Raw genomic sequence first — 56,203 nt, 5'->3', positions numbered from 1 at the left:
GGAGCGCAGGAGACCGACGGCATCCTCGGCGTTGGACGGCACGGCGACCTTCCAGCCGGGCTGATGGACGAATGTGACTTCATTCGTCTGGCTGTGCCACGGATCGCCGCATTTGAAGAAGCCGCCGGGCATGCGCAGGACGACCGGCGCGGCGAAGCGGTTATTCGTCCGCCAGCGGACGGTCCCGCAATCGTTGATCTGTTCTATGGCCGGTTCTGCATATTTGCGGAACTGGATTTCCGGAACGGGCACGAGACCCGCCAGCGCCATTCCGACCGCCCGGCCAACAATGCCCTCTTCGGAGAGCGACGTGTCGAAGACGCGGGCCTCGCCGTATTTTTCCTGCAGTCCCAGCGTGACGGCATGGACCCCGCCCTTCGGTCCGATGTCCTCGCCGAAAAGGATAATCCGTTCATTGACCGACATCTCATGATCGAGCGTGCGCCGGATTGCCGTCGCCATATTGATCCTCTGGCCGTCGCTCGTTGCCGCCTCGGTCGTCTCGGGCGGACGGTAGCCCGCGCTATACTGGCCGCCCATGACCTGCATCTCGCCTTCGTAAAAGACATTGCGGGTGACGGTTTGCGGATCGGCAACAGGCCGGGACTCGGCTTCGATGCGCGCCCGCGCGGCGGCCGCCTTCGCAGCCGCGGCGACCTCGTCCCATTCCCTCTCGCTCAAGGTTGCCGGGACGAGGTAGTCCCGAAGCCGCGGCAACGGATCGCGCGCCCACTCGCTCCTGACGAGTTCCTCGCTCTTGTATGTTTGTGTGTCCTGAAAACTGTGTCCTTCCAGCCGGGGGACGCTCAAGCGTAGCAGGAGCGGCTTTCGTTCGTTGCGCACCAGTTCAACCGCGCCTCTGGTCAGCCGCGCGGCCTCTTCCGGATCGCAACCGTCCCCATCGAGAACGGTCAGGTTCCCCCAAGCCGCGAGATTGGCGGCGATATTGCCGTCCGGCGTCTGCAGCATAGAGGGCACCGAGATGCTGAAGCCGTTGTCTTCGATATAAAAGAGCATCGGCAGTTGCTGAGTCGTGGCGACCGTGAGCGCCGACCAGAAGCCGTTGGAGGCGACGGAGCCGTCGCCGCCGAGGACGACGGCGATCGCCCGATCGTATTCCTCGTTTCCGAGATTCCTGCTGAAATAGGTGACCGCCTGAGCCCAGCCGGCAGTCGGCGTGTACTGCGAGCCGACGCCGCCGCACATCGGCAGCGCCGAGGCGCCATTCGGATTGGGGAAATTGAAGACGACGCCGATGTCGCGGCCGTCGGAGTATCCTCCCGCGCGGGCCATGGCAGAGCCGAGCGCGTCGGCCGGATCGACACCAAGCGACAACAGCAGCGGACGTGAGCGGTAATAGCCGCAGGCCGCATCGTGTTTTTCCGTGAGATTCAATCCCAGGAGGATCTGCGCCATGTCGTGGCCGCGGGCGGAGAATTGATAAAGGACCTTCCTTTCCGGAACGAGGCGCTTTTCCTCCATCTCATCGAGTTCGCGGGACAGAAGCATCAGGTGCACGACCTTCTTCCAGTCGATGCTTTCGTCAGGTGCATTCCGTCGGGCGGGTTTCAGCAGGGCCTGACCCATCGCAATTCTCCTCCAAACGCATCATCAAAGGATAACCCGGCCCAGGCGCAAATCGGTTTCAATCTGACGCCATATTGGGTACTGATTGATCAATGTGTTTCGGTTTGGGGACGAATGTGATGAATACATTCAATCTCGACGGCATAGATCGAAAAATTCTGAGAATTCTTCAGGAGCAATCCGACATCAGCCATGCCACCCTGGCGGAGTCGGTCGGCGCCTCGCCGGCTTCCTGTTGGCGGCGCATCAAGGCTATGGATATGGCCGGGGTGCTCGGCAAGACCGTCCGGCTCGTCAATCCCGACATGGTCGGACGAGGATTGAATGTCTTCTGCCAGATCCGGATGAAGTCGCACGACCCCGCCGCCCGCCGCAGTTTCGAGCACTTCGTGGAGAGCCATGAGGAGGTCCTGGAATGCTATTCCATGTCCGGAGACTGGGATTATCTCCTGCGCGTCGTCGTTGCGGATGTCGCCGATTATGAAAGATTGCTCATGCGGGGCATTCTCACGCACGAGGCCGTTGCCAACTCCTCGTCCCATTTCGCCCTGAAGAGCGTGAAATATTCGACCGCCATTCCGGTCTGACGGCGCGGCTGGAAAGGGTGTCGCATGCAGGTGAGTGACGAAAACACGAACCGATCTGGCTCACGGCCATTGCGGGCGATCCTGGATGGCTTCCAGCTGAGAGCGGCGAGCTTCATCGTTACCATCTACGGGGACGTCGTGGAGCCGCGCGGGGGCGCGCTCTGGATCGGCAACCTGATCGAGGTCTGCGCGGCCGTCGGAATTACCGAAACCCTTGTCCGGACCGCTGTGTCCCGTCTCGTTGCGGGCGGGCGGCTTGCGGGAGAGCGGCAGGGCAGGCGGAGCTTCTACCGCCTCACGGATTTCGCCCGGACCGAATTCGCCGCCGCGGCGCGGGTGCTTTTCGGCCCGCCGGAGGCAACGGCCTGGCATTTCGTCGAACTGATGGGACCATCCACTGACGAGCGAATGCAGATGCTAGAACGCTCTGGCCACGCGCGCCTCGGCGCGCGCCTCGCCGTCGGGGTCAGGCCATTTCCGCCTGAGATCATGCCCGCCGTCGTCTTCCGCGCGGAGGTTGCGGAAGGAGCGGAACGATTGGGCGACTTTGCCGCCCATTGCTGGGACCTCGCCCCGCATGCGGAGGCCTATGGCGGCTTCCTCCAGCGCTTCGCTCCGCTCGCGGAACTCGTCGAAGCGGGCGGACTTCTGGCTCCTGCCGATTGTCTCACCGCTCGCCTGCTGCTCGTACACCAGTTTCGCCTGGAAGCGCTGCGTGATCCGCGCCTGCCACCGGAGGTTCTCCCGTTGGACTGGCCTGGAGAAGACGCGCGCCGTCTGTTTGCCCGGCTCTATTGCAGCTTGTCGCCTGAAGCCGACCTTCATGTCGCGCAAAGCTTCGTCACCGCTGCGGGGCCATTTCCAAGGGCGAGCGAGGCGACGGAACGCCGCCTTGCGACACTCGGCGGAAAGTGACCGGCCCCAGCCTTGAAAAAACGGAGGAATTTGAGTCGCGGCTGCGGTTCGCGGCCGGCCTTTGCATTTCAATGCCAAGGTGTCGACCAGCAGGGTTCTTCTAAGCGTGTCAGATCATGTCACAGAAAAATTAGAAAATGTCGTTGAAGTGTGACATGTGCAGCGCTATATTTTTAACCGATCGGTCGGCCAATCGAGCAATTCACCGCGCGTCTGATGGAGGAAACCATGTATGCGCAAATGGTGAAATCGGACGTGCCGCGCGTCAAAGGCCTCGACGAGATGGGGCCAGAGGAGCGCGCCTTCCAGGAGCGCATCGACGCAGGCCAGAAGATAGAGCCGAAGGAATGGATGCCTGAAGGCTATCGAAAGACGCTCATCCGCCAGATCAGTCAGCACGCCAATTCCGAGATCGTCGGCCAACTTCCCGAGGGCAACTGGATCACCCGTGCGCCGACGCTCGAGCGCAAGGCGATCTTGCTTGCCAAGGTGCAGGACGAGGCGGGCCACGGCCTCTATCTCTATTGCGCCGCCGAGACCCTCGGGGTGAGCCGCGATGAGCTCTACGAGCAGCTTCACTCCGGCAAGGCCAAGTACTCGTCGATCTTCAATTATCCGACGCTCACCTGGGCGGATATTGGCGCGATCGGCTGGCTGGTGGACGGCGCGGCGATCATGAACCAGGTTCCGCTGCAGCGTTGTTCCTACGGACCCTATTCGCGCGCAATGATCCGGATTTGCAAGGAGGAGAGTTTCCACCAACGCCAGGGCTACGACATCCTGATGAAAATGGTGAAGGGAACGCCGGCACAGAAAGCCATGGTGCAGGATGCGCTTAACCGCTGGTGGTGGCCATCGCTAATGATGTTCGGCCCTTCCGACGAGGCCTCCGTGCATTCGGCCCAGTCCATGGCCTGGAAGATCAAGCAGAACTCAAACGACGAGCTGCGTCAGAAATTCGTCGATCAGACCGTGCCTCAGGCCGAGTATCTCGGGCTCACCATTCCCGATCCGGAATTGAAGTGGAACGAAAATAAGGGCGGCTATGATTTCGGAGAGCCGGACTGGAACGAGTTCTTTGAGGTGATCGCCGGTAACGGCCCCTGCAACGCGGAGCGGCTTGGCGCTCGCAGAAAAGCTTGGGAGGACGGCGTCTGGTTCCGTGATGGCCTGACGGCCCACGCCGAGAAGGTCAGTGCCCGCAGCGCAGCCGCTGCGGAGTAGAGACGGGACTTCGGGAGGAAAACATGTCCAGCGAATGGCCCCTGTGGGAAGTCTTCATCCGCGGTCAGCACGGCCTCAACCATCGCCATGTCGGCAGCCTGCACGCCGCGGATGCGGAGATGGCGATCCACAACGCCCGTGACGTCTACACGCGCCGCAACGAAGGCGTCAGCATCTGGGTGGTGCGTTCTGCCGACATCACGGCCAGTTCGCCATCCGAGAAAGGCCCGCTCTTTGAGCCGTCCAACTCGAAGGTCTATCGTCACCCGACCTTCTTCGACATTCCTGACGAAGTGGGGCACATGTGATGGAAGCGGAGACCACCACGGAAGCGGCCATTGACCGGGCCGCGTTGTTCGAGTTCCTGCTGCGCATGGGTGACAATACGCTCATGCTTGGCCACCGCGTCTCCGAGTGGTGTGGCCACGCGCCGGCACTAGAGGAAGACATCGCGCTCGCCAACACCGCGCTCGATCTCATCGGACAGACGCAGCTCTGGCTCGGTCTTGCGGGAGAGGTTGAGGACAAGGGCCGCAGCGCGGACGACCTTGCCTATCTCCGAGACGTCTACGAGTTCCGCAACCTGCTGCTGACAGAACGCCCCAACGGCGATTTCGGCAAGACTCTGATGCGCCAGTTCCTGTTCGATGCTTGGCATTACCTCCGTTTGCAAACGCTTCTCAGCTCCACCGACCGGCGCATCGCGGAAATCGCCGAGAAGGCCTCGAAGGAAGTCTCCTACCATCTCGAACGCAGCCGCGACCTGGTGATCCGGCTCGGCGATGGAACGGCCGAAAGCCACGCCCGCATGCAGCAGGCGCTCGATGACCTTTGGCCCTATACCGGCGAGATGTTCATGACCGAGGCCGCTGACACGGCGCTTTCGGCCGCGGGGGTGGCACCCGAGCCCCAGAGCCTGAAAGCAGAATGGGATGAACTGGTGGCCGAAACGCTTTCCGAGGCGACGCTGAGAAAACCGACGGATGGCTACATGCACGGCGGTGGCAGGCGCGGCATGCACTCGGAGCACCTCGGCTTCGTGTTGGCCGAAATGCAGTTCCTGCAACGCGCCTATCCGGGCGCCACCTGGTAGGAGGCTCCCGTGCCGACGGCGACACGCCCTTCTGTCGAGGAAATCTGGCGCTGGCTCGCAGATGTGCCGGATCCGGAGATTCCCGTCATATCGGTGACCGATCTCCGCATCATCCGCAATGTCGCCTGGGACGGCGACACGCTGGTGGTGACCGTGACTCCGACCTACTCGGGATGTCCCGCCACCGCGATGATCAATCTCGATATCGAGAGCATGCTGCACCGCAGGGGTATCGAAAAGGTCAGGCTCGAACGCCAGCTCGCGCCCGCCTGGACCACCGAATGGATCACCAGCGAGGCTCGCGAGAAGCTAAGAACCTTCGGCATCGCGCCGCCGGTCGACGGTACCGCTCCGAATGACCGGCTGCACAGACGGATCGAAAGCCTTTCGGGCAACTCGCATCCGACCGTCCAATGCCCGCGTTGCGGCTCCACTCGCACGGAAAAGATCAGTCAGTTCGGCTCGACCCCCTGCAAGGCGAGCTATCGCTGCTCCGACTGCCTCGAACCATTCGATTACTTCAAGTGCATCTGAGGGGATGCGAGGAGCCGCTCGAATGCCACGTTTCCATCCGCTTCAAGTGACCGAAGTCCGGCGCGACACGCGCGACGCGGTGGTCGTGACGTTGCAGCCGAGCAAGGACGACCGCGCGGCGTTCGCGTTCACGCAAGGCCAATACCTGACCTTTCGCCGCATGTTCGATGGCGAGGAGTTGCGGCGCTCCTATTCGATCTGCACCGGCCTTGACGAAGGCGTCTTGAAGGTCGGCATCAAGCGCGTCGATGGCGGTTGGTTCTCCACCTGGGCGAACAAAGAGCTTGGGCCTGGCGATACGCTCGAGGCGATGCCACCGATGGGCGCGTTCTTCACGCCGCTCGAGCCGGAGAAGGCGAAGCACTATCTCGGCTTCGCGGGCGGCAGCGGCATCACCCCGATCCTCTCGCTCATCAAGACGACATTGGCGCGCGAACCGAAATCCCAGTTCACGCTGGTCTATGCCAACCGTCACGTCAGCTCGATCATGTTCCGGGAGGAACTGGAAGACCTAAAGAACCTGTATCTGCAGCGTTTTGCAATGCTGCACGTCCTCGAAAGCGAGGCTCAGGACATCGATCTCTTCACAGGCCGGCTCGATGCGCAAAAATGCGCGGCTCTGTTCCGCGGCTGGATCGACGTCAAGTCGGCCGATGCCGCCTTCATCTGCGGCCCCGAGCCGATGATGCTGGCAGTGGCGGCTGCGCTTCGGGAACACGGTGTTCGCGACGACCAGATCAAGTTCGAACTCTTCGCCTCCTCGCAGCCCAGACGGGCCCGCCGGAGGGCCGCAAGCGCCGAGCGCTCGGATCGGCATGCGACCTGCGAGGCAACGGTCACGCTCGACGGCGTGACGCGCAGCTTTACCTTTCCAAAGCATGGCCAGAGCCTGCTGGAGGCCGCAATCGAAAACCGGATGGACGCCCCCTTCGCATGCAAGGCAGGTGTCTGTTCGACCTGCCGCGCGAAGCTGCTGGAAGGCGAAGTCGAGATGGAGACCAACCACGCGCTCGAGGATTACGAGGTGCGCCAGGGCTACGTGCTCACCTGCCAGTCCCATCCGCTGAGCGATCGCATCGCCGTCAGCTATGATGAGTGAGGGCGCGCGACCTCAATGGAGGAAACCATGTCCGACACAATGCCTATCGAGGAATATCTCGCGGAAGGCGGCGTGCTTACTTCGCCCGACAATGCGCCGCCGCGCTATCGGGCCGAGCTGCTTCGGCTGATGGCGAGCTTCGTCGACAGCGAGCTCGCCGGTTCGGCCGGCTTCGCCGACATCATCAACGACGCGCCGGGGATCAGCGAACGCATTTCGGCGGCCCGGATCGTCATGGAGAAAGCCGATCACGCTCAACAGGTGCTGAAGGTGATGGGGACCTTCGGCGCCGATACCGCGCGCTATGCCGCGCATCATCCCTGGTCGGCCAGGCTTGCCCGCGATACGGACATCGGCGCAGAGCGCCGGGGAGGGGACATGCGCCTTTCGGTTCTCCACTATCCGCTTCAGGGATGGACCGATGCTGTGGCGATGAACGCGCTGATGGGCAAGGCCGTCGTCATTCAAGTCAAGGAACTGGCGCACGTGTCCTATCAGCCGCTTGCCGAAATTTTCCGGACCATTCTGCCGCGCGAGGCACAGCATGCCGACCTCGGAGTCGAGGGGTTGAAAAGGATCGTCGAGACGGAAGAGGGGCGCCGGACCGCGCGGCAGGCAATCGCCTACTGGCAGCCGCGGGTAGCGGCGAGCTTCGGCCGCGCCGGGTCTTCGCGCTACGAAATGCTTGCCCGGCTCGGGCTTCGCCATAGGCCTAACGAGGCGCTGCTTTCCGAGTGGCAGGCGGCGGCCGATACCGACCTGTCGGCGCTGAACCTGAACTGACGAAAGGATGACTCCGATGAATGTCATGGCAGACCGGCCTCGCAGGCTCGAAAGCTATATCGGCGGCGTCTGGACCAGGGGCGCCAATGAGGGCGTGCCGCTTCTCGATGCTGCGACCGGAGTGCCGGTGGCGCTGATCGATTCCACCGGCATCGACTTTCAATCCGCGCTGGCCTACGGGCGCGAGAGGGCTGGCCCGGCGCTCCGCCGCATGTCGTTCCATGAGCGCGCGGCGATGCTGAAGGCACTGGCGCAGGCGCTAATGGAGCGCAAGGAGGAATTCTACGCGCTCTCGACCGCCACCGGCGCCACGCGAGCCGATAGCTGGATCGACATCGAAGGCGGTATCGGCACGCTGTTTTCCTACGCCTCGAAAGGCAAGCGGGAACTGCCCAACACCCGCGTGCTGGTCGACGGCGAGGTCGAGGCGCTCTCGCGCGACAATAGTTTCTCGGCCCAACACATACTGACGCCGCTCGAGGGCGTAGCGGTTCACATCAACGCCTTCAACTTCCCCTGCTGGGGGATGCTCGAGAAATTGGCGCCGACCCTGCTTGCAGGCATGCCGGCGATCGTGAAGCCGGCAAGCCAGACGGCCTATCTGGCCGAACTGATGGTGCGGCGGATCGTCGAGGCCGGGCTCTTGCCGGAGGGCGCCATCCAACTCGTCTGCGGGTCACTCGGCGACCTGCTCGACCATGTCGACGGCCAGGACGTCGTAACCTTCACCGGCTCGGCCGCCATCGGGCGTAAACTGAAGATGCATTCGGCAATCGTCGAGAATTCCGTACGCTTCACCATGGAGGCCGATAGCCTCAATGCCGCAATTCTGGGTCTCGACGCCGGCCCCGCAAGCGAGGAATTCGAGCTCTTCGTCAAGGAGGTCGCGCGCGAGATGACCGCGAAGGCCGGGCAGAAATGCACCGCCATCCGCCGGGTGATCGCACCGCGCGCCCATTGCGACGCGCTGGTCGCGGCTCTTGGTGAAAGGCTGGGCAAGATCGCCCTCGGTAATCCCGCCGACGAAAACGTCCGAATGGGACCGCTCGCAAGCCTGGGGCAAAGGGATGAGGTACGGGCGCGCATCCGTGATCTCACTGCCGAGGCCGAGATCGTCGCCGGTGATCCGCTAAGGCCCCAGGTGGTTTCGGGCGACGCGGAAGCGGGCGCATTCCTCAATCCTGTGCTGCTATATTGCGGCAAACCGGATGCGGCTCAGGCAGTTCACGATGTCGAGGCATTCGGTCCCGTCGGCACCGTCATGCCCTATGATACCGCCGAAGAGGCGGTGGCACTGGTCAAGCGCGGCAGGGGGAGTCTCGTCACCTCCCTCTTCACCAACGACCCGCGTATCGCAGAAGAGCTGGTGCTCGGCATGGCGCCCTTCCACGGCCGCGTTCTGATCGGCAACCGCATCAGCGCGAAGACCTCGACCGGGCACGGTTCACCGCTGCCCGGTCTCGTCCATGGCGGTCCGGGCCGGGCCGGCGGCGGCGAGGAAATGGGCGGCATGCGTGGGATCAAGCACTATATGCAGCGCACCGCCGTCCAGGGCGCGCCGGGCCTGCTTTCGGCCGTTACCGGCCGCTGGGTCGAGGGAGCGCCCGCCCGCACCGAGGCTGGGCATCCGTTCCGCAAGTCGCTCGCAGAGCTTCGCATCGGCGACCAGCTAGTGACCGCCACCCGCACGGTGACGATCGAGGATATCGAGCATTTCGCCGATTTCACCGGCGACACTTTCTACGCCCACATGGACGAGGAGGCCGCAGGCGCCAATCCGTTCTTCGACGGGCGCGTCGCCCACGGCTATCTTATCGTATCCCTGGCGGCCGGGCTCTTCGTCGATCCGGATCCGGGTCCGGTGCTGGCGAATTATGGCGTCGACAAGCTGCGCTTCCTAACGCCCGTTTACCCCGGCGACGCGCTTGAGGTCCGGCTCACCTGCAAGGAGATCAATCCGCGGGTCAATGCCGACTACGGGGAGGTGCGCTGGGATTGCCGCGTCAGCAACCAGACGGGCGCAATCGTCGCGCAGTATGATGTGCTGACGTTGGTGGCAAAGACGACGGGGTAGGACACGAGAAGGCTCAGTCCGGCTGCCCCAGATGTGTGCCCTTGACCGTGCGCGAATGACCGCGAAATTCTGCGATGTGCTCGCCGCGCTGGTTGGTGATGCGGACGTCGTAGATGCCGTCCCGCCCATGCCGCGAGACTTCGCTCGCCGCTGCCGTCAGCCGGTCGCCCTGAAAGGCCGGCGCGAGATAGGTCACCGAACAATGCTGGGCGACTGCGCGCTGGTTATAGCTGTTGCAAGCAAAGGCGAAGGCGGAATCGGCGAGCGTGAAGATATAGCCCCCATGGCAGGTCCCGTGGCCGTTGGTCATCTCCGGCGTGACGGCCATGGAGAGCGTCGCCGCCCCCGACGCAATTTTGTCGATGGTCATGCCGAGGCGCTGCGAGGCGCGATCGTCATCCCACATCGCCCGGGCGCTGGCGCTGGCGAGTTCGTCCGCGGTCATTCTTGCCGCGTCTGTCATCTGCCTTTGAACTCCGGCTTGCGCTTTTCCAGGAATGCCGCCACGCCTTCGGCGTAATCGGCGCTGAAGCCGGCCTCACGCTGCAGATCTCGTTCGAGCTCGAGCTGTTCGTCGAAAGTGTTGCTAGCTGCCGCCTGGATCGCCCGCTTGGTCGTTCCCAGCCCCTTCGTAGGTCCCGTGGCAAGCCGCACAGCAAGCGCAAAGGCTTCTTCCATCAAAGCCGCGTCGTCAACGACGCGCCAGATCAGCCCCCAATTCGCCGCCGTTTCAGCGTCGAGCGGTTCTCCCGTTAGCGCGAGACCCTTCGCACGAGCCTCGCCGACAAGGTGCGGCAAGCTCCAGGTGCCGCCGGAATCGGGTACCAATCCGATCTTTGCGAAGGCCTGGACAAAGCGCGCCGAGCGGGCGGCGAGCGTGATGTCGCAGGCAAACGCGATGTTTGCGCCCGCCCCGGCGGCAACACCGTTGACGGCGCAGACGACCGGCTTTTCGAGGCTGCGGATCAGTCTTAGCAACGGGTTGTAGAGGGTGTCGATCGTGTGGCCGAGATCGACCGGGCCGCCTTTGCGAGGATCGCGATCGCCGAGATCCTGGCCGGCCGAGAAACCGCGTCCAGCCCCGGTCAGCAACACGGCGCGCACATTTTCGTCCGCATGGGCGCGCTCGAAACCGGCGCGCAGTGCGCGATGCATGGCTTCATTGAAGGCGTTCAGCTTGTCAGGGCGGTTGAGCGTCAGCCGCAGCACGCCGTCTGCAAGCGCCGATAAGACGGGATCTGTGTCGGACATTGCTCTTCCCTGCCGCTGTCCCGGTTGGGCTTCAGAAAACCGTTGCAGAGACCAACCGGTCAGTCAATGATAATGAAGAGCAGGGGAGGGACCGGTATGAGACACAACGAGCCGACCACCCTGGCGCAGCAAATAATGTCCGGATCTCAGCGATGACAGTCGCCATCGACGTGCGAGGGGAGATCGCCATCGTCACAGTCGATAATCCGCCCGTCAACGCCTTGTCGCAAACGGTGCGCCGGGCGCTCCTCGAAGCGGCCGAGACGCTCGATGCGCAAGCATCGGTCAGCGCGGTGGTGCTCGTTTGCGCCGGGCGCACTTTCATCGCCGGCGCCGACGTCAATGAATTCGGCAAGCCGCCTGAACCGCCCCATCTGCCCGATCTGGTCGCGCGGATCGAAGGGGCGGCAAAGCCCTGGGTCGCCGCAATCCATGGCAGCGCCGTCGGGGGCGGATTCGAAGTAGCGCTCGGCTGCCGATTTCGCGTCGCGGCCCGCTCAGCTAGCTTGGGCCTGCCGGAGGTCCGGCTCGGCATCGTGCCTGGTGCCGGGGGGACTGTCCGCCTGCCGCGGCTCGCCGGTGTCGAAACGGCTGTGGATCTGGTCACGACCGGGTTGCCCGTCAATGCGCCAAAAGCCGTGGAGCATGGGTTGATCGATGCGGTGATCGACGGCGACCTCATTTCCGGTGCCATGAACTTCGCCCGCGCAGCGCTCGCGCAACCCCTGCCGCCGCCGCTCAGAAATCGTGCCGTCGACTGTCCGGCGGAGAGCTATTGGGAGGCGGCGGAAAAGGCGGTCATCACCCGGGCAGGATGCGAGGTGGCGCCGCTGAAGGCGCTCGCCTGTGTGCGTAAAGCAGCGCAGTTCGATTTTGAGACGGCGATCGCCTTCGAGCGCGAGACCTTCCTGGCGCTACGCGGTTCGGCGCAGGCCGCAGCCCTGCGCCACGTCTTCTTCGCCGAGCGTGCGGCTCTGCGTCCGCCGGAACTGGCGGGTGTCATGCCACGAGAGATCAAATCGGCAGCCGTCATCGGCGGCGGCACCATGGGCGTCGGCATAGCCGCGGCCTTGCGGGATGCGGGCCTTCCGGTCACCTTGGTCGAACGGGACGAGCCCGCACTGGAACGGGCACTCGCCAATCTCCAAGCGATCTGCGACGGCGCGGTGAAGCGCGGTCGCATTTCCGCCGAGATCGCTGCCGAGAGGATGGCGGGCGTTACCGGCATCACCGACTACAATCCGCTTATGGATGTCGACCTTGTCATCGAGGCGGTGTTCGAGGATCTCGGCGTGAAGCGGGAGGTCTTCCAGCGGCTTGCCGGCGCGTGCCGCGATGATACTATCTTCGCGACGAACACGTCCTATCTCGATCCCGAACGGATTGCCGAAGGCATGAGCCGGCCGGATCGATTCCTGGGTTTGCATTTCTTCAGCCCGGCCCAGGTGATGAAGCTGCTCGAGGTCGTACCGACGAAGGCGACCGCACCGGACGTGCTCGCAACCGGCTTTGCCTTGGCGCGGCGTCTGAACAAGATTCCGGTGCGGGCCGGCATCTGCGATGGTTTTATCGGCAACCGGATACTCAAGGTGACACGGACGCAGGCCGAGCGGCTTCTGCTCTCCGGCGCAACCCCCGCGGCCGTCGACGCCGCGATGCGCGCGTTCGGGCTCCCCATGGGCCCCTTCGAGGCCCAGGATCTGGGCGGGCTCGACATCGCGGCTTTCCAGCGGCGGGCCGCGCGCGCCCGGGGCGAGTCGCCCGTTGCGCCGATTGCCGACCGCCTCTGTGCGCTGAAGCGCTTCGGCCAGAAGAGCCTTGGCGGCTGGTACGATTACGAACCCGGCGACCGTACGCCCCGCCCATCCGAAACAGTCGCAGAGGTCATCGCCGAAGAGGCGAGGGGCATGCCGCGCCACGACTGGAACGAGGCTTCGATCGCGGACTGCATCCTCTGGCCCATGGTCAACGAGGGGGCGCGCATCCTTTCGGACGGCACGGCGAACAAGGCCACGGACATCGATCTCGTGGAGATCCATGGCTACGGTTTTCCCCGCTGGCGCGGCGGGCTGATGTATTACGCCCAAGCCCACGGGCTCGGGAAGGTCGCCGATGCATTGCGGGATCTGGCGGGTAAGGGCCTGGCCGGTCCGCCTTGCGACCTCTTGGTGGAAGCTGCCGAACAAGGCTGCTTCCCAGGCGGCGGTAATCAGTGAATTTCTCGCGGAGCGGCTTTCGTGCGCTGATCAGACATGCATGCTCGCGGCTGATCATGAGCAGCTTGCTAATTTAGATGGTCGATTGCGTTGCGGTGGGTTAGAATCCGCATGAACCACGCTGCTAAGCACTCCGCTCTGGCCTGACGGTCGGAGGTAAACGTCTTCTCGTGTTGTGGTAAGAGCATGGAACAGAGACTAGCCGCAGTCCTGGCGGCCGACATGGCGGGCTACAGCCGTCTGATGGAGGCCGACGAAGCAGGCACGATCGCCCGGCTCAGAACCCACCGGATAGAGTTGATCGACCCCGCGATTGCGAAGAACAAGGGTCGGATCATCAAGACGACGGGCGACGGCATGCTCGTCGAGTTCCAGAGCGTGACCGATGCGGTGAAGTGCGCCGTGGAGATCCAGCAGCGCATGAAACGGCGCAATTCCGACGTGCCCCAGGAGCGCCGGATCGAGTTCCGGATCGGCATCAATCTGGGCGACATCATTTTCGAGGAGGACGACATCTTCGGTGACGGCGTGAATATTGCCGCGCGGATCGAGCAACTCGCCGACGTCGGCGGCATCTGCATCACCGCCGCGGTGGCGACGCAGATTGCCGATCGGCTGGAGATAACCCTCGAGGATCTGGGCGAAAAGCTGCTCAAGAACATAAGCCGCCCCGTTCATCTCTTTCGCGTCGGGCTCGATGGGGCCACCACCCTGCCACTGCCGCCCGAGGAAGATGTGAAGCGGTCGGTCTCGAAACCCTCGATTGTGGTGCTGCCCTTCAACAATATGAGCGGCGACCCCGATCAGGAGTTCTTCTCGGACGGTCTGACCGAGGACATCATCACCGAATTGTCCCGCCGGCACGAGCTGTTCGTTATCTCCCGCAACTCGAGCTTCGTCTACAAGAACCGGTCCGTGAACGTGCGCGAAGTCGCCGACAAGCTCGGGGCGCAGTACCTGGTCGAGGGCAGCGTTCGCAAGATCGGCGATCGGGTCCGCGTAACGGTGCAGCTCATCGATGCGGTCAACGATGCGCATATCTGGGCGGACAAGTACGACCGCAGGCTGGACGACATATTCGCGATTCAGGATGAGGTTACAGCGGCGATAGCGGCCACTCTGCCCGGGCGGGTAGAGGCGGCCCAGCGGGACCAATTGGCACGAACGAAGCCGGCGAACATGGCGGCCTACGAGTGCGCGCTCGCCGCCAAGGTGCTGCACCACAGGGGCTCCGCTGCCGATAACGAGCAGGCGCAAGCGCTGATAGACAGGGCGCTCGCACTCGATCCCGGTTATGCACATGCGCATGCATGGCGGGCGTGCATCCTCGGGCAGGCGTGGGTCCATGGCTGGTGCGAGAACAAGGAAGCGACCTGGGCGGAAATCGTCGCCGAACTGGACCGGGCGCTGGCACTCGACGACAACGATGCCGACGTGCATCGCATTCTTGCCGCGGTGAACGTCAACAACAACGCTCTGACCGCAGCGCGTTATCACCAGGAGCGCGCGCTTTCCCTCAATCCCAACTACGATCTGGTCGTGGTTCAGCAGGGCGAGCTGTTGACGTGGCTTGGGAGGCCGGAAGAAGGGATCGAATGGATCCGAAAGGCGATGCGCCTCAATCCTCACCATCCCGAGAGGTTCTGGAGCCATCTCGGCAAGGCGCATTTCGCAGCACGCCAATATGGCGAGGCGGTCGAAGCGTTCATGCACCTGTCGGTCATGGACCATGTCCAGCATGCATTCGTGGCGGCGTGCTACGGCTGGCTCGGCGATGAGATCGCGGCCAGGGCGCATCTGGAGAAGGTGAGGGCCCTTGCTCCGGATGTCGACGTCGATTCATTCCTCGCTACCCTGCACTACGCCCAGGAATCCGACTTCCAACATCTGCGCGAGGGGCTGGCCAAGGCTGCAAAATGCCGGAGCGACCTGTCGACCGGTGAGGTCGCCGCACAGTAGAGGCTCGAGAGAACAGGTTACAAGGCCGCGGTCGGCGGCGACATTTCGCGACTACGCCGATCGCCAGCGAGGGGGGATGAAGGTTTTCCCCCCCCGCATTCCGCGCCAACCTCTTACAGTCGATCACGTTCATGATTTTAGGTCGATCCGACCTAAAATCACTGTGATTTCGGCAAGTGGCGGCAGCTACGCCCGTCAGACTGGGGCGTAGCTGTACGCTCTTATTGCGCAGGCGCCGGCTGGGTGGGAGCCGGTGTGGTTGGAGCGGGCTCCGCAGGCGCAGGCGTTGTCGGCGCGGGCTCAGCGGGCGCAGGCGTTGTCGGCGCGGGCTCAGCGGGCGCAGGCGTGGTTGGCACGGTCTCGGTTTCCGCCGCCGGGGGAGGCGCTTCCGCCGTCGGTTCATCGGTCCCGGGCATTAAGAAAATAACCGCTATGATGATGATCGCGACCACAACGATGCCGATGATCACGTTTCTGTTCATGGGGCAGTTCCTCCGATCCTCGCGACCATCGTGGGTTGATGGTCCAGCACGATTATTGGTGCGGCGAGTGGTTTTTGCAATTGGCAGTTCACTGTTGTGCAGGGACGAAGTCGTCACCCCGACCGACGCACTGCCTGTTCAGCCAAGATCGCTTCAACTCTGACGGTCGGCTGCTACGCGAGCTTCATGCCTGGGCATCGCGGTAGCATGCGGGGATGCCTGCAGCCTCGTGGCATGCGGAAAGCCGCTCGAGCCACGAACCCAGATCATCCGGGATTTCGGCCTCGCCGCTCTCCATTGCCTCAATCCACGAGAGCTGGCACTGCAGCGCTGATGTGAGATCGATCGTCGTCCACCTCAAGCTGGCGAGACATTGGGCAAAACGTTCGGGCGTCATCATTGCGGTTTCGTCGCTTCACCTTTTGCGCGCCACCACGGCGCTATACCTGTTTAGGGCCATCTGCCGATGGGGCGGGTTCCTTTGGTAACAGGCGCGACAGCCGCGAGCCGACATTCGGGACGAGGCCTCACAGCCCCTCTTTTGGGCCCTTACCGCCGCGTAAGGTTTGCGAGGGCAAAACGCCAAAGCGCTTCTTGTAGTCGGCGGCGAACCGACCGAGATGGGTGAAGCCCCACTTCAGCGCGACGTCGGCGACGCTTTGCACCTCATCCGCATTCATCAGGTCCCTATGGGCGGCTGTGAGCCTGATTTCGTGCAGGTAGGCCATCGGTGTAGTCATACGGAATTGCCGGAAGCCCTGCTGGAGGGTCCGCACGCTTACGCGAGCCGCAGCCGCAATGTCATCCATGGAAATCGGTTCGGAGATATGCGCGTGCATGAACTCTATCGCCCATTTCACGTGGCGCGGTGCCGGAAGCGAGGCGGGCGTCGCCAGTTGATCTGAGTAGCGGTGCGGTGCGGCCTCCAGGATCAGGTGGGTGACAGCGTCGCCAAGCGATGCGAGCGCCATCGGCGACTGTCGGAGCGGCGCGTCGCCTCGCAGGCCGTTATATGCGGTTTCGACAAGCTGCATGAGCGCGAGCCCCGGCCCACTTGTCAGGTCCATATGAGGTTTGAATTCGAGATCGCCGCTGACCGCGCACTCCAGCATATTTGCCAGGTGCTTGGCGATCTTGCGTTGATCAATGAACAGTCCGAGATGGTGCCGCGGGCCAAAAATCCGGGTGGTGGTACTGGTTGAGCCGTCAATGATCGTTCCTTTCCCGGGCACCGAGAGGAGCTCGTCTTCGCCAAGACGGAATACCGCTCTTCCTTGCTTTGGAAGGAAGATCAAGACCTTCCCGGTCGCGGCTTGCCGCGTGCATTGGAAGGTTCCTTCGTAGGCGCAGGAGGCGAAAGAGACGGAACCCGTCGAAAAGAATTCGCAGTCGAACGCCAGATGATCGCCGTCCAGCATCTCGACCTTGACCGGCGACGTGGCTGTGGACAATGCCATCTCGAGCTCCTCCGGGCTCGTGCCACGAAAAGACTTGGCTGCATGAACGGACACTCGGTCCACTTCGATCCTACCTCCGTTGCTTTCGGAATAAGCTGTCCTCGCCGCAAACGGTGAACACAGGCCTCGCGGCCTTTCTGGCCGTGTTGAGCGCGTCTCACACGTTCGGTCCAGGACACGATCCCGCCGATTGCATTCATTCATCGCGAACGAACAGGTCGCGCGGGCATTCGTCTTACTGTAAGAATTAAAGCTCCACAAAAAATACTGTTATCGGAAACATACCTGCGTGATATGGATGTTGATTGCGCGTATTGGATATCCGACACGTGCTGGTAGTAACGCTCCGCGGTTGTTTAGTATATCCTCCGTATACCTTCGGTTTAATTAACCTCGATGCTTGAGAGAGTGCCGCGATGTTTGCGCCAGTTATCTGGATATCCTCGAGTTCCAACGGATCAGTCTTTTTACGTTGTTGGCAAGTCATCGACATCGACCGGACGAAAGGGTAGGGCGCGTCGTCCGGGGCGGCGTGATCGCCCCGCTTGCCGTTTCAAATCCGCGGCATCTCGGTTAAGCTGTTTGCTGCACCGAGGAATTGCACAGATGCGATTGGCGTCAGAGATGGTGTATTCCCTTGAGCAAATGGGGCGTGCGGTGCTTCACGTCCTCATACGATTTGCCTACGCCCTTCTTGCGGCTTCAACTTTTTCCAGTGCCGTTGCGCAGGAGCCTTCCCCGGCGCCGACCGACGGAACTGAAGCCGAACAGGTTTCGGAGATCAAGGTGGGTTATCTTCGTGCCTACGCGCCCCAGCTTGCCCTTTCGGTGCTGGACGTGCCGCCGCGCGACGAAGGTGTCGCCGGGGCGGAGGTGGCGATCGGGGACAACAATACGACCGGTCGCTTCCTTGGCCAGAAGTTCACGTTCCAAGTCTCGGAGGTAAAGCCGGATGCCGAGGTCGGGCCGGCCTTCAACGACCTGGTGTCGAAGGGCGCTTTCTACATCCTCGCGGACCTCTCGGCGGCGCAGCTTCTTTCGATTGCCGACCTCGCCCGCGAAAAGGGCGTCCTGATCTTCAACGTGGGCGCCACCGATGACCGGCTCCGGGAGGAGGGGTGCCGGGCGAACGTTTTTCATACCGCCCCGACACGCACCATGCTCGCCGATGGACTGGCGCAGTATTTGATCTGGAAACAATGGCGCCGATGGGTGTTGGTTCACGGCTCCCATGAGCGTGATAAGCTGTATGCCGAAGCGCTCCGCCGCGCTGCCACGCGCTTTGGCGGCGAGATCGTTGCCGAAAAGGAGTTCACGGACACTGGCACGGCGCGGCGGACAGATAGCGGCGTGGTCCAGATCCAACGTCAGATACCCGTGTTCACGCAAGGGTTCCCCGATCACGATGTGCTGCTGGTGGCAGACGAAAGCGAGGTTTTCGGAACTTACGTGCCGTACCGGACCTGGGTTCCGCGCCCGGTGGCTGGGACGGCCGGTCTGATACCTTCCGCCTGGCATCCGGCCAGCGAGCAATGGGGTGGCACGCAGATACAGAACCGTTTTGCCAAGGCCATCGGCAGACGAATGTTGTCGAAGGACATGGCCGCATGGACCGCGGCCAGAATAATCGGCGAGGCTGCCACGCGCACGCAAAGTGCGGATCCGGAAAAGCTTGAGGCATTTATTCGGGGCGATGATTTCTCGGTGGCGGCGTTCAAAGGGCAGAAGCTGACCTTCCGCAAATGGAACTGGCAATTGCGCCAGCCGATCTTCCTGGGAGATGGCCGCTCCGTCGTGTCCACATCGCCCCAGGAAGGGTTCCTGCATCAAATCACCGATCTCGACACCCTCGGGATCGACCAGCCGGAGACCCGGTGTGTGATGAGGTAGCGTCCAAGGGAGAGAACCCGATGCTGCGAAGACTAACTGTTCTGATCGCCGGGTTCGCCACGGCGGCATGCATCGGTTCCCCGGCCTCGGCTTATTTGGTCTATGTCTCTAACGAAAGGGACAACACGGTGAGCGTCGTCGACTCAACCTCAATGGAGGTGGTCCGCACCATCGATGTAGGCCAACGGCCGCGCGGCATTACGATTTCGCACGACGGCAAGTTCCTCTATCTGTGCGCGAGCGATGACGACACAATCCAGATTATCGAGACGGCCACATACCAGATCGTCGGAACGCTGCCGTCCGGGCCAGACCCCGAATTATTCGTCCTCTCCCCCGACGGAAAAACGCTCTATGTAGCGAATGAGGACGACAATCTGGTCACCGTTATCGACCTCGAAAGCAGGAGCGTGCGGGCGGAGGTGCCGGTTGGTGTCGAGCCCGAGGGCATGGGCGTCAGCCCGGATGGGAAGACGCTCGTGAACACCTCGGAAACGACCAACATGGCACACTTCATCGACACCGCAACCCACGAGATTACCCACAATGTTCTCGTCGACTCCCGGCCTCGGTTCGCCGAGTTCAAGCCTGACAATTCGGAGGTTTGGGTCAGCTCCGAGATCGGCGGCACCGTGTCTGTCATTGACAATCGGAGCCGCGAGATAAAGCATAAGATCACCTTCGAAATTCCCGGCTTGCGTGAAGAATCGATCCAACCCGTGGGTGTTCGCATCACAGCCGACGGCGCCAGGGCGTATGTTGCACTCGGTCCGGCCAATCGCGTGGCCGTCATCGACGCAAAGACCTACCAGGTTGAGAAATACGTGTTGGTCGGGCAGCGGGTCTGGCAACTCGCATTCACGCCCGACCAGAAAATGGTCATCAGCACCAACGGCGTGTCGAACGATATCACGTTCATCGACGTTGCTACCAATGAGGCAATTCAGTCCGTAACCGTGGGGGCGCTGCCCTGGGGTGTCGTTGTGCACCCGAACTGAGAGCGGCCTGCGCAAGGCGCTGTTGCGCGAGATGAGGAGAGTACGCGGGGCGTTCCGCCCCCCGCATCCCACAAACCAATAGACGCGACCACAATGATTTTAGGTCGATCCGACCTAAAATCATTGAGACAGGTCTCAGTCGAGGAGGGGACGACTGCTTTTGCTGCTTGTGGAGGAAGACGGCACTATGCAGCATGTGAAGGCCAATGACGGAGTAGGTTTGCCTGCCGCACTCGAGGTGTCGGGGGTCAGTCATTTCTACGGCGAGAAGCGGGCTCTGGCTGACGTTTCCTTTTCAGTCGCGCCCGGCCGCTTCGCCGTCCTGCTCGGCCTCAACGGTGCCGGCAAGACGACACTGTTCTCGTTGATCAGCAATCTCTACGACACGCCCCACGGGACGATTCGCATTTTCGGCCATGATGTCAGCCGGGAGCCGGGTGAGGCGCTGCGTCGGCTGGGCATCGTATTCCAGGCACGTACGCTCGATCTCGATCTCAGCGTCGACCAAAATCTCTCCTATCACGCATCGCTGCACGGCATCGGGCGAGCCGAGGCTCTGTCGCGGATCAAATCGCTGCTTGCTCAAACTGGCATGATCGACCGCCTGCACGACAAGGCACGAAGCCTATCCGGCGGCCAGATGCGTCGCATCGAAATTGCGCGCGCGCTACTCCATCGGCCGCCGCTGCTGCTGCTCGACGAGCCGACCGTGGGGCTGGACATACAGTCGCGCGCCGAGATTCTTGCCACCATCCGTGAGCTCGTGCGTACCGAGGGGATCAGCGTCTTCTGGGCGACCCATCTTATCGATGAGGTCGAGGACAGCGATCACGTGGTCATACTCGACAAGGGCCGCGTGCTCACCGACGGCAGGGTCGACGAGGTCGTCCGAGGCTGTGGCGCCGCCAACATAAGCGGGGCTTTCGCTATGCTGAGCGGTGTCGCTTCGGTTTCGGCGGGGGGAATGCATCGATGACCATGCAATCTGTCACGGATGTTATTCCGGCCAACGCGCAGCGGGGATTCCGGGTCGGTCAGTATTTCGTCTGCCTCAAAGGCATACTTTTCCGGGAGGGGCTTCGATTCCTCAATCAGCGAGAGCGCTTCGTCTCGTCACTGGTCCGTCCGCTGCTGTGGCTTTTCGTGTTCGCCGCCGGCTTCCGTCAGGTACTTGGCGTCTCGATCATCCCACCCTACAAGACCTACGTGATGTACGAGGTTTACATCACTCCTGGCCTCTGCGGCATGATCCTGTTGTTCAGCGGTATGCAGTCTTCACTCTCCATGGTCTACGACCGGGAGATGGGAAACATGCGGACTCTCCTGGTCAGTCCGTTTCCGCGCTGGTTCCTGCTATCGTCCAAACTGCTCGCCGGCGTCACGGTGTCAACCATGCAAGTCTATGCTTTTCTGGCCGTCGCCTGGTTTTGGGACGTCAGACCGCCATGGACAGGTTACCTGCTGATTCTGCCCGCGTTGTTCCTGTCGGGATTGATGCTGTGCTCCCTCGGCTTGCTCCTGTCGTCGGTGATCAAGCAACTGGAGAATTTCGCGGGCATCATGAATTTCGTGATCTTCCCGATGTATTTTGCCTCGCCGGCGCTCTATCCGCTGTGGCGAATCCAGGAGTCGAGTCCGCTCCTCCACAAGATCTGCCTGGCAAACCCGTTCACTTACGCGGTCGAGCTAATTCGGTTTGCCCTTTATGGACAGCTTGACTGGGGATCGCTCGCGGTCGTGGTGACGGTCACCATGCTGTTTTTGGGTGGCGCGATCCTCGCCTATGATCCATCGAAGGGATTGCTCGGCCGCAGGCCAGATACCGGAGGAAATGCCTGATGCGTTGGTCATCCTTGACGCGCGTCATCCCCGCGGCGGCAGTTGCCATGACTGTCTTATGGCCCGCCTTGGCCGCACAGGGTGACGATCCGGACTGGCCGTGTATCCAGCGCAAGGTTCCGGCGCTCTCGCTGGGTCAGATTTGGGCCGGTCCCGAACTGCCGCAGACGGCGGCCGACTGGTCCAAGGATGCGGCCACTTCGGCTTTGGTGGCGGAACTCGCTGCCCGTCGCGTGCCGCTGCCGGAGGCTCAGCAGAAGATAAGGGAGTATGCGGAAAAACTGCCGGAAGGCGAGAAGGAGCTGCAGATGGCCATGCTCGTGCAGGGCCTGTTCGATCGTCTGAACCGCGAGCGCTCGCAAGTCATCGCCGGCATAGCGCGATACGCGCACAGGCAAAGAGACATGGCGGAGCTATTGCGGCAGGAGGCTTCAGCAGTCGATGCCTTGCGCGCAAATGCCGATGCCGATCCGAATGAGCTCGAACTGCGGAGCAATCGGCTTGCATTTCAGACTCGGATCTTTCAGGAGCGCGCCCGATCCCTGACCTTCGTCTGCGAAGTGCCGACGCTCATCGAACAGCGCTTGTTCGCGCTGGCCAAGACGATCGCGGAAGCGCTGCAAGTCAAGTGAACTGCGGAGTTGCAAGTGGACCCGGGCAACTAAGGTCAGGAGCGGCTTGGCTGAATAATTGACGCTCGTTTGTCCCCCGCGTATCCTCGTCGAGGCTTTCCACCAAACGCTTTGCGGGGAGCCAGCTGTCATGCCCCGGGGCATGTAAACGGATGCCAACCGATGCCGTTCCGCGTGTGCGATACAGGGAGGCGCTCCTTTGAATCTCCTCGCTTTCGTTGATATACGCTCCGACTGGAATCGCGAAACGGTGCGAAAGCCACGCGGCGCTGAAGGTCGTGCCATGGAGACGCGTCTCCCAGGACAGGGCCGGGAAATTCGAATGTGCCGCAAAGTCTACTGGGAGATGGCATAATGAACATGTCGCGGCGCAAGTTTTGCGGCGTGGGTTTGCTGGCCGTGATAAGTCCTCTGGGCTTTCCTGCCTTTGCAAATCCCTCCGCGCGGGTCCGGGTGGGTGTCCTGAAGTTCGGTACCGTGAACTGGGAGCTCGACACCATCAAACACCATCGATTCGATGCGGCCAACGGCGTCGATGTGGAGGTGGTCTATTTCGCCGGCGAAGACGCCAGTAATGTAGCCATGCTGGCGGGCGACCTCCACGTCATCGTTTCCGACTGGTTGTGGGTGTCGCGCCAGCGTTCGGAGGGCGAGGACCTCACGCTCGCGCCATACTCGACTGCCGTTGGCGCGATCATGGTGAGGCAGGACGCACCAATTCACGACATCCCCGACCTTGTGGGGAAGAAAATCGGCGTAGCCGGTGGGCCGCTCGACAAGAGCTGGCTTCTGATCCAGGGGCTTGCACAACGTGACCACAAGATCGACTTGGCCAAGGAGGGCGAGATCGTATTCGGTGCACCGCCCCTGCTGTCCGAAAAGGCGCTTTCCGGCGAGCTCGACGCGGTCTTGAACTTCTGGCATTTCTGCGCGCGGCTCGAAGCGAATGGGTTTCGCCGGCTGATCGGTGCCCACGAAGCAGCCGAAGCGCTCGGGGCGTCCGGACCCGTCTCGGCGCTCGGATACGTGTTTCGCGAAAAATGGGCGAATGAAAATCCGGACGTGGCGATGGGCTTCATCAAAGCGAGCGCAGCGGCCAAGAAGCTTCTGGCCGATTCCGACACCGAGTGGCAGCGTCTGGCCCCTATCGTGCGAGCCGACGGCAGGGAACTCGAGGTGCTGCGCGATCGCTACCGCGAGGGCATTCCAAACCGGCCTCTGGCAGATGAAGAGAGGGATGCCGCTAAGCTGTACGCCATCCTCGCCGACCTTGGTGGTGAGAGACTTGTCGGCAAGGCTTCTCAAATGGCTCCCGGGACTTTCTGGGCCGCATTGAAGACATGAGAGCCGGACTTGGATCAGCAAACGGGGCCTCTGCAAACCGGCGAATGCGTATCGTCTTGCAGGGGATTGGTTCCGTCTTGCCGGCGGCCACGGTCGCCCTCTCGCTGCTCGGCCTTGGTTTGATTTGGAGCCTGGCGGCCGACCTCTGGCCAAGCCGCGCTTTCCCGCCACCGCTTGCGGTCTGGCGAGTGCTCCTGAAGGAGGCGGCGAGCGGTGATCTGGGTTATCACTTGGCGATGACGCTCTGGCGGGTGGCGGCTGCCTACGTCGTTGCCATGCTCTTTGGTTCGGTTATCGGTGTTCTGCTCGGCACGCACCGGCGGGCGGACACCTTCTTCAATCCATGGCTAGTCCTATTCCTCAACCTTCCAGCACTGGTCGTCATCGTGCTCGCCTATATCTGGTTCGGCCTGACGGAGGCGGCCGCGGTCGGCGCCGTTGCGGTCAACAAGATACCCAATGTGGTCGTAACCATGCGTGAGGGGGCGCGCGCTCTCGATTTTAGATACGCGGAAATGGCCACCGTCTATCGGCTGGGTCCGCTCGATTATCTCCGCCACATCCTGATGCCGCAATTGCAGCCCTATTTCGCGGCTGCGTCGCGCTCGGGCATTGCACTGATCTGGAAGATCGTGCTCGTTGTCGAACTGCTCGGCCGCTCCAGTGGGGTAGGTTTTCAAATCTATCTGTACTTCCAGATTTTCGATGTTGCCGCCATCCTTGCATACACGTTGGCTTTCGTGGCCATCATGCTGCTGATTGAACTCCTTTTGGTGCAGCCCTTTGAACGACATGCAACCCGCTGGCGTCGCCCCGCTTAAAGTCGACATTGCCGAGAAGACGTTCCGATCGGCCGAGGGGGTCATGATCGATGTATTGCGTGGGCTCTCCTTCGAGGTGCGACAGGGTGAATTTGCCTGTCTATTAGGTCCGTCGGGCTGCGGAAAGACCACCACGCTGCGAATCCTGTTGGGTCTCGATCGGCAGTTTTCCGGCAGCTATCAGTTGCCCGAGGACGGCTCCAACCGCGTAGCCGCGGTCTTCCAGGAGCCGGTGCTGCTCCCTTGGCGCACGGTGGAGCAGAACGTTCGTCTTGCGCTTGCCCCGCGGCTCAGGGACAAGGACCTGGACTGGCTGTTTGATGTCCTGGGCCTTTCGGCGATGCGGTCACTCTATCCCTCGGAGCTTTCCCTTGGCCTTGCGCGACGAGCCGCCCTGGCACGCGCTTTCGCCACAGAGCCCTCGGTTCTTTTCCTGGACGAGCCTTTCGCCTCGCTCGACGAGCGGACTGCCGACAGACTGCGTCGTCTCCTGGCGACGGTATGGGAGGCCCGACCCACCACAGTTCTGATGGTAACTCACAACCTGCGCGAGGCCCTCCTGCTTGCCGATCGCATTATCGTGCTGACACCGCGTCCGGCGCAGGTGCATGGCATCTTCGACGTGCGCCTCTCGCGCGACTTGCGCGACGCGCCAGCGGTCGATGATCTCCTTCTGGATTTTCATCAGAGGTTTCCGGACACCGTGTAACCGCTCTGCAAGCCGCGAGAGGGTATTGCTTTCGAGGGTCAGAAGCAGCGAACGTCTGCTTCCGCCTGCGCTCGTCTCAGTTCGGTGTCGGCGGATTTCGCTGCCGCGCTCTCCCGAAACAGAGCCCCTCTTTCGCCCGTCACAAGTCCCAGGCTTCTGAACGTCTCGGCTGTCTCATAGCGCTCATAAGGCACGATCGAGGCAATAACGTCGATCGAGCAAGAACAGCTCTCAAGTGCGGCGCGTGTGTCGCCATTGGCTTTCATGCAGCCATAAACGTAATCGGCGACGGCGACAGTCGGGTAGTTTCCATTTGCCGATGCCGTTGTGGTGTATGAGATGGCGAGCAATGCAGCTGCGCGCAGGGTTCTAGTCGTCACCGCGCAATCTCCGATGAGTTCACATACGGATCGAAATCCAAGACCGTCCGTATTAATGTAGTAAAAAGTCTGACCACCGCAATATAGAGTCGAAATGGTGGCAGTAAATACACATGCTGCAGAGCAGTATTTGTATTTTGCGGCGCACAATTTTTAGTGCGTTTAAACTTGCATTAACTGGTCTAATCACCTATTCTTCTTCGGTTTTCAGCTTCAAGGCTTGTCTCTTGGGCGCGGCGAGAGTGTCGCAAGGTCAAGAGGACGGGTAAATTGCAGCGCCATCTACCCATCCAATTGTAACCGAGACACACTGAAGGGGGCGCATCTCCCAGGATAAGCACAACACGCTTGGGCTGGTCTTGGTGGTATCCCGAGGACTCGTGACGAGACTCGAGTGAATATCAGCATCGGGAGGATTTCACATGCGCATGCTCGGAAGATTCGCATATCTGCCGATGACCGCCGCTGGACTTCTGACAGCGGTGCTTGGCGGGAATGCGTTGGCAAATGACGAACTGATGTCCCTTGCGGCCGACGCAAAGAACTGGGCGATGCCCACGGGCGATTACGCCAACACCCGTTATTCGAAATTGAACCAGATCAACAAGGACAATGCCAAGGACCTTGAAGTCAAGTGGACGTTCTCCACTGGCGTTCTGCGCGGTCACGAAGGCGGTCCACTCGTGATTGGCGACGTTATGTACGTGCATACGCCATTCCCGAACATCGTCTATGCGCTTGATCTCAAGAACGACGGCAAGATCCTCTGGAAATATGAACCAAAGCAGGATCCGAACGTCATTGCGATCATGTGCTGCGACACCGTCAACCGCGGCGTGGCCTATGGTGACGGCAAGATCATCCTGTACCAGGCCGATACGATGGTCACCGCGCTTGATGCCAAGACCGGCAAGGTGGCTTGGCAAGCCCAGAATGGTGAGAAAACCGACGGGGGCTTGGCCGAGTCCGGCACGTCCGCGCCTATGGTGGTCAAGGACAAGGTTATCATTGGAATATCCGGCGCCGAGTACGGTGTCCGCGGTCACCTGACGGCCTACAATCTGAGTGATGGCAAGCGGGCCTGGCGGGCATATTCGACGGGGCCCGATTCAGAAACGCTGATCGACCCGGAGAAGACGACGCACCTCGGCAAGCCGGTGGGCAAGGACTCCGGGATGAACACCTGGGAAGGTGAGCAATGGAAGACGGGTGGCGGAACGACATGGGGCTGGTACGCCTATGATCCGGAACTCAACCTCATCTATTATGGCACCGGGAACCCCTCGACCTGGAACCCGAACCAACGACCCGGCGACAACCGCTGGTCGATGACGATCTTCGCCCGCGACGCCGACACAGGTATGGCCAAATGGGCCTATCAGATGACGCCTCACGACGAATGGGACTACGACGGCGTCAACGAAATGATCCTTGTCGACGACATGGAAATCATGGGGCAACCAAAGGACGTGCTGGTGCATTTTGACCGCAACGGCTTTGCCTACACACTCGACCGTTCAACGGGTGAGCTTCTGGTGGCCAAGAAGTATGATCCGACGGTGAACTGGGCGACCGAGGTCGTGATGGATCCGAAGAGCGAGCAGTACGGACGTCCGCAGGTCGTGGACCAGTACTCAACCGAACATAACGGTGAGGACGTCAACACCACGGGTGTCTGCCCGGCAGCTCTCGGAACGAAAGACCAGCAACCGGCGACCTACTCGCCGAAGACGAAACTGTTCTACGTGCCGACCAACCATGTTTGCATGGATTACGAGCCCTATAGGGTCAGCTACACGGCCGGCCAGGCCTATGTGGGCGCGACCGTGAACATGTACCCCACGCCCAACAGCCACGGCGGTATGGGTAATTTCATTGCCTGGGATGCGGCTAAGGGTGAGATCGTCTGGTCGATACCGGAGCGGTTCTCCGTGTGGTCAGGTGCGCTCGCGACGGATGGCGATGTCATCTTCTACGGCACGCTTGAAGGCTACATCAAGGCGGTGGATACGCAGGGAAAAGAACTTTACAGGTTCAAGACTCCGTCCGGCATCATCGGCAACATCAACACCTTCGAACACGGCGGCAAGCAGTACATTGCTGTTCTGTCGGGTGTTGGCGGCTGGGCAGGCATCGGCCTGGCCGGCGGTCTTCTCGGCGCCGAAGGTGCAGCAGCCTGGCAGGAGGCCGTAGCCGGTGAGAGAGCCCCGACCGAGGAAAGCGAACGCATCGCCACGGCAGGATTGGGTGCTGTCGGCGGTTACGCCGCATTGGCCGACTACACGACGCTTGGCGGGCAGTTGACGGTATTCGGCCTGCCGGATTGATGACGGGTGACAGACCGCTACCGAAAAGAGAGCCCGGACCAAACGTAACAGCAAGGCACCGGGCTCTCCGTTCCTCCAGACAAGAATCTCGTGCCGCAGCCAACTGGAAAAATGGCGCGTGGCGGGAGGAGAGAGAGGTTGTGAATGTCACCAGGCTTCATCATTTCGGCGCTTGCCGCAGTCCTTATTGCCTGTGCGACCAGCCCTGCCCGGGCCGAAGACACCAAGGAAAAGGCAGCCAGCGTCAAGGAGGAAGACGGGAAGCATTTCGACGCCGAAGGCAATCCCACGTTCAAGATCGAGAACGGCGTCGTCGATTGGTACACGTTCAGCGGGTATCGCCGCTATCATGCCGATTGCCATGTCTGCCACGGACCCGACGGCGTCGGATCCTCTTATGCTCCGGCCCTCACCACATCGATGAAGAACATAGATTACGGGACGTTCCTTTCGATCGTAGCTGAAGGACGCAAGAGAACCAGCGGCGGCAAGGAATCTGTCATGCCGGCCTTCGGCGAAAACAAGAATGTCTACTGTTACCTCGATGACCTCTATATCTACCTGCGCGCCCGCGCCGTCGAGGCTGCGCCCCGAGGTCGGCCGCCCAAGAAGGCGGACAAGCCCGAAGCGGCGACGGCCAATGAAGCGTCATGTATGGGTGGATGACATGCGAGACCCTGCCCATTGGCCTTGCAGGACAGCCCTCATCTCCATGACTTTGGCCGCGCTGATGCCGCTCCAAGTACATTCGCAGACCGCGGGCCTCGGTGCTGCTGGCGAACTGGTTGACACGGATACGCTGCGGGTCTGCGCCGACCCGTCCAACATGCCCTTCTCCGATGAGAGCGGGGAAGGATTCGAGAACAAGCTCGCTGAGATGGTCGCGGCCGGGACGGGAAGGAGCTCTGTAGCCTACACCTGGTTCCCTTCAATTCCTGGCTTTGTGCGCAATACACTCGGCGCAATTCGCTGCGACGTCATCATGGGCTATGCGCAAGGCGACGAACTCGTCCAGAACACCAACGCTTATTATCGCTCCTCCTATGTTCTGCTTTACAGGAAGGATGGCGACCTTGCCGGCGTGGAAACGCTGGCTGACCCGAGGCTCGTTGATAAGAGGATCGGCGTGGTCCACGGAACGCCTCCCTCCGCGAACATGGCAGCAGCAAAACTGATGCGCAAAGCGAAGATCTATCCACTCGTCGTCGACACGCGCATAGCGCCGTCGATGGCTGAAATGATGATCCGTGACATGACGGCCGGCGCAATTGACGCCGCAGTGATCTGGGGGCCGATGGCCGGATATTATGCCCGCAAGTCGGCGGTCGAGCTGGCGATCGTGCCCTTGACCAAGGAGAACGGCGGATCGCGCATGACCTATCGGATCACGATGGGTGTGCGCCCGTCCGATCAGGAGTGGAAACGCACACTTAATACCTTCATCAGGGACAATCAGGCGGAGATCAACAAGCTCTTGCTCTCGTACGGTGTTCCGCTTCTCAATGAGCAGGACGAGATGATGACGGAATGAGAGTGCCGGCAGCTCATCCGTATCCGGGAGCCGCCGCTGTTGGAGTTCTTCCGAGTGAACCAGTCCCGGTGGAGATGATGTTCAAGGGAGGATGGAGACATGGACGTACGCGCTGCCGTTGCCCGGGAGGCCGGCAAACCCTTGGAAGTGATGACGGTGCAACTCGAAGGGCCGAAGGCCGGCGAGGTGCTCGTCGAGGTGAAGGCGACCGGCATCTGCCACACCGACGACTTCACCCTCTCCGGCGCCGATCCGGAAGGGCTGTTTCCGGCCATCCTCGGCCATGAGGGGGCCGGCATCGTCGTCGACGTCGGTCCTGGCGTCACCTCGGTGAAGAAAGGCGATCACGTCATCCCGCTCTATACGCCGGAATGCCGCGCCTGCCCCTCCTGCCTCTCGCGCAAGACCAATCTCTGCACCGCCATCCGCGCCACGCAAGGCCAGGGCTTGATGCCGGACGGCACATCGCGCTTTTCGATGGGCGGCGAGAAACTCCATCATTATATGGGCTGTTCGACCTTTGCGAACTTTACCGTCTTGCCGGAGATCGCCGTCGCCAAGGTCAACCCGGACGCCCCCTTCGACAAGATCTGCTACATCGGCTGCGGGGTGACCACCGGCATCGGCGCGGTGATCAACACCGCACGAGTGGAGATCGGCGCGACGGCGATCGTCTTCGGTCTCGGCGGCATCGGCTTGAACGTCATCCAGGGGCTTCGCCTTGCCGGCGCCGACATGATCATCGGCGTCGATTTGAACAACGACAAGAAGCCCTGGGGCGAGAAGTTCGGCATGACCCACTTCGTCAATCCGAGCGAGGTCGGCGACGACATCGTTCCCTATCTCGTCAACCTGACGAAGCGCGGCGCCGACCAGATCGGCGGCGCCGACTACACCTTCGACTGCACCGGCAACGTCAAGGTAATGCGCCAGGCGCTCGAAGCATCGCATCGCGGCTGGGGCAAGTCGGTGATCATCGGCGTTGCCGGCGCCGGCCAGGAGATATCGACGCGGCCGTTCCAGCTCGTCACCGGCCGCACCTGGATGGGCACCGCCTTCGGCGGCGCGCGCGGCCGCACCGACGTGCCGAAGATCGTCGACTGGTACATGGAGGGCAAGATCGAGATCGATCCGATGATCACCCACACGATGCCGCTCGACGACATCAACAAGGGCTTCGAACTAATGCATTCCGGCAAGAGCATCAGGAGCGTCGTCGTCTACTGAGCGTAAAACCGCCAGCAATCGAAGAAGCCGAAGCTTCGCCACGTCGAGACGGCTTCGGTACAACAGGGAGGATAAGCAATGGAAAGCTCAATTCGCATTCATCCGGCTGTCGACAGCGGCGTGAAGCAGGGGCGCCCCGACTTTCAGGGGGGCACGCTTGTCTGTGCCTGCACGGACAGGCCGGTGAAGGTAAGGATCGAAGGGCAGATCGCCCACAATCACGCCTGTGGCTGCACGAAGTGTTGGAAGCCGGAGGGCGCAACATTCTCCGTTGTCGCGGTCGTCCCGCATGACAAGGTGACGGTGCTTGAAAACGGCGATAAGCTGCAAGTGGTCGATCCCTCCGCCCTCATTCAGCGGCACGCCTGCAGGGAATGCGGCGTTCACATGTACGGACCGGTGGAGCGAGAGCATGCATTCCAAGGGCTGGACTTCATTCATCCCGAGCGCTTCCAGGAGTCGGGCTGGGCTCCGCCCGGCTTTGCGGCCTTCGTGTCCTCCATTATAGAATCGGGCGTCGATCCCAGCCGTATGGACAGCATCCGGGCCCGATTGAGGGAGCTCGGGTTAGAGCCCTATGACTGCCTGTCGCCAGCCTTGATGGACTATGTTGCCAGCTGGATTGCAAAGAAATCGGGAGCACTTGCGAGCTGATCTGCCAGCGAGCTTGAGAACCCTGTCGGCGCGCATCGGCGCTGACAGGGTGCCCCTTGCGACAGTGCGAAGCACTGCTTGCCGCCAGCGTTGGTGTGCACGTCGCTCCCGCGGCTGGTTCCCGCCAGAATGCGCCAAATCAGTCATCTACACGGAACACTTCGTGTAGAGCTTTGTTTTGCTGCACGGGTGTAACCGGATGCGTTGCGTCCCTAATCAGGGAGCCAAGAGAATGATGAAACGCTTCACAGCAGCTGCCGTCCTGCCCATTCTAATGGCAGCGCCGGCATTCGCGGACTGCCGCCAAGACCTCCAGAAGCTCGAGCAAGCCATTGCTACGGCGGAAACGGGTGCACCCGCCAGCGGCGCGCCAACCACGGAGCATCAGGAGGAGGTCCTGGCAGGCGAACAGAAGAAAAGCGTCGGAGCTGAAACGACAGGATCGACTGATACCCAGACGAAATCGATTACGCCTCACCAGGAGGAGGTTACACGTTCAACTGATATCGGCGACAGGCCAAGCGAGCTCATGGCGGAGGCCCGCAAGATGGCCGAAGCCGGTGATGAGCAGGGCTGCATGGAGAAGGTGGGAGAAATCAGGGGCCTTATCGGAGAAAACTGAGGTCTCCTTAAATCGGCTTCGATTCGAAGAAAACTGATGCAGCCATTCAAGTGCCACAGTGGGCGCACGCGCGCCTGAGAAGGCGCGTGGCGCTCTGAATGCCGTTAAACCTGGGGCTAAGGCGCGCCAGAAGGCGGGGCTGAGATTCAGGTGCGGGTGCCGTTCGGCCCGTCGGCCGAAGGATCATCGGGAAAGAGATCGTTTATCTTGTAAGCCACTTCCGTCCTGTTGGTCGCGTTGATTTTCTTCATGATGTTACGGACATGCACCTTGACCGTGCTTTCGCGGAGGTTGAGCTCGTGAGCAATCATCTTGTTGCCCTTTCCGCGCCGCAAAGCCTCGGCCACCTCGACCTGCCGGTCAGTGAGGATGCCGGCAAAAGGACGCGCGGCGACGCTGGTTTCGAACAGGTGACGCATCGCAAAGACGCTGCTGGCCGGAACGAAAATCCCGCCTGCGACGGAAAGCAGGATTGCCTCCAGGCAGACATTGATGCCGACCGAAGAAGGGATGTAGCCCTTAACCCCACACTCCAGCGCCTTCAGGATTTCGGTAAGTTCGTCGTTATCGGCGAGCAGGATCAAAGGGGCCGGCGCGAGTTCGCAGACGAGCGCGCGAATCTCCTGTTCCAGATCCGGCTCGTCGATCTTCCTATCCGCAACGCATAGGAGCGCGGCGAAGGGAGCCGGATAGTTCGTTCGTTGTTTTGCCCACTCTGCGGCTGAGCCGTAGGTGAGCACGTAGCCGTAGCGCTTCTCTGCGGCGATGTTCTGGGCTAGGCACTCCCGCCTGAGTTCGCGCTTGTCGATGATGACGAACGGTTGCTCCGATGCGCGCCTCTGGTCATTTGCACTAAGCAACGCACCAGCAGTACGCAACCTCAGTGGGCGAGCGGGCGCCGTATATTCGTCTCCATCCCCTGGGCCTGATGAGTTCATGGCCTTGCCCTCAAGCACCTTGTTGACCTGGGCTTCTGCTCCGTCGCCCTCCTCTGACGAACGAAACGGAAGCAAATCAAACCCGACAAATGAAAGCTACTATAATTGATCTGTTAAAAAAACGACCAAAATAGTTCGTTGTTCAAGGTAACAGATGTAGTTCCTATTTGTTTGCAGAGGTTAGATTCAAGACGTCTTTACCGCATAAGAATAGTCCGGGATGAGTTGCCTTATCCCACTGAGGTATCCACGGCGCAATCGTGCCTTCATCTTGACTGCGTCGCCGGAAGCAGCGAGCGCGGCGCCGATCACCGAACTTGAGCAACAGTTGCTCTGCGGAGCTTGTCGGCGCGCGGCAGGAGGGTTTACCTCACACATCCATAGCGCGATCACTTTCAAGTGAAGACAACGTTCTGGTGCGACAAGGCCGCCGGGGTGATATCCGTTCACTGTGATAAATGCTAGAGTTCGAGGATATTTGTTAATACCACTTCATTTTTAGGAGAAGTTCTATTAGATTATCGGATGTCAATTTTTCGAATACCATTGTTGCGCACAAGGTATACTCACTTTGTAGCTGGACAATAACTCGAAGGTATTAGTTATTAATAAGTACTTTTCGTATTTCCACTTTGGTTTTGCATCTCATATGAGCCGCTGTTTTTGCTCATTGGCGTCCATTTGATAAGGGGACTATATGATGGCTTCATCTGTTTCGATGTTTGAGAAAGTGTCTGTGTTTACACAGGATCCGCCGGGTGCGAATGGTTCAAGAGAGGGCGAGGAGAGGGATAAGACCCAGGATCAACAGGCAGGCAAACGTTGCCTCGTCCTCCTGGACAGCAGGGCGCTCGATCGCGAATGCCTGGCGAGGACGTTGATCAATCATGGGCTCGGTATGGATGTTGTAGCCTTCGGTTCAATCGACGAATGGCGCGAGAAAAAGTCCGTTCAATCGTCCGTCGGCGCCGTCCTCCTCAACATCGGAGCGCGAAAGCTCTCCGAGATCAGCGTGGAGATTTCGAAGCTCTCTTCCGAGTTTCGGCCGGTTCCCGTCGTGGTCCTCTCGGACAGCGACGAGATCGCCCAGATCTTGAGAGTGCTGGAATCGGGGGCACGCGGCTACATCCCGACGTCGGTCGGCGTGGAGGTCTGCATCGAAGCAATCGGACTGGCGATTGCGGGAGGCACTTTCGTACCGGCCAGCAGCATTCTTGCCGTTCGCCATCTGATCGAGACAGGTAAACAGGAGCCGGCACCGCTCGCGGGAATGTTCACTCTGCGCCAAGCGGAAGTCGTTCAGGCGCTGCGCAAGGGCAAGGCGAACAAGATCATCGCCTACGAACTCAATCTTCGCGAGAGCACGGTCAAGGTTCACATCCGCAACATCATGAAGAAGCTGAAGGCGACGAACCGGACCGAGGTGGCTTACAAGCTGAATGATCTCTTCTCCGGCGATCACAGCTATTCGTAACGGGACTACTGGCCTCAATGCGCAACGGGATCTCCTTTTGCGCGTCTGTTTGCGTCACGACGCCCCCGGTTCTAAGCGGCGACGGTTCCTTACGTCCGCGGCTCCATGCGCAATTGCAATCAGGTAGCTCCACGGCGAAGTCATGGCTCGGCGGCAGAAGGAGCGTGAATGCGAGCCCTCTGGCATTGGGGTTGAACGACGCAAAGAGGGCCGGTTCTGCCTATCCTGGCTGTCGGTGGCGTGAGGCTTAGCCCAAAATCATGACCGCGCCGAACCCTTTCTGGTTAGAGCCGAAACCGGCCGGAAGGGCTATATTTTCCTGCTCGCGTCGGGAGGCGCACCTTTCCTGTCCGCCTCGGATCATCAACGGCGTAAAAGACCACGTCGGCGCGGCGATTGGCATATCTCAAAAGGATGCGGCTCGGTTCGAAAGGAGCCCTTCATGAAGACTTTTTTCGCGGCCGCCTTTGCCTGCGTGGTGGTGGCGGGGTGCATGCAGACCAGCCGGTACGTCAGCCTGTCGGGATATGCCTACCAGACGGATCCGAACTGTATACGGCGCCAACCGCCCACGAAATTCGATCGGCGCTGCGATGCCCCGATCCTTGGCTTTTCGGCCTTCACGCCTCCCCCCACGTTCGGCAACGGATTCTGACGCAGCGTGCGGTGCAGGAAGACGATCGTTTCGCAATGCGCTATTGTAATTGTCCATGTCGAAGAAAACTGGGCAGCCGATTTCACCTGCCGCAGTTGACAGGCAGGATGCGCGCGCTCGCGACTTGCTTGCGATCGTAACGGGATTCCTGCGCGAGTTGCACCCGCAGCAGGCCCATTCGATCGACGTTGCTCCATTGAGCCGGATCGAGCGTGATCTCGGCATTGATAGTCTCGGTCGAACCGAGTTGGCCTTGCGGATTGAGCGCGCCCTTCATGTGAGGCTACCAGCGCGCGCCATGGCCGAAGCCGAAACCGTGTCCGATCTTGAGCGGGCACTGGAGCGGGCTCAACCGGAAGGAAAGCGACGCGCTCACGGCGTACCGTTGTCCGCAATGCTTCCGACCGTCCCGGCTGCCATCGAGGCGCGCACGTTGGTCGAGGTGTTGGAATGGCACGAGACGCGGCATCCCGAGCGGCTGCATGTTACCGTGCTGGAGGACGAGACCACCCCGCTCGGCGCTCTCACATATGCTGACCTCGGCAGGCGTGCGCGCCGGGTTGCTGGCGGGCTCGTAGCTCGCGGTGTCGCGCCCGGGGATCGGGTCGCGTTGATGCTCCCGACCGGCCTCGACTTCTTTGTCGCATTCTTCGCCATCCTGTATGCCGGCGCCATTCCCGTGCCCATCTATCCGCCAACGCGGCCTTCGCAACTCGAGGAGCATGTGCGTCGGCAGGCCGGGATTCTCGGCAATGCGGGCGCCTCTCTGCTCATCACCTTGCCCGAAGGACGCCGGCTTGCCGGCTTGCTCAAGGCGCTGGTGGACGCGCTAAATTCGGTTGAATGCGTTGGGGATCTGGAGGAGTTGGCGCCGGAGCCGGATCTTGCTCATCGCGGCGACCCCGCCATGACGGCGCTCATTCAATACACATCCGGCAGCACGGGCGACCCGAAAGGAGTGGTGCTCAGCCATTCCAATCTGCTGGCAAATATTCGCGCTATGGGCGATGCGATGCGTGCAGGCTCGGGCGATGTGTTCGTAAGCTGGCTGCCGCTCTACCACGACATGGGCCTGATCGGCGCATGGCTCGGTTGCCTGTACTATGGCGCCCCGCTCTATGCGATGTCGCCTTTGAGCTTCCTCTCGCGTCCTCAAAGCTGGCTTTGGGCGATGCACAGTTACAAAGCGACACTGTCGGCCTCTCCGAATTTCGGTTTCGAGATCTGCCTGAACAAGATCCCGGACGCAGCCATCGACGGGCTCGACCTCGGTTCGGTGCGCATGATCGCCAACGGAGCCGAGCCGGTGCGTGCTGGTACACTCCGTCGGTTCAGCGACCGTTTCGGTCGTTTCGGCTTGGCGGCGGAGGCGCTGGCTCCTGTCTATGGACTTGCGGAATGTTCCGTCGGTCTTGCATTCCCGCCGCTCTCACGTCCACCCCTCATCGATCGGGTGGATCGCGACGCGTTGAGCAGACGCGGCGTGGCCGAGATGGCGCGTGCGGACAATCCTGCGCTTGAAGTCGTCGCCTGCGGCCAGCCATTGTCAGGCCACGAAATCCGCATCGTCGATGAAGCTGGCCGGGAACTTGGTGAGCGGCGGGAGGGTCGGCTCGAATTTCGCGGCCCCTCCACGACGGCAGGCTATTTCCGCGACGAAGAGAAGACGCGCGCGCTCTTTCATGACGGTTGGCTCGACAGCGGCGATCGCGCCTATATGACGGGCGGCGACGTGTTCATCACGGGCCGCGTCAAGGACATTATCATCCGTGCCGGCCGCCACCTTTACCCACAGGAGATCGAAGAGGCGGTGGCGGCGGTTCCCGGAATCCGCAAGGGAGGCGTGGCGGCCTTCGGCACAGCGGACCGTGCCTCAGGCACCGAGCGGGTGGTCGTCGTCGCGGAGACCGCCGAGACCGATACGCATGCGCGCGCGGCAATCGAGGAGCGCGTGGTCGCGGCGACCGCCGCCATTTCCGGCGGTCCTCCCGACGAGGTGCTGCTGGTGCCGCCGCAATCGGTGCCGAAGACGCCCAGCGGCAAGCTTCGCCGCGGCACTGCGAAGACGCTCTTCGAGAGCGACCGCATCGGAGGGGCCCGGCGCGCCTTTTCGGTGCAATTGTCGGGATTGATCCTGCTCGGCATTGGCGCGCAGATCCGGCGGTTCGCGCGGCTTGCCCGGGATACGGTCTATGCCGTCTGGTGGTGGGCGGTTCTTGGCGTGGCGCTGTCGGCGGGGTCGCTCGCGGTGCTGTTGATCCCGCGTTTCTCCTGGCGCTGGCGCGCCGTCAGAGGGATTGCGCGCGCCGCGCTTGCCGCCATGGGTGTCCCGGTTGCATCCGCCGGCATCAACCGGATCCCGAAAGAGGGTGTGATGCTCGCCTTCAATCATGCGAGTTACATGGACGTGTTCGTCCTCGCCGCGGTTCTTCCGGGCGAGCCGGCAATCGTGGCCAAGAGGGAGCTTGCACGGCAATTCCTCACGGGCCTATTGCTGCGGCGCCTGGGCATCCCCTTCGTTGAGCGCTATGATGTGTCCGCAAGCCTGCAGGATGCTAGGTCGTTGACGGATCTGGCGCGCCAAGGGCGGGTTCTCGCCGTTTTCCCCGAGGGCACGTTCACCCGCAGGGAGGGCCTCGCCGGCTTCTATCTCGGCGCCTTCAAGGTAGCCGCGGAGGCGGGTCTCAAGGTTCTTCCAGGCGTCATCCGGGGTACGAGGTCCATGCTGCGGGGCGAACAATGGTTTCCTAGACGCGCATCGCTCAGCATCGAAATATTCGAGGCGGTCTCGCCGGCCGGTACGGATTTCGCAGCTGTCCTGCAACTGCGCGACGCCGTGCGCGAGGTGATCCTCAGTCGTTGCGGCGAACCCGATCTCGGCGGCCTGGCAAAGCCCGATCCGCCTCCCGCCTAAGGCATGTCGCCATGCAGCTCCGCGCGTCTTATCGGCGCAGGTGATCCGAGATCGGATGCAGTGCGGCTTGGCCCCCCTGTCTCTCAGAGGGTCTCAGGATTGGAGGCGAGCTCGGACAGGCGCGCCAGGAACTCCGCGGCGTGGCGTGCATGGCTGACCCTGTGGTCGCCGGCAACCGTGACCGGGATCATCCGGCGGACCACCACGGAATTGCCAAAAACCCACGGGCGAGCACCTGGCGTGCCGCAGCCGATGATCGCCACCTGCGGCGGGAAGATGAGCGGAAAGAAGTAGTCAGCATTGCCCTCGGCCACATTGCTCATGGTAACGGTGCCTTCGGCCACCTCCGATTTGCGCAACCGCCCTAACCGGGCGCGACGCTCAAGGTCCGTGATTGCACGCATGATCTCGTCGACGCTCTTTAAGTCCGCATCGTGTATTGCCGGCGCGGCCTGTCCGCCGCGGCGAACAGGAACAGCAAGCCCCAAGTGCACGGCCTTGGCCGGTCGGAAGGCGGCGCCCTCAAAGAAGCCGTTGAGTTCCGGCACCTCCCTCAATGCCAGCGCCGCAGCCTTCATCAGCGGAGCAGTGTAGGCGAGCTGCGCCTCGGCGGGCCGGCCAGCATTCTCAGCCTCCATCCAGTCGAGAAGGGGTGTGGCGTCGATTGCATGTGTGACCCAGTAATGTGGGACATCGCGATGCGAGCGGACCAAGGCCGCATTGGTCGCCTCTTGGAGCACCCCGCGACCGCGGGCGTTCCTGTCGGCGCGTTTCGCGTCTTCCCGTGTGGGTTCCCGTTCATGTCGCGTGGCGGGCGCGTGTTGCGTGGAACGCGCCGGAACAATCGGGAGATGGATGGAACCGCGCCGCGCATAAGGCCGCCCTACGATCTTCTTCGGCTTGCCGGCGCGGCGGGACGGGGCCGGCTCATCGGCATTGAAGATCGTTGCCAGAACGGTTCCGACGGGTACTTCTTTCCCTGGTTGGACACGCTGTTCGCCGAGAACGCCTTCGTCGAATGCTTCGATCTCGACCGCGCCCTCCTGCGTCTCTGCCAGGGCGATGACATCGCCGCGCCTGACGCGGTCGCCGGGTTGCTTGAACCATTCGACCAGCATCGCAGGCCCGATGTCGGCCACGAGAGACGGCATTTTGAACTCGATCATCGTCGCACGCCTCCCTGACAGCGCCTGCACAACGTCTCGTCCGACGGCGGCACCCCTGAAGCCCCGGAATTCCCATGCGGTCTACGGTCTCAACAGACGTACTGACTGTCTCACTAAAACGCCTCGGGAGACATGCAGCAATTTACAGCGAACTTTGCGCGTCTGATAGCTGTAGGCGGTTTCCGTCGGGATGGCCAATATAGCCAGAGGCGCGCCTCTTGACGAGAGTGCTTCGATGACCATGTCCGGAGCGGCCGATCAAAGGCGGCGCGACATCAAAAGGCACGATTATCGGTTATAATCGGGGCTTCTGAACAGAATGTTCAGGATCGATCCCCATGGCCGTAGATCGACCGGATGTAATTGAAGTCGAGGTTTCGCCGAACGGCTTGCCGGGCAGTCTCCGGCTGCCGAAGGAGCCTCGGGGCATAATCGTATTCGCGCATGGCAGCGGCTCGAGCCGCCACAGTCCACGGAATGGTTATGTCGCCGAAGCGTTGCGACGCCAGGGATTCGCCACTTTGCTTTTCGACCTTCTGAGCGACCGCGAGGCTGCGGACCGCGCCAATGTCTTCGATGTCCGGCTGTTGACCGAACGGCTGGTCTCGGCTTGCGCATGGACCGAAACGACGCAGACTACCCGCGGGCTGCCGATCGGGCTTTTCGGGGCGAGCACCGGCGCAGCGGCGGCGCTTTCGGCGGCCGCGGAACTTGGGGATCGGGTGTTTGCCGTGGTCTCGCGGGGCGGCCGCCCGGACCTTGCAACGCCTGTACTTGAAGAGGTCAGGACGCCGACGCTTCTTATTGTCGGCGGGCGCGATCATGACGTTCTCGGATTGAACCGGGCGGCCTTGGCCATGCTCTCCGGCCCGAAGAAGCTGCAGATCATCCCAGGCGCAACCCATCTGTTCTCGGAGCCGGGCGCGCTTGATGCGGTCATCGCGGCCGCGGCGGACTGGTTCGCTAGCCACTGCGCACGAAAGGGCAGGAAACAGGAAGAGGGGTAGGAACGTGCATTACTCCAATCGTTCGGAAGCGGGACAGCAATTGGCAATGGCGCTCGACCATTATCGCGGCCAGGACGTAATCGTGCTCGCTCTGCCGCGCGGCGGCGTGCCGGTCGCGGCCGAGGTCGCGAACCATCTGGGCGCACCGCTTGACCTCTTGCTCGTGCGCAAGATCGGGGTTCCCTGGCAGCCGGAACTCGCCATGGGCGCGGTTATCGACGGCAGCAAGCCGGCGATCGTGCGCAACGAGGAGACGATCCGCCTCGCCGGCATATCGGACGCTGAGTTCGATGGCGTCTGTCAAAGGGAACTCGCCGAGATCGAGCGTCGGCGACGATTGTATTTCGGTGATCGCCCGCCTGCAGAGACCGAGGGGCGCGTGGTTATTATCATCGATGACGGGATCGCGACCGGCGCGACTGTCAGGGCCGCCGTTATCGGGCTGAAGGCTAAGAAACCGGCGAGAATCGTCGTCGCCGTTCCGGTCGCTCCGCCAGGCGCGGTCGCGGAAATCAAGAAGGAGGCGGACGAGGTCGTCTGCCCGCTGCAGCCGAGGATGTTCGGCGCGATCGGCTACTTCTACGGCGACTTCGAGCAGTTGACCGATGGCGAGGTCATTCGGATCCTGTCAGAACATAAGGCCTGAACTGCCCGGCAATTACTTAAGCCCCGATGCAAGGCGATGAATATGCTGCGTGCCGATGCCGCAGCAGCCGCCGATGAGGGTCGCGCCGGCTTCGGCCCACTCGCAGGCAAAGCGGGAATAGCGCTCCGCCGTCAGGTCTTCCCGCGTGCCGTGCAGGGTCTCGTTGGCCGCGCCATCATCCTCGTCCTCCTCGAAAGCGTTTGCATAGACCCCGATCTCGATCGTCGCAGCGTTTTCGCGCAGGATGCGCTTGGCAACCTCGACCGCTTTCGCCATCGCCTCCGGTCGGCTGCAATTGAAGAGAAGTGCGGCGGCGCCGGAAGCAGCCGCCCAAGCTGCTGCCTCCGCCACCGGTTCACCGGATCGAAGCCTCGGTTGATCCCGTCCGAGTGCCTTTGCATCATCCGCCAGAGTGAAGGAAATCCAGAACGGCTTGCCGGTGCCTTCGACGGCCAAGCGAACGGCTTCCCCTTCCGCAATCAGACTTAGCGTTTCGCCCAGCCAGACGTCGACATGAGGCGCCAGGTTCTCGACGAGCACGGCGAGATAGCCCTGCACCCGACCGGGGTTGAAGCGCTCGGGCTCGTAGGAGCCGAAGATCGGCGGAAGCGAGCCGGCAACGAGGATCTCGCGCCCGGTTTCGGCATCCGCCGCGGCGCGCGCGAGCCTGCCGGCAAGATCGACCAGCGAGGCGCCGTCCGAGCGGAAGCGCTCCTCACCGATATGGAATGGCACCAGGGCATAGCTGTTGGTCGTCACGATGTCCGCACCGGCCTCGATGAACTCCTCGTGCACCCGGCGCACGATGTCGGGTGTTTCGATCAGCGCCAGAGCCGACCATTCGGGCTGCCGTAGTTCGGCGCCCAACCGGATCAGTTCCCGGCTCATGCCGCCGTCGAGGACGCGTATGCTCTTCATGTCCGCAACTTTCCCTTCTTCATTCTCTCGCGGTTCAGGGGCTGAGCGCCTGGTCGAAATCCTCGATCAGGTCCTCGATGGCCTCGAGGCCGACCGAAAGCCGGAAGACGCCGTCTCCGGCAAATGCGCGGTAGTCTTCGAGCTGCGCGCCTTCGAGGCCATAGGTCGACTTCATCATCTCGTCTGTGTCGAGGAGCACGACGATGCTGCGCTGGTGGCCGAGAGAAAAGGCGTAGTGAGCAACCTTGAGCTTCTCGGCGAGCCGAGCGGCAACCGCGTGCTGCGAAGCCGTCCGGAAAGTGATCATGCCCCCGAAGACCTGCATCTGGCGCTTGGCGAGCGCGTGCTGCGGATGGGTCTCGAGCCCCGGATACATGACGCCGCGGACCATTGGATGCGTCGAGAGGAATTCCGCCAGCCGCACGGCGGATTGCGATATGGTGCGGATTCGCGGGAAAAGCGTGTCGATGCCGCGCAGGATCAGCCAGGCGCTCTGTGCCGAGAGCGACGCGCCGAGATAGACTCCGGCGCGGGAGCGGATTTTCTCCACCAGCGCCTTGCTCCCGCAGACGATGCCGCCGAGCGCGTCGCCATGGCCGTTGATGAACTTGGTCAGGGAATGGATGACGATATCCGCGCCGAAGGCTGCCGGCCGGGTCGCTACCGGCGTTGCCAGAGTCGAATCGACTGAGACGAGCGCACCCCGGTCATGGGCGAGGCCCGCCACTGCGGCGATGTCCGTCAGCCGCAGGATCGGGTTGCAGGGGCTCTCGCAATGGACGAGCCGTGTGTTGGGCCGGAAGGCGGCTGCGACCTCGTCAAGGCGCGACATGTTGACGGCGGTCACCTCGATGCCGTAGTCGGGCAGGATACGGCGCGCCAACTCGTTGGCGCCAGCGTAGCAGACGTCGCTGACGATCAGGTGATCGCCCTTCCTGAGGAGCGTGAGGAAGGTGCCCGCAATCGCCGCGACCCCGGATGCCGTCGCGAGCGCGTCGTCCGTTCCCTCGAGCGCCGCCATACGCTGCTCCAGTTGACGTACTGTGGGGTTCGTCCACCGGGCGTAAAGATAGGGCAGCGCCGTCAGGTCGCAGACGCCGTCGGCCGAAAAGGCGCCGTCGCCGGGGGTAAGCGCGTTATTGACCGACATCGAAATGTTGGGTGCGATGGCTCTGGTGGTCGGGTCGATGACGAGGCCGCCATCGACCGCAAGCGTCTCGCAACGCCAGCGCAGATCCGCGAGAGGGCCGGCAACACAGCTCTCGGGATCGGCGATGGAGAGCGATGCTTTGGGGGACATGCGAGCCTCTTCCTTTGTGGTCTATTGGTGACCTTATGCGAGCCGGTGCGCGATAGGCGGCAAATACCGAGGGTTTGCGCTGGAAATCCGCGAAAACCGCCGCGATTTTCGTTGAAAACCCCGGCGCACTCGATGGAGCTCCGTGAGTTTCCGTCTCTACCGGCGAACGGGGACCTGGGATTCGACGACTTTGAACACACGGGTCAGCAGCAGCGTCAGCAAGACGTAGAAGACGGTGACGATGAGGAGCGGCTCATAGACCAGGAGTGTGTCCTGACGGATTTTGTAGGCGACGGCATAGAGATCCATGACCGTCACGGTGAAGGCGAGGGGGGTTGCTTTCAACTGCAGAACGATCTCGCCGGCAATGGTCGGCAGCGCGATGCGGACGGCGCGCGGCAGCCAGATCCGCCGCAACACCTGGGCAGGCGACATGCCGAACGCTCTCGCAGCTTCCAACTCGCCCTTCGGCACGGCGAGCAGCGCCCCGCGAAGCACCTCCGCCTCATAAGCCGCGTAGTTAAGCGTGAAGCTGACCGCCGCAAAGAAGAAACCTTCGCGCAGCACCGGCCAAAGAAAGCTCGATCGTAGCCCCGGGATGAGCGGCAGCAGCGAACCGACGCCATAGTAGAGCAGCCAGAGCTGGACAAGGAGCGGCGTCCCGCGCAGGCAGGTGCAGTAGCAACGCGACAGCCACTTGATGCCGCGCGGTCCCTTGATCTGCGCGAGCGCCAGCCCAATCGCGAGAACGAAGCCGAAAACGACCGAGATGACGAGCAGGAGGATCGTCTGGACGGCGCCGGCGGCCAAGAGGGGCCAATAGGTGGAAATCCAGGAGAAATTCATGCGCTGGCCTCACGCACTCTTCGGCTGCCCGCGCCGGAAGCGCAGTTCCAGTGCACGGAAGATGACGTTGGAAAGGAGAGTGATCGCAAGATAAAGAAGAGCGGCGGCGAAGAAGAACAGGAAATAGTGCTTTGTGTTGCCGGCCGCGAGACGCGTCGCGAGCGCCAGTTCCTGATAGCCGACGACGGCAATCAAGGCGCTGTCCTTTGTGACCGACATCCACAGATTGGCAAGGCCGGGAAGCGCGTTCGGTATCAGGGCCGGGAGCACGATACGGCGGAACCGCGTGATTGGCCGCATACCGAAAGCCTTGGCGGCCTCGATCTGTCCGATCGGGACGGCAAGAATAGCGCCGCGGAGCACTTCTGTCATGTAGGCGCCCTGGACGATGCCAAGCACGGAAACCGCTGCAACGAAGCCGTTGATTTCGATCGGCGGGAGGCCGAGGCCGAGGAGGATGCGATTGATGCCGTCCGTGCCCGCGTAATAGAGGCCGACGATCAGGATGAGTTCCGGGATGGCCCGCACGGCGGTCGTGTAGAGATCAAGCGCTGCGATCACCGGCCGGCTGCCGTTCAGCTTGCCGAGCGCGCCGACGAGCCCGACCAGGATACCGATCCCGTAGGCGCCGAGCGAGATCGCGACGGTGGAGAAAGCGCCGGCGAGAAGGACGCCGCCCCAACCCGGCGGGTAGGGGGAGAGCAGTTCCAGAAGGGAGAGCGCAGACGACATCGGAGCGATCGGATCGGGTTGGCAGGGTCGTTTGATGGCGCGGCCGCGCCTCTCGGGCCCGGCCGCTCTAATACCGTCCGGCGATTACTTGCCGTAAGGATCGAAGTCGAAATATTTCTTCGAGATCTCCTCATACTTGCCGGTTGCGCGAACGGCGGCGATCGCCGCGTTGAGCTTGTCGCGCAGGGAGGCGTCCTGCTTGCGCACGCCGCCTCCGATGCCAACGCCCAGGATCGCCGGATCGTCGGCGACGTCGCCCATGTCGGCACAGCAATCCTTGCCGAAATCGGACTTGAGAAACTCGGCAAGCGGGATTGCATCGCCGAAGACATAGTCGATGCGGCCGGCCGCAAGGTCCTGGAAAGCTTCGTCGAGGGTCGAATAGGTCTTTTCGGAGGCCTTGTCGGCGAAATACTTCTTGAAATATTCGGACTGGATCGTCGACACCTGAATGCCGATCGTCTTATCGGCGACATCGTCCGCCGTCGCGCCGGCTGCGGCATCCCTGGCGCCGATCAGCTTGCTCGGGGTGTTGTAGTATTTGTCGGTGAAATCGATCGTCTTCTTGCGCTCGTTGGTGATCGACATAGAAGACCAGATGACATCGAACTTCTTCGTCTCAAGGCCGGGAATGAGGCCGTCCCAGGACATGTCGACGATCGAGCATTCCTCGTTCATCTCGGCGCAGACGGCATCCATCAGCTCGATCTCCCAGCCGACCCATTTGGCTGAGGCGTCCTTGGTGAAGAAGGGCGGATAGGGCTCGTTCATGATGCCGAAGCGGACTTCCGCGCTGGCGCTGGCGGCGGAGGCGGCGAGCGCTGCGCCCGCGAACAGGATGGAAAGCAATTTCATTCGGGTTCCTCTTTCAGTCGTGCGGTTGGAGATGACGGGTCAGTTCGATAGGACGCGGGTGAATTCGCGGCAACGGGCGCTGAGCGGCGCCCCGAAGACTTGCGCTGGCGGCCCCGCTTCCTCCACGCGGCCCTGGTGCAGGAACACGACATGGCTGGAAACGTCACGAGCGAATTTCATTTCGTGCGTGACGAGCAGCATCGTCCGCCCCTCTTCGGCGAGCTCGCGAATGACCTTCAGCACCTCGCCAACCAGCTCAGGGTCGAGCGCCGAAGTAGGCTCGTCGAAGAGCATCACCTCCGGATCGACACACAGGGCGCGGGCGATCGCGGCGCGCTGCTGCTGCCCGCCGGAGAGGAAGGCCGGGTAGGCATGCCGCTTGTCGTAGAGGCCGACTTTGGCGAGGAGCGCCTCCGCTCGCTCGACTGCTTTCCTGCGGTCTGTCTTAAGGACGTGGACCGGGGCCTCGATCACATTTTCCAGGACCGTCATATGGGCCCAGAGGTTGAAGCTCTGGAACACCATGCCGAGGCCGGTGCGCAGGCGTTCGATCTGACGCCAATTCGCCGGATGTGCGTGCCCGTTGGCCCCGACCTTCATCGCTACCTCTTCGCCGTTGATGACGAACCGGCCGCGGTCCGGTATCTCGAGAAAATTGATGCACCTCAAGAAGGTGCTCTTGCCGGCTCCGGACGAACCGATGATCGAGATGACGTCACCCTTGTGCGCCTTCAGCGAAACACCCCTGAGGACATCATGAATGCCGTAGCTCTTGTGAACGGCCTCCACGAGCAGCGCGGGAACTACCTTCTGCGTCATCCCTGTCGTTCCCCAAGGGTTCGTGAGCTTTTTTCTTTGAGCATAGCGGTGGTGGCGCGCAGGAAAGCCGCGCAATTGTGGTTGTCGTTGCCGAATTCGTGCATACTTGGGATAAATTTTGCGGACAAGCCGCGCGTGCTATGGGGGACTCCCGCTTGGGAGCAGGTTCGCACTCATGAAATCGACGGGACGGGTAGAGGCGGGAGCATATGCCGGAAACTTTGGATCAGTTCGACCGAAACATTCTCGATATCGTCCAGCGGGACTGTCAGCTCAAGGCTGAGGCGATCGCCGACAAGGTGGGCCTGTCGGCTTCCGCGGTCCAGCGGCGGCTGAAGCGAATGCGCGAGGAGAAGGTCATAACGGCGGAGATCGCGCTCGTCGACCGCAAAGTTGCCGGTAATCCCATGACATTCATCGCCGGAATGGAGATCGAGCGCGAGAACTATGATGCGCTGGCGAAATTCCGCCTTTGGGCGGAAAAACAGGACCACATCCAGCAGGTGTATTACGTCACCGGTTCCGTCGACCTTATCGCGATCATCACGGCTCAGGATGTCGGCCAGTACGACGAGATCACCGCTACCATTATGACGCGTAATCCGCAAATCAAGCGAATCCACACCAATGTGGTCCTGAAGGACATCAAACTTGGAATGTTTGTACCGGTGGAAGCCTAGCGCTACTCGCGCAAAAGTGTAAAACGGTCTGCAACAAAGACATGGATATAAACAAGGGACCGAAAGCGCGCCGCACGAATATGTTCAAATGCGAGGCGCGGCGCCTCAAATCGGGTCGTGTCCGGCGGAACTCGTTAACCGCGCTTGACGACACGCGTTGGCAAGGGCCTGTTCCTAACCGAAATGTAACGCGTGCATTCAATGTGAAGGAACGAAACATTTCAGGGTACGCCGGCCGATGATAACTGTCGTCAATTGTGTCGTTGGCAAACACAACCTTGCCCTGGTGTTCGTTGCGGTGCTGATCTGTCTCTTCGGCTCGGCAGTTGCGCTGCGGCTGTTGCGCCGCGCCCTTCCGGCTGCCGGCGGCCAGCGCTTGGGCTGGCAATTCCTGGCGGCGGTTGCCGGCGGCGGAGGGGTATGGGCAACCCACTTCGTCGCCATGCTGGCCTACGAACCCCCTGCGCCAGCTTCGATCGATCCGGCCCTGACGATCCTGTCACTGGTTATCGCCATGGCCGGTCTCTTCACGAGTTTTCTCGTCAGTGGAATTCGAACGAGTGAGGGATTCCCCGCGCTTGGGGGCGCCATGGCCGGCCTTTCGTTTTCGGCGATGCACTATACGGGCATGATGGCATACCGCGTTATTGGTCTGGTCGAATGGCAAATCGACTATGCCGTTGCCTCGATTCTGCTACCGGCCGGATGCTCGGCAGTGTCTGTCGCATTGATTGCGCAACGCAATCTTGGAAAGCGGCGTTTCTGGACGGCGGTCACGCTGTTGGGTTCGGGCATCCTAAGCCTTCATTTTACCGCGATGACCGCATTCAGCGTAACGCCGATGACGCAGAGCTTTCCCCAGATCGATGCTCGCGCTGTGGTAGCTCTCGGGCTCGCCATCGCCGTGGTGGCGCTGATCATCCTCGGCATGGGCCTCGCAAGCTATCTCATCGACACGAACGTGCGGGCCGATTCGGAGCAGCAGTTGCGCCACATGGCTTTCCATGACCCGCTGACGGGCCTTCCCAACCGCGCCAGCCTCGGCGAATTTCTGGCCAACAGCCTTCACGAAGCGCGGCAACGGAATGAAAAGTCCGCAGTCATCTACATGGATCTCAACCGTTTCAAGGAGATCAACGACACACTCGGGCACAGCGCCGGCGACGAAGCATTACGCATACTTGCGCGCCGCATGACGCAGTCGCTGGAAGAGGGCGAATTCATCGCCCGCCTCGGAGGCGACGAGTTCGCAGCCGTCAAGCGGTTTGCGGACCGGAGCGAAGTCGCTGCGTTCGCTGAACGTTTGGCAGGCGTCTTTAACCGACCCATGCGCATCGCCGGTATGGAGGCGCAGGTAAAGGCGAGTATCGGTACGGCGAGTTGGCCGGACGACGCCAGGGATGTTGATGAACTGCTGAACAACGCAGACTTGGCCATGTATCACTCCAAGCATGCCTGTAGCGACACCATCTGCTTCTACGATGCCGGGATCGGCGCCTCCGAGCGCAAGCGCCGGAAGCTCGCAGAAGCGCTACGGCAGGCGCTCGAACTTGAGCAACTGGATCTTCATTATCAGGTACAGAAATCGCTAACGAGTGGCGCAATTCAAGGCTACGAGGCTTTGCTGCGCTGGAACCACCCACAGCTCGGGACGATCCCGCCGTCGGAATTCATTCCAGTCGCGGAGGAAAATGGACTCATCTTACCGCTCGGTGCCTGGGTCCTGCGTCGGGCTTGCCAGGACGCCGCCGCCTGGGAGCCGCCTTATCGGGTTGCGGTCAATGTTTCTGCCATCCAGCTCATGGACGCGAACCTGCCGCGGCTCTTCCACCAGATCCTGATGGAAACAGGCCTGCCGCCGCACCGGCTTGAGCTCGAATTGACAGAGACCGCGCTTATCAGGGACAAGGCCCGGTCACTCCATATCATGCGACAGATCAAGGCTTTGGGCCTCGGCGTATCGCTCGACGATTTTGGAAGTGGCTACTCTTCCCTGGAAACACTTCGCAGCTTTCCCTTCGACAAGATCAAGCTCGACCGGGGCTTCGTCGATGGTATCGAGCACGACCGCCAGTCCAAGGCGATCGTTCGTGCCGTACTCGCGCTTGGAAAGAGCCTGGAGATTCCCGTATTGGCGGAAGGGATCGAGACGGAAGGTCAAATGGCGGTCCTTCGGGCGGAAGGCTGCGATGAAGGCCAGGGCTATTTCCTCGGTCGGCCCGCTCCGCTCGCTGATCTCTCCAGAGACGGGGGTCCGATCCGAAAAGGCGACCGGGAGCGGCAACATGGGAAGGCCCAACCGGCGAAGGCTTGAAGTCAAGCCACACGATTCAATCGACCTACCTTTCATCAGGCCATCTTACCGACACTGCTCGCCCTTTGTTGATTCGCATCAATGAGGCGCTACCTTGAGGAGTCCACTATGACCAATTGCGTGGCTGCCGCGCCGGGAGTGAGTGAGGCGAAAGCATGGTTGCCGAAGATCAGTCAGAGTCGATCGCGTATCTGGAAGCGCTTCGTTTCGCGGCGAAGGATGCGGTCGAAAGGATCGAGACACACATCTCCTACATCTTTCTCGTCGGCGACCTTGCCTACAAGATGAAGCGCGCCGTGAAGCTGCCCTACGTGGACTTTTCAACGCCGAGACTGAGGTTGGAAGCCTGCGAGAAAGAGGTGGCGCTCAACCGGGTTACTGCGCCTGGCCTCTATATTGGCGTGCGGCGCATCATGCGCAGAAAGGATGGCAGCCTGGCCTTCGAAGAGGGGGAGGAACTTGTCGATGCCGTGGTCGAGATGGTTCGCTTCGACCAGGAAGCCCTTTTTGACCGTATGGCCGTACAGGGGCGCCTCACCGTCGAACTCATGACGCGGGCCGCCCGAATGATCGCGCGCTTCCACCGCGGGGCGCACGTCATCCACGAAGGATCTGGTTCCAAGAATATTGATGGGGTCCTGCGGATCAACGCGGCGGGCTTCGCTACCAGCCGTGTCTTCGAAACCGACGAGCTTGCGGAATTCAACCGGGCGTTCGAGGCGCGCCTCGCGGTTCACGGACGACTGCTCGATTCGCGCGAAGCCGCCGGCAAGGTACGCCGCTGCCATGGCGATCTGCACTTGCGCAACATTTGTCTCATCGAAGGCGAGCCGCGGCTGTTCGACTGCATTGAGTTCAACGATCAGATCGCCACTGTCGATACGCTCTATGATCTGGCATTCCTGCTCATGGACCTCTGGCATCGCGGCTTTCCGGAATTCGCGAATCTCGTTGCGAACCGGTATCTCGACGAAACGGACGACGAGGACGGCTACGTACTCTTGCCCTATTTCATGGCAATACGAGCGGCCGTAAGGGCGCATGTCACCGCCACGCAGGCGGAGGAGAGCGGCATGCCCTCCGGCAAGCTCGTCGCGGAAGCCCGCTCCTACTTCGATCTCGCCCGTTCGCTCATCGACACGAAGCCGGCGCGGTTGATCGTGATCGGCGGCTTCAGCGGCTCGGGCAAGACGACGGTGGCGGAGGCCTTGGGCGCCGAGTTGGGCTCGCCGCCCGGGGCGCGGATCGTCGAGAGCGACCGCATTCGCAAGGCGATGCACGGTGTTCCGGCCGAGGAGAGGCTTCCGCCCATCGCCTACCAGCCGGAAATCTCAGAGAAGGTCTATGGAGAGATTGCGCGTCGCACCTGGGAGATCCTGTGCGCCGGCGGCACGGTCGTGGCCGATGCCGTGTTCGACAGGGCGGTCGACCGGGCGCGTCTCGAGGCGGTTGCCAGCGAGGCCGGCGCATCGTGCACTGCAGTCTGGCTTGATGCGCAGCCGATGCTTCTGCGCCGGCGGGTCGGCGCGAGGATCGGCAGCCCGTCCGATGCTGATGTCGAGGTTCTTTCGCGACAGCTTGCCGCAGACGTGAAGGATGTCGAATGGCGGCGGGTCGACGCCGATCGGGATCCTGGCGAACTTGTTCGGGCAATCCTCGCCCTTCCCGGACAATGACTGGGGCGGCTGCTCAAGGCGAGGCGGAGGCCAGTTCCAAGGTTGCGACCCGCAGGCGTGCGTCGGCCGGATGCTCGTCGATGGAGAATCCAAACTCGCGGCACATGCGCAGCATCCTCGTGTTTTCATGCAGCATAATGCCTGCGATACGCTTCAACCCGTCCGCCTTGGCATAGTCCTTCATCTGCGCCAGCAGGATCCAGCCGAGGCCTTTCCCTTGCAGATCGGTCCTGACGAGCAGGCCATACTCGGCAGTTTCGTGATCGGGATCGCTATAGAGCCTTGCGATACCCGCCAGTTCACCGCTATCCCCGTCAAGCGCGACAAGGGCCATCTCGCGTTCGTAATCAATCTGGGTCAACCGCACCAGCATCTGATCGGGAAAATATTTGCGAGGCGCCAGAAAGCGCAAGCGGATGTCGTCGGGCGCCGTCTTCTCGAGGAAGGCAGGATAGAGGGACGCGTCGGCGGGCTTGATCGGCCGCAGATGGAAAGTCCGTTCTCCAAGCTTGACCTCTTTCTCCCAGCCAGCGGGATACGGGCGGATCGCCAGGTCGCGATTGGGGCCGAGCTGGGTTGCGAGCACCGGGTCGATCTCGATGCGCGCGTCGAGCGCCACCACACCCTCTTTGTCAGCCAACAGAGGATTGATATCCATCGAAACGATGCCGGGGAAATCGACAGTCAGTTGCGAGAGCGCACAGAGCACCCGCACGATCGCCGGCCGGTCCGTCGGCGGTTCGTCGCGAAAGCCGGCGAGCAGGCGTCCAATTCGCGTGCGGTCGATCAGGTCGCCGGCAAGCATCTCGTCCAGCGGCGGCAGCGCGACCGCCGTATCTGCCACCACCTCCACGGAGACGCCGCCCGAGCCGAACAGGATCACCGGGCCGAAGACCGGATCTCGGCTGGTGCCGAGGATCAGCTCGCGCGCCCGCCTGCGTTCGATCATCGGCTGCACCGCGAAGCCCTCGATCACCGCACTCGGGTCGTGGTGATTCAGCCGCGTCGCAATCGCTTCCGCTGCCTCTCGGGCGCCGGCGGCAGTTCCAATATCGAGGACGACGCCGCCGACGTCCGACTTGTGCGTCACCGATTTCGATACCAGCTTGACGGCCACCTTCGCCGCCCTGGCGAGGATCGCGGCGGCCGCACGTTCCGTCTCTTCAGGAGATGCGGCAACGATGGTCTCCGGCGTGGGAACCCCATAGGCCGCGATCACCGCCTTGGCTTCCGCCTCGTTCAGCATCCATCGTCCGTCCGCTGCCACGCGCAGCAGGATGGCGTGCGCAGCGTCCCGGTCGTAGGTCGCATCGCCATTGGTCCGGCTTGAGGGAACGCGCACCAGAGACTCCTGTGCCCGCGACCATTTCGCGAGATAGGAGGTGGCGATGGCGACATCGGCCGGCGTTTCGTAACTGGCGAGCCCCGCTTCCTGCAGTACGTGCCGGCCACCCCGAGCGGCTCGGCTACCGAGCCAGCAGGTGAGTACTGGCTTGCCCCCTATCGTTCCCGCTTCGGCGAGGGAAGCGACAGCGCGAGCCGCCTCGACGGGCGAGGCAAGGCCGGTCGGGCAGTTCATAATGATGAGAATGTCGGTTGCCGCGTCCTTGGAGACAATGTCGACTGCCGCCCTGTAGCGCTCCGGCGACGCGTCGCCGATGATATCGACCGGGTTCGCTCGCGACCAATTCGCAGGCAGCACATGGTCCAGAGCCCGAATGCTCTCGGGGGAGAACTCGGCGAGCTCGCAGCCGAGATCCACCAACCGGTCGACCACGAGTACGCCGGCTCCGCCACCGTTGGTGACGATCGCAGCGCGCGTTCGCTCCAGCGGAAAGAAGCGCCCGATCGTTTCGGTTGCATTGAACAATTCGCCAAGACCCTCGATCCGGAGAACGCCAGCACGACGCAGTGCGGCATCGACGACCTGGTCGGCGCCCGACAGAGCGCCGGTATGTGTGGCTGCGGCCTTCGCCGCTTCGGCATGGCGTCCGGATTTGATCACGACGACCGGCTTCACCCTGGCGGCCGCGCGTGCCGCCGAAAGGAATTTGCGGGGATTGGGAACGGCTTCGAGATACATGACGATCGCCCGGGTCTTAGGGTCGCCCGCCAGCAGATCGAGGCAATCGGCCGCGTCCACGTCGGCCATGTCTCCGAGAGAGATGATCTGTGAGAAACCGACATGGTTGTCAGCAGCCCAATCGATGAGCGATGTTGCGATCGCGCCGGACTGCGATAGCAATGCGATGTCGCCCAGTTGCGGCTGCAGATGTGCAAAGCTGGCGTTGAGCTTCGCCGCGGGCACGATCAGACCGACGGTGTTCGGGCCGATGATCCGCAAGAGAAAGGGTCTTGCGGCGTCCAGCATCGCTTGCCGGAGGCCGCTCTCGATCGAAAGGCCGGCGGTGATCACCACAGCGGCGCGTGTGCCCCGCTGGCCGAGCTCCCGGATCAGGCCAGGCACGGACTTGGGCGGCGTCACAATGATCGCGAGTTCGGGAATACCGGGGATGTCGGCCACGCGCGCATAGCAATGAAGGCCGGCAATTTCCTCGTATTTCGGGTTCACCGGCCAGACGTCGCCCTCAAACCCCATTGCCACCACGTTCTCGACGACGACGCGGCCAAGGGAGCCGGCGCGACTCGATGCGCCGATGATGGCGAGGGACCGGGGCGCAATCGCATGATGAAGGTTACGAATCGTCATGCCAAGATCTCCCGGTTTCGCGAGCATCCTAGCGTGGAACTCGGGCGGTGCCTTGATCGGGCTCAAGCGGCACCGCTGGGGTGGGGCGTCGCTCTTGGTATCAATAGATCGCGCTTAACGCGAAGCGGGTCCGCGCATGGTGCCCGCCTCAACGCTCCGTGATTGCCACGCCGTCCTCGATCCGATCGCTCGGGTAGAGGATCACCCTGTCGCCGGGCTGCAACCCATCGCGGATTTCCACCGACAGGCTGTTCCGGTGGCCGATTTCCACAGTGCGTAGCCGTGCCTCATGCCCTTGCGCGGCGAATACCGCCCAGTTGCTACCCTGTCGGAACAGAGCGCCAAGCGGCAGTCTGAGCACATTTCCCTCGAACAGGATGATCTGCACATCGACGCGATAGCCGTGACCGAGCGTCTGCCAGTCTTGCAGCGGGTCGGCAAAGTCGAGGATGACATCGACCCGCTGCTCCTCGATCCCAAGCGCGGATGTCTTGGTCCGGGCGAAGGGTTCGATGCGCCGCACGGACGCGTCCAGATCCGCGCCGCCCCAGCCGGTGACGAGGGCCTTCTGGCCCGGCTTGATCTTGACGGCATCCTCCGAGAGCAGATTGACGACGATTTCGAGATCGCTGGGGTCGCCGATTTCGAGGAGCGGGGTGCCGGCCTCGACCACGCCTTCGCTGCGGCGCATGACACGAAGCACCACGCCGTTTACCGGTGCCGTCACTGGAACGCATTCGCAGGTCTCGCTGCGGCTCCTGATTTCCTGCCGGGAAAGCAGGCGGGACTGCGCCTGCTGGAGTTCGTGCCGCCTGACGTTGAGCGCCGCCTCCGCCGTAGCGAGGTTGGCTACGGCAACCCTATGGGCGCGCTCGGCATCGTCCAGTGTCCGCCGGGAGATCGCGTTGCGCTCGATCAGTTGCCGGGCGCGGGCGCGTTCGCTCTCGGCGAAGGTCAGATCGGCCTTGGCCTTCTCCAGTTCGGCGGCAGCAAGGTTATGGGCTGCCCGCGCCGCTTCGACCGCGGCCTGATGCTCGGCTTCCGTCCGAGCGTCGAGAAAAGCCGGTGCGGCCGGTTCTATCTGTGCCAGTTGCGTCTCCCCGGACTCGACCGTATCGCCAGCATCGGCCGTGATCCGCTGCAATTGCCCGCGCAAAGGCGCATGGAGCGTATAGACATCGCGGACCCTCGTTTCGCCCTCCTCATCTATGGTCACCCGCAGCAGCCCGGTTTCGGCCGTTGCGAGGTCCACGGGGACGGGCTGCGGGCGCAACGCATAGGTGATGCCGGCCGCAAGCACGGCCAGAAGGCTGCCCCAGATCACCAATCTGCGCCTTGCGATGCTCACTGCCTACTCCCTTGTTTTCAAGACCGCGATCAGATCCAGGCGGTCGAGGCGCCGGCGGACGATCGCCGCGCAGGTCAGCGCCGCCGCAAGCGCGATCAAGGCGGCCTTGCCGTAGGTCGCGTGCCGTAGCACCAGCGGTACCCGATAGAGTTCCGTTTCGAAGGCGCTCGTCATGTACCAGGCGAGGCTGAAGCCGAGAACTGCGCCGATCGGGATGGAAATCCAGGTGAGGATGCCGACCTCGCCAAGCAGGATGTAGGAGATCTCCCAGCGGCTGAAGCCGAGCACGCGCAGCGTTGCAAGTTCTCGCGCCCGTTCGGAAAGCGCAATGCGGATCGAATTGTAGGTGACGCCGACGGAGAGTGTCATCGAAAAGGCGACAAAGAACCCGATGAAGATGAAGATAGTTTCGCCCATCGTCTTGTAGAACGTGTCGATGGCCGCCTGGCGAAAGAGGATCGAGGCGATATTGGGAATATCCTTGAGCTTTGTCAGCAGGGCCGTACGGCTTGGTGCGTCGACGCTGACATGCAGGCCGCTGACGACGCGACCGTCGCCGGCCATTCTGTTGAGCGCGTCCATGTCCATGTAGGCAGGCTTGCCGATATAGGTGTCGAAAATCTGCGCCACCGGCAGCTCCGCTTGCGGCTGGCGCCCTTCCAGCACCTCGACCGTGACGGTGTCGCCCGTGGCAACTTCAAGAAGTTCGGCGAGCTTGCGCGAGAGCACGAGGCCGTCGGGGGGCACCTCGATGCGTCCGCGCTCGTTGTCGAAGACCGGGCTCAGGATGGCGCCGTGCGGCACGCCGATGATGCCCTGCCGCTGGACGTGATGACCATGGCTGATATGCGCCGACACATAGCGATAAGGTTCCGCCGCCAGCACCCCGGGCAGGTTCTCGAAGCTTCCAACCGTGTCGAGAGGCTGCAGGTCGTTGAACGCGACCGTCGCGTCTTGATGCTGACCGCGT

50 protein-coding genes (2 of these 50 only partly in view) are annotated in these 56,203 nt (G+C 61.9%); 33 read left to right on the top strand and 17 right to left on the bottom strand.

Annotated elements, in window-relative coordinates:
- Positions 1-1,587, bottom strand: partial view of a transketolase C-terminal domain-containing protein gene (locus J2Z31_RS00480; RefSeq protein ID WP_209599918.1) — the 5' portion only. Its footprint begins 492 nt before the window's first position; only the first 1,587 of its 2,079 coding nucleotides appear in the window; the start codon lies at positions 1,585-1,587; its stop codon lies off the left edge, out of view.
- A gap of 119 nt (positions 1,588-1,706) precedes the next feature.
- On the opposite strand from J2Z31_RS00480, the gene J2Z31_RS00475 reads away from it, so the two are divergent.
- The 9 genes from J2Z31_RS00475 (at position 1,707) to paaZ (ending at position 9,896) form a co-directional block, all read left to right on the top strand.
- Positions 1,707-2,174 (top strand): Lrp/AsnC family transcriptional regulator, encoded by a 468-nt coding sequence (locus tag J2Z31_RS00475; protein ID WP_209599917.1) that lies wholly within the window; start codon positions 1,707-1,709, stop codon positions 2,172-2,174.
- 24 nt (positions 2,175-2,198) lie between these two features.
- On the top strand, positions 2,199-3,089 hold the full coding sequence (gene paaX, locus J2Z31_RS00470; RefSeq protein ID WP_209599916.1) for a phenylacetic acid degradation operon negative regulatory protein PaaX: 891 nt from the start codon (positions 2,199-2,201) through the stop codon (positions 3,087-3,089).
- A gap of 228 nt (positions 3,090-3,317) precedes the next feature.
- Positions 3,318-4,313, top strand: coding sequence for a 1,2-phenylacetyl-CoA epoxidase subunit PaaA (paaA, locus tag J2Z31_RS00465; RefSeq protein ID WP_209599915.1), 996 nt, complete (start codon positions 3,318-3,320; stop codon positions 4,311-4,313).
- A gap of 23 nt (positions 4,314-4,336) precedes the next feature.
- Positions 4,337-4,621, top strand: coding sequence for a 1,2-phenylacetyl-CoA epoxidase subunit PaaB (gene paaB, locus J2Z31_RS00460; RefSeq protein WP_209599914.1), 285 nt, complete (start codon positions 4,337-4,339; stop codon positions 4,619-4,621).
- The gene (gene paaC, locus J2Z31_RS00455) at positions 4,621-5,406 is read left to right on the top strand and encodes a 1,2-phenylacetyl-CoA epoxidase subunit PaaC (protein ID WP_209599913.1); all 786 of its coding nucleotides are present in this window, start codon (positions 4,621-4,623) and stop codon (positions 5,404-5,406) included. The genes paaB and paaC overlap by 1 nt, the downstream gene beginning before the upstream one ends.
- A gap of 9 nt (positions 5,407-5,415) precedes the next feature.
- Positions 5,416-5,940: a 1,2-phenylacetyl-CoA epoxidase subunit PaaD gene (gene paaD, locus J2Z31_RS00450; protein WP_209599912.1), complete on the top strand. Its 525-nt coding sequence runs from the start codon at positions 5,416-5,418 to the stop codon at positions 5,938-5,940.
- A gap of 22 nt (positions 5,941-5,962) precedes the next feature.
- Positions 5,963-7,039, top strand: coding sequence for a 1,2-phenylacetyl-CoA epoxidase subunit PaaE (gene paaE, locus J2Z31_RS00445; RefSeq protein ID WP_209599911.1), 1,077 nt, complete (start codon positions 5,963-5,965; stop codon positions 7,037-7,039).
- Positions 7,040-7,066: 27 nt separating this feature from the next.
- Positions 7,067-7,822 (top strand): Phenylacetic acid catabolic protein, encoded by a 756-nt coding sequence (locus J2Z31_RS00440; protein ID WP_209599910.1) that lies wholly within the window; start codon positions 7,067-7,069, stop codon positions 7,820-7,822.
- 16 nt (positions 7,823-7,838) lie between these two features.
- Positions 7,839-9,896, top strand: coding sequence for a phenylacetic acid degradation bifunctional protein PaaZ (paaZ, locus tag J2Z31_RS00435; protein WP_209599909.1), 2,058 nt, complete (start codon positions 7,839-7,841; stop codon positions 9,894-9,896).
- 13 nt (positions 9,897-9,909) lie between these two features.
- Here the strand turns inward: paaZ and paaI are convergent, their stop codons facing one another.
- Together paaI and paaG are read right to left on the bottom strand one after the other, a co-directional pair.
- Positions 9,910-10,359 (bottom strand): hydroxyphenylacetyl-CoA thioesterase PaaI, encoded by a 450-nt coding sequence (gene paaI / locus J2Z31_RS00430; RefSeq protein WP_209599908.1) that lies wholly within the window; start codon positions 10,357-10,359, stop codon positions 9,910-9,912.
- Positions 10,356-11,147 carry a 2-(1,2-epoxy-1,2-dihydrophenyl)acetyl-CoA isomerase PaaG gene (gene paaG, locus J2Z31_RS00425; RefSeq protein ID WP_209599907.1) on the bottom strand — a complete coding sequence of 264 codons (792 nt, stop codon included), beginning with the start codon at positions 11,145-11,147 and terminating at the stop codon, positions 10,356-10,358. The genes paaI and paaG overlap by 4 nt, the downstream gene beginning before the upstream one ends.
- Before the next feature lie 152 nt (positions 11,148-11,299).
- Between paaG and J2Z31_RS00420 the strand changes: the two genes are divergently transcribed.
- Together J2Z31_RS00420 and J2Z31_RS00415 are read left to right on the top strand one after the other, a co-directional pair.
- Positions 11,300-13,363 (top strand): FAD-dependent oxidoreductase, encoded by a 2,064-nt coding sequence (locus J2Z31_RS00420; protein ID WP_209599906.1) that lies wholly within the window; start codon positions 11,300-11,302, stop codon positions 13,361-13,363.
- Between the two features lie 186 nt (positions 13,364-13,549).
- Positions 13,550-15,322, top strand: a complete 1,773-nt coding sequence (locus tag J2Z31_RS00415; RefSeq protein WP_209599905.1) for an adenylate/guanylate cyclase domain-containing protein — start codon at positions 13,550-13,552, stop codon at positions 15,320-15,322.
- A gap of 666 nt (positions 15,323-15,988) precedes the next feature.
- On the opposite strand, the gene J2Z31_RS00410 is transcribed toward J2Z31_RS00415, so the two are convergent.
- Positions 15,989-16,201: a hypothetical protein gene (locus tag J2Z31_RS00410; protein ID WP_209601024.1), complete on the bottom strand. Its 213-nt coding sequence runs from the start codon at positions 16,199-16,201 to the stop codon at positions 15,989-15,991.
- A 130-nt stretch (positions 16,202-16,331) separates the two neighbouring features.
- Positions 16,332-17,261, bottom strand: a complete 930-nt coding sequence (locus tag J2Z31_RS00405; protein ID WP_234939213.1) for an AraC family transcriptional regulator — start codon at positions 17,259-17,261, stop codon at positions 16,332-16,334.
- 645 nt (positions 17,262-17,906) lie between these two features.
- Here J2Z31_RS00405 and J2Z31_RS00400 point away from each other — a divergent pair.
- From J2Z31_RS00400 to J2Z31_RS00365, 8 genes are all read left to right on the top strand, one after another.
- Positions 17,907-19,151: an ABC transporter substrate-binding protein gene (locus J2Z31_RS00400; RefSeq protein ID WP_209601023.1), complete on the top strand. Its 1,245-nt coding sequence runs from the start codon at positions 17,907-17,909 to the stop codon at positions 19,149-19,151.
- A 20-nt stretch (positions 19,152-19,171) separates the two neighbouring features.
- A complete protein-coding gene (locus J2Z31_RS00395) occupies positions 19,172-20,149 on the top strand; it encodes a YVTN family beta-propeller repeat protein (protein ID WP_209601022.1) in 978 nt (325 codons plus the stop codon).
- 187 nt (positions 20,150-20,336) lie between these two features.
- A complete protein-coding gene (locus J2Z31_RS00390) occupies positions 20,337-21,125 on the top strand; it encodes an ABC transporter ATP-binding protein (RefSeq protein WP_209599903.1) in 789 nt (262 codons plus the stop codon).
- 2 nt (positions 21,126-21,127) lie between these two features.
- On the top strand, positions 21,128-21,988 hold the full coding sequence (locus tag J2Z31_RS00385; RefSeq protein WP_209601021.1) for an ABC transporter permease: 861 nt from the start codon (positions 21,128-21,130) through the stop codon (positions 21,986-21,988).
- A complete protein-coding gene (locus tag J2Z31_RS00380; protein WP_209599902.1) occupies positions 21,988-22,620 on the top strand; it encodes a hypothetical protein in 633 nt (210 codons plus the stop codon). Before J2Z31_RS00385 ends, J2Z31_RS00380 begins: the two co-directional genes overlap by 1 nt.
- Before the next feature lie 354 nt (positions 22,621-22,974).
- Complete coding sequence (locus tag J2Z31_RS00375; RefSeq protein ID WP_209599901.1) at positions 22,975-23,964, top strand: ABC transporter substrate-binding protein; 990 nt, start codon at positions 22,975-22,977, stop codon at positions 23,962-23,964.
- A gap of 44 nt (positions 23,965-24,008) precedes the next feature.
- Positions 24,009-24,785 carry an ABC transporter permease gene (locus tag J2Z31_RS00370; protein WP_209599900.1) on the top strand — a complete coding sequence of 259 codons (777 nt, stop codon included), beginning with the start codon at positions 24,009-24,011 and terminating at the stop codon, positions 24,783-24,785.
- Positions 24,757-25,494 (top strand): ABC transporter ATP-binding protein, encoded by a 738-nt coding sequence (locus J2Z31_RS00365; RefSeq protein WP_209601020.1) that lies wholly within the window; start codon positions 24,757-24,759, stop codon positions 25,492-25,494. Before J2Z31_RS00370 ends, J2Z31_RS00365 begins: the two co-directional genes overlap by 29 nt.
- 38 nt (positions 25,495-25,532) lie before the next feature.
- Here the strand turns inward: J2Z31_RS00365 and J2Z31_RS00360 are convergent, their stop codons facing one another.
- Positions 25,533-25,874 carry a hypothetical protein gene (locus tag J2Z31_RS00360; protein ID WP_408022001.1) on the bottom strand — a complete coding sequence of 114 codons (342 nt, stop codon included), beginning with the start codon at positions 25,872-25,874 and terminating at the stop codon, positions 25,533-25,535.
- Between the two features lie 455 nt (positions 25,875-26,329).
- On the opposite strand from J2Z31_RS00360, the gene J2Z31_RS00355 reads away from it, so the two are divergent.
- The 6 genes from J2Z31_RS00355 (at position 26,330) to J2Z31_RS00330 (ending at position 32,235) form a co-directional block, all read left to right on the top strand.
- The gene (locus J2Z31_RS00355; RefSeq protein ID WP_209601018.1) at positions 26,330-28,201 is read left to right on the top strand and encodes a methanol/ethanol family PQQ-dependent dehydrogenase; all 1,872 of its coding nucleotides are present in this window, start codon (positions 26,330-26,332) and stop codon (positions 28,199-28,201) included.
- A gap of 144 nt (positions 28,202-28,345) precedes the next feature.
- On the top strand, positions 28,346-28,867 hold the full coding sequence (locus J2Z31_RS00350; RefSeq protein ID WP_209599899.1) for a c-type cytochrome, methanol metabolism-related: 522 nt from the start codon (positions 28,346-28,348) through the stop codon (positions 28,865-28,867).
- A gap of 46 nt (positions 28,868-28,913) precedes the next feature.
- Positions 28,914-29,732, top strand: coding sequence for a substrate-binding domain-containing protein (locus tag J2Z31_RS00345; protein WP_234939212.1), 819 nt, complete (start codon positions 28,914-28,916; stop codon positions 29,730-29,732).
- A gap of 99 nt (positions 29,733-29,831) precedes the next feature.
- On the top strand, positions 29,832-30,959 hold the full coding sequence (locus J2Z31_RS00340; protein WP_209599897.1) for an S-(hydroxymethyl)glutathione dehydrogenase/class III alcohol dehydrogenase: 1,128 nt from the start codon (positions 29,832-29,834) through the stop codon (positions 30,957-30,959).
- A 78-nt stretch (positions 30,960-31,037) separates the two neighbouring features.
- The gene (gene gfa / locus J2Z31_RS00335; protein WP_209599896.1) at positions 31,038-31,613 is read left to right on the top strand and encodes an S-(hydroxymethyl)glutathione synthase; all 576 of its coding nucleotides are present in this window, start codon (positions 31,038-31,040) and stop codon (positions 31,611-31,613) included.
- Between the two features lie 232 nt (positions 31,614-31,845).
- On the top strand, positions 31,846-32,235 hold the full coding sequence (locus J2Z31_RS00330) for a hypothetical protein (RefSeq protein WP_234939211.1): 390 nt from the start codon (positions 31,846-31,848) through the stop codon (positions 32,233-32,235).
- A gap of 146 nt (positions 32,236-32,381) precedes the next feature.
- Here the strand turns inward: J2Z31_RS00330 and J2Z31_RS00325 are convergent, their stop codons facing one another.
- Positions 32,382-33,173, bottom strand: a complete 792-nt coding sequence (locus J2Z31_RS00325; RefSeq protein ID WP_209599895.1) for a response regulator transcription factor — start codon at positions 33,171-33,173, stop codon at positions 32,382-32,384.
- A 700-nt stretch (positions 33,174-33,873) separates the two neighbouring features.
- Between J2Z31_RS00325 and J2Z31_RS00320 the strand changes: the two genes are divergently transcribed.
- The 3 genes from J2Z31_RS00320 (at position 33,874) to J2Z31_RS00310 (ending at position 38,216) form a co-directional block, all read left to right on the top strand.
- Positions 33,874-34,647, top strand: coding sequence for a response regulator transcription factor (locus tag J2Z31_RS00320; RefSeq protein WP_209599894.1), 774 nt, complete (start codon positions 33,874-33,876; stop codon positions 34,645-34,647).
- 442 nt (positions 34,648-35,089) lie between these two features.
- Complete coding sequence (locus J2Z31_RS00315) at positions 35,090-35,302, top strand: hypothetical protein (protein ID WP_209599893.1); 213 nt, start codon at positions 35,090-35,092, stop codon at positions 35,300-35,302.
- Between the two features lie 55 nt (positions 35,303-35,357).
- Positions 35,358-38,216 (top strand): AMP-binding protein, encoded by a 2,859-nt coding sequence (locus J2Z31_RS00310; protein WP_209599892.1) that lies wholly within the window; start codon positions 35,358-35,360, stop codon positions 38,214-38,216.
- An 83-nt stretch (positions 38,217-38,299) separates the two neighbouring features.
- Here the strand turns inward: J2Z31_RS00310 and J2Z31_RS00305 are convergent, their stop codons facing one another.
- Positions 38,300-39,382 carry a 2-oxo acid dehydrogenase subunit E2 gene (locus J2Z31_RS00305; protein ID WP_209599891.1) on the bottom strand — a complete coding sequence of 361 codons (1,083 nt, stop codon included), beginning with the start codon at positions 39,380-39,382 and terminating at the stop codon, positions 38,300-38,302.
- 338 nt (positions 39,383-39,720) lie between these two features.
- Here J2Z31_RS00305 and J2Z31_RS00300 point away from each other — a divergent pair, with 338 nt between their 5' ends.
- Positions 39,721-40,389, top strand: a complete 669-nt coding sequence (locus tag J2Z31_RS00300) for a dienelactone hydrolase family protein (protein ID WP_209599890.1) — start codon at positions 39,721-39,723, stop codon at positions 40,387-40,389.
- 4 nt (positions 40,390-40,393) lie between these two features.
- Entirely contained in the window at positions 40,394-41,035 is a 642-nt protein-coding gene (locus J2Z31_RS00295) for a phosphoribosyltransferase (protein WP_209599889.1), read from the top strand.
- A gap of 12 nt (positions 41,036-41,047) precedes the next feature.
- On the opposite strand, the gene J2Z31_RS00290 is transcribed toward J2Z31_RS00295, so the two are convergent.
- The 6 genes from J2Z31_RS00290 to J2Z31_RS00265 all read right to left on the bottom strand — a co-directional run bounded on the left by J2Z31_RS00290 (position 41,048) and on the right by J2Z31_RS00265 (position 46,505).
- On the bottom strand, positions 41,048-41,953 hold the full coding sequence (locus J2Z31_RS00290; RefSeq protein WP_209599888.1) for a homocysteine S-methyltransferase family protein: 906 nt from the start codon (positions 41,951-41,953) through the stop codon (positions 41,048-41,050).
- Between the two features lie 34 nt (positions 41,954-41,987).
- A complete protein-coding gene (locus tag J2Z31_RS00285; protein ID WP_209599887.1) occupies positions 41,988-43,253 on the bottom strand; it encodes a trans-sulfuration enzyme family protein in 1,266 nt (421 codons plus the stop codon).
- Between the two features lie 156 nt (positions 43,254-43,409).
- Entirely contained in the window at positions 43,410-44,099 is a 690-nt protein-coding gene (locus J2Z31_RS00280; protein WP_209599886.1) for an ABC transporter permease, read from the bottom strand.
- Positions 44,100-44,108: 9 nt separating this feature from the next.
- Positions 44,109-44,831 carry an ABC transporter permease gene (locus tag J2Z31_RS00275; RefSeq protein WP_209599885.1) on the bottom strand — a complete coding sequence of 241 codons (723 nt, stop codon included), beginning with the start codon at positions 44,829-44,831 and terminating at the stop codon, positions 44,109-44,111.
- An 84-nt stretch (positions 44,832-44,915) separates the two neighbouring features.
- Positions 44,916-45,686, bottom strand: a complete 771-nt coding sequence (locus J2Z31_RS00270; RefSeq protein WP_209599884.1) for a transporter substrate-binding domain-containing protein — start codon at positions 45,684-45,686, stop codon at positions 44,916-44,918.
- Positions 45,687-45,725: 39 nt separating this feature from the next.
- Positions 45,726-46,505, bottom strand: coding sequence for an ABC transporter ATP-binding protein (locus J2Z31_RS00265; RefSeq protein ID WP_209599883.1), 780 nt, complete (start codon positions 46,503-46,505; stop codon positions 45,726-45,728).
- Positions 46,506-46,714: 209 nt separating this feature from the next.
- Here J2Z31_RS00265 and J2Z31_RS00260 point away from each other — a divergent pair, with 209 nt between their 5' ends.
- The 3 genes from J2Z31_RS00260 to J2Z31_RS00250 all read left to right on the top strand — a co-directional run bounded on the left by J2Z31_RS00260 (position 46,715) and on the right by J2Z31_RS00250 (position 51,175).
- Complete coding sequence (locus J2Z31_RS00260) at positions 46,715-47,185, top strand: Lrp/AsnC family transcriptional regulator (RefSeq protein ID WP_209599882.1); 471 nt, start codon at positions 46,715-46,717, stop codon at positions 47,183-47,185.
- 238 nt (positions 47,186-47,423) lie between these two features.
- Positions 47,424-49,499: a putative bifunctional diguanylate cyclase/phosphodiesterase gene (locus J2Z31_RS00255; protein ID WP_209599881.1), complete on the top strand. Its 2,076-nt coding sequence runs from the start codon at positions 47,424-47,426 to the stop codon at positions 49,497-49,499.
- 155 nt (positions 49,500-49,654) lie between these two features.
- Positions 49,655-51,175: a bifunctional aminoglycoside phosphotransferase/ATP-binding protein gene (locus J2Z31_RS00250; RefSeq protein ID WP_209599880.1), complete on the top strand. Its 1,521-nt coding sequence runs from the start codon at positions 49,655-49,657 to the stop codon at positions 51,173-51,175.
- Between the two features lie 13 nt (positions 51,176-51,188).
- Here J2Z31_RS00250 and J2Z31_RS00245 read toward each other — a convergent pair whose 3' ends face one another.
- The 3 genes from J2Z31_RS00245 to J2Z31_RS00235 form a co-directional block, all read right to left on the bottom strand.
- Positions 51,189-53,885, bottom strand: a complete 2,697-nt coding sequence (locus tag J2Z31_RS00245; RefSeq protein WP_209599879.1) for a bifunctional acetate--CoA ligase family protein/GNAT family N-acetyltransferase — start codon at positions 53,883-53,885, stop codon at positions 51,189-51,191.
- Between the two features lie 148 nt (positions 53,886-54,033).
- On the bottom strand, positions 54,034-55,233 hold the full coding sequence (locus J2Z31_RS00240; protein WP_209599878.1) for an efflux RND transporter periplasmic adaptor subunit: 1,200 nt from the start codon (positions 55,231-55,233) through the stop codon (positions 54,034-54,036).
- 3 nt (positions 55,234-55,236) lie between these two features.
- A protein-coding gene (locus J2Z31_RS00235; RefSeq protein WP_209599877.1) for an ABC transporter permease crosses the window boundary here: on the bottom strand, positions 55,237-56,203 show its end. The gene runs 1,397 nt beyond the window's last position; the window shows 967 of its 2,364 coding nt (coding positions 1,398-2,364); the start codon falls outside the window, past its right edge; it ends in the stop codon at positions 55,237-55,239.

Origin of the sequence: Sinorhizobium kostiense (assembly GCF_017874595.1) — a bacterium.
Classification (GTDB): Bacteria; Pseudomonadota; Alphaproteobacteria; order Rhizobiales; family Rhizobiaceae; genus Sinorhizobium; species Sinorhizobium kostiense.
The sequence above is the reverse complement of the archived record's forward strand: the minus strand, read 5'-3'. Positions and strand labels throughout refer to the sequence as shown.

What these genes read in the sequence shown, in the direction of transcription:
- J2Z31_RS00475 (WP_209599917.1), top strand. Translation starts at nt 1,707, where the DNA reads ATGAATACATTCAATCTCGACGGCATAGATCGAAAAATTCTGAGAATT.
- paaX (WP_209599916.1), top strand. Translation starts at nt 2,199, where the DNA reads ATGCAGGTGAGTGACGAAAACACGAACCGATCTGGCTCACGGCCATTG.
- paaA (WP_209599915.1), top strand. Translation starts at nt 3,318, where the DNA reads ATGTATGCGCAAATGGTGAAATCGGACGTGCCGCGCGTCAAAGGCCTC.
- paaB (WP_209599914.1), top strand. Translation starts at nt 4,337, where the DNA reads ATGTCCAGCGAATGGCCCCTGTGGGAAGTCTTCATCCGCGGTCAGCAC.
- paaC (WP_209599913.1), top strand. Translation starts at nt 4,621, where the DNA reads ATGGAAGCGGAGACCACCACGGAAGCGGCCATTGACCGGGCCGCGTTG.
- paaE (WP_209599911.1), top strand. Translation starts at nt 5,963, where the DNA reads ATGCCACGTTTCCATCCGCTTCAAGTGACCGAAGTCCGGCGCGACACG.
- J2Z31_RS00440 (WP_209599910.1), top strand. Translation starts at nt 7,067, where the DNA reads ATGTCCGACACAATGCCTATCGAGGAATATCTCGCGGAAGGCGGCGTG.
- paaZ (WP_209599909.1), top strand. Translation starts at nt 7,839, where the DNA reads ATGAATGTCATGGCAGACCGGCCTCGCAGGCTCGAAAGCTATATCGGC.
- paaI (WP_209599908.1), bottom strand. Translation starts at nt 10,359, where the DNA reads ATGACAGACGCGGCAAGAATGACCGCGGACGAACTCGCCAGCGCCAGC.
- paaG (WP_209599907.1), bottom strand. Translation starts at nt 11,147, where the DNA reads ATGTCCGACACAGATCCCGTCTTATCGGCGCTTGCAGACGGCGTGCTG.
- J2Z31_RS00420 (WP_209599906.1), top strand. Translation starts at nt 11,300, where the DNA reads ATGACAGTCGCCATCGACGTGCGAGGGGAGATCGCCATCGTCACAGTC.
- J2Z31_RS00415 (WP_209599905.1), top strand. Translation starts at nt 13,550, where the DNA reads ATGGAACAGAGACTAGCCGCAGTCCTGGCGGCCGACATGGCGGGCTAC.
- J2Z31_RS00410 (WP_209601024.1), bottom strand. Translation starts at nt 16,201, where the DNA reads ATGACGCCCGAACGTTTTGCCCAATGTCTCGCCAGCTTGAGGTGGACG.
- J2Z31_RS00405 (WP_234939213.1), bottom strand. Translation starts at nt 17,261, where the DNA reads ATGGCATTGTCCACAGCCACGTCGCCGGTCAAGGTCGAGATGCTGGAC.
- J2Z31_RS00400 (WP_209601023.1), top strand. Translation starts at nt 17,907, where the DNA reads ATGGGGCGTGCGGTGCTTCACGTCCTCATACGATTTGCCTACGCCCTT.
- J2Z31_RS00395 (WP_209601022.1), top strand. Translation starts at nt 19,172, where the DNA reads ATGCTGCGAAGACTAACTGTTCTGATCGCCGGGTTCGCCACGGCGGCA.
- J2Z31_RS00390 (WP_209599903.1), top strand. Translation starts at nt 20,337, where the DNA reads ATGCAGCATGTGAAGGCCAATGACGGAGTAGGTTTGCCTGCCGCACTC.
- J2Z31_RS00385 (WP_209601021.1), top strand. Translation starts at nt 21,128, where the DNA reads ATGCAATCTGTCACGGATGTTATTCCGGCCAACGCGCAGCGGGGATTC.
- J2Z31_RS00380 (WP_209599902.1), top strand. Translation starts at nt 21,988, where the DNA reads ATGCGTTGGTCATCCTTGACGCGCGTCATCCCCGCGGCGGCAGTTGCC.
- J2Z31_RS00375 (WP_209599901.1), top strand. Translation starts at nt 22,975, where the DNA reads ATGAACATGTCGCGGCGCAAGTTTTGCGGCGTGGGTTTGCTGGCCGTG.
- J2Z31_RS00370 (WP_209599900.1), top strand. Translation starts at nt 24,009, where the DNA reads ATGCGTATCGTCTTGCAGGGGATTGGTTCCGTCTTGCCGGCGGCCACG.
- J2Z31_RS00365 (WP_209601020.1), top strand. Translation starts at nt 24,757, where the DNA reads ATGCAACCCGCTGGCGTCGCCCCGCTTAAAGTCGACATTGCCGAGAAG.
- J2Z31_RS00355 (WP_209601018.1), top strand. Translation starts at nt 26,330, where the DNA reads ATGACCGCCGCTGGACTTCTGACAGCGGTGCTTGGCGGGAATGCGTTG.
- J2Z31_RS00350 (WP_209599899.1), top strand. Translation starts at nt 28,346, where the DNA reads ATGTCACCAGGCTTCATCATTTCGGCGCTTGCCGCAGTCCTTATTGCC.
- J2Z31_RS00345 (WP_234939212.1), top strand. Translation starts at nt 28,914, where the DNA reads ATGACTTTGGCCGCGCTGATGCCGCTCCAAGTACATTCGCAGACCGCG.
- J2Z31_RS00340 (WP_209599897.1), top strand. Translation starts at nt 29,832, where the DNA reads ATGGACGTACGCGCTGCCGTTGCCCGGGAGGCCGGCAAACCCTTGGAA.
- gfa (WP_209599896.1), top strand. Translation starts at nt 31,038, where the DNA reads ATGGAAAGCTCAATTCGCATTCATCCGGCTGTCGACAGCGGCGTGAAG.
- J2Z31_RS00330 (WP_234939211.1), top strand. Translation starts at nt 31,846, where the DNA reads ATGATGAAACGCTTCACAGCAGCTGCCGTCCTGCCCATTCTAATGGCA.
- J2Z31_RS00325 (WP_209599895.1), bottom strand. Translation starts at nt 33,173, where the DNA reads ATGAACTCATCAGGCCCAGGGGATGGAGACGAATATACGGCGCCCGCT.
- J2Z31_RS00320 (WP_209599894.1), top strand. Translation starts at nt 33,874, where the DNA reads ATGGCTTCATCTGTTTCGATGTTTGAGAAAGTGTCTGTGTTTACACAG.
- J2Z31_RS00315 (WP_209599893.1), top strand. Translation starts at nt 35,090, where the DNA reads ATGAAGACTTTTTTCGCGGCCGCCTTTGCCTGCGTGGTGGTGGCGGGG.
- J2Z31_RS00310 (WP_209599892.1), top strand. Translation starts at nt 35,358, where the DNA reads ATGTCGAAGAAAACTGGGCAGCCGATTTCACCTGCCGCAGTTGACAGG.
- J2Z31_RS00305 (WP_209599891.1), bottom strand. Translation starts at nt 39,382, where the DNA reads ATGATCGAGTTCAAAATGCCGTCTCTCGTGGCCGACATCGGGCCTGCG.
- J2Z31_RS00300 (WP_209599890.1), top strand. Translation starts at nt 39,721, where the DNA reads ATGGCCGTAGATCGACCGGATGTAATTGAAGTCGAGGTTTCGCCGAAC.
- J2Z31_RS00290 (WP_209599888.1), bottom strand. Translation starts at nt 41,953, where the DNA reads ATGAAGAGCATACGCGTCCTCGACGGCGGCATGAGCCGGGAACTGATC.
- J2Z31_RS00285 (WP_209599887.1), bottom strand. Translation starts at nt 43,253, where the DNA reads ATGTCCCCCAAAGCATCGCTCTCCATCGCCGATCCCGAGAGCTGTGTT.
- J2Z31_RS00280 (WP_209599886.1), bottom strand. Translation starts at nt 44,099, where the DNA reads ATGAATTTCTCCTGGATTTCCACCTATTGGCCCCTCTTGGCCGCCGGC.
- J2Z31_RS00275 (WP_209599885.1), bottom strand. Translation starts at nt 44,831, where the DNA reads ATGTCGTCTGCGCTCTCCCTTCTGGAACTGCTCTCCCCCTACCCGCCG.
- J2Z31_RS00270 (WP_209599884.1), bottom strand. Translation starts at nt 45,686, where the DNA reads ATGAAATTGCTTTCCATCCTGTTCGCGGGCGCAGCGCTCGCCGCCTCC.
- J2Z31_RS00265 (WP_209599883.1), bottom strand. Translation starts at nt 46,505, where the DNA reads ATGACGCAGAAGGTAGTTCCCGCGCTGCTCGTGGAGGCCGTTCACAAG.
- J2Z31_RS00260 (WP_209599882.1), top strand. Translation starts at nt 46,715, where the DNA reads ATGCCGGAAACTTTGGATCAGTTCGACCGAAACATTCTCGATATCGTC.
- J2Z31_RS00255 (WP_209599881.1), top strand. Translation starts at nt 47,424, where the DNA reads ATGATAACTGTCGTCAATTGTGTCGTTGGCAAACACAACCTTGCCCTG.
- J2Z31_RS00250 (WP_209599880.1), top strand. Translation starts at nt 49,655, where the DNA reads ATGGTTGCCGAAGATCAGTCAGAGTCGATCGCGTATCTGGAAGCGCTT.
- J2Z31_RS00245 (WP_209599879.1), bottom strand. Translation starts at nt 53,885, where the DNA reads ATGACGATTCGTAACCTTCATCATGCGATTGCGCCCCGGTCCCTCGCC.